The 56,066-nt window shown below is 60.1% G+C and carries 54 protein-coding genes (2 of these 54 cut by a window edge); 26 read left to right on the top strand and 28 right to left on the bottom strand.

Features of this window, described 5'->3' with window-relative positions:
- The 3 genes in view from AB4N53_RS09005 to AB4N53_RS08995 are tightly spaced (at most 54 nt apart) and all read right to left on the bottom strand, a layout consistent with a single transcriptional unit that may run on beyond the window.
- A protein-coding gene (locus AB4N53_RS09005; RefSeq protein ID WP_460119918.1) for a dihydrodipicolinate synthase family protein crosses the window boundary here: on the bottom strand, positions 1-435 show its 5' portion. It extends 513 nt beyond the left edge of the window; 435 of the gene's 948 nt are visible here — the first part of the coding sequence; the start codon lies at positions 433-435; its stop codon lies beyond the left edge, outside the window.
- 54 nt (positions 436-489) lie between these two features.
- Positions 490-1,416 (bottom strand): 4-hydroxyproline epimerase, encoded by a 927-nt coding sequence (locus AB4N53_RS09000; protein WP_460119916.1) that lies wholly within the window; start codon positions 1,414-1,416, stop codon positions 490-492.
- A gap of 22 nt (positions 1,417-1,438) precedes the next feature.
- Complete coding sequence (locus tag AB4N53_RS08995; RefSeq protein WP_460119914.1) at positions 1,439-3,064, bottom strand: APC family permease; 1,626 nt, start codon at positions 3,062-3,064, stop codon at positions 1,439-1,441.
- Positions 3,065-3,285: 221 nt separating this feature from the next.
- Between AB4N53_RS08995 and AB4N53_RS08990 the strand changes: the two genes are divergently transcribed.
- Positions 3,286-4,056 carry a PAS domain-containing protein gene (locus tag AB4N53_RS08990; RefSeq protein ID WP_460119912.1) on the top strand — a complete coding sequence of 257 codons (771 nt, stop codon included), beginning with the start codon at positions 3,286-3,288 and terminating at the stop codon, positions 4,054-4,056.
- Here AB4N53_RS08990 and AB4N53_RS08985 read toward each other — a convergent pair.
- Positions 4,053-4,649, bottom strand: coding sequence for a LysE family translocator (locus AB4N53_RS08985; RefSeq protein ID WP_460119910.1), 597 nt, complete (start codon positions 4,647-4,649; stop codon positions 4,053-4,055). The genes AB4N53_RS08990 and AB4N53_RS08985 overlap by 4 nt on opposite strands.
- Positions 4,650-4,703: 54 nt before the next feature.
- Positions 4,704-5,540 carry an AraC family transcriptional regulator gene (locus AB4N53_RS08980; protein ID WP_460119908.1) on the bottom strand — a complete coding sequence of 279 codons (837 nt, stop codon included), beginning with the start codon at positions 5,538-5,540 and terminating at the stop codon, positions 4,704-4,706.
- Positions 5,541-6,572: 1,032 nt separating this feature from the next.
- On the opposite strand from AB4N53_RS08980, the gene AB4N53_RS08975 reads away from it, so the two are divergent.
- Positions 6,573-6,869 carry a hypothetical protein gene (locus AB4N53_RS08975; protein WP_460119906.1) on the top strand — a complete coding sequence of 99 codons (297 nt, stop codon included), beginning with the start codon at positions 6,573-6,575 and terminating at the stop codon, positions 6,867-6,869.
- 79 nt (positions 6,870-6,948) lie between these two features.
- On the opposite strand, the gene AB4N53_RS08970 is transcribed toward AB4N53_RS08975, so the two are convergent.
- From AB4N53_RS08970 to AB4N53_RS08960, 3 genes are read right to left on the bottom strand one after another with little or no spacing between them, the layout of a single operon-like run.
- Positions 6,949-8,187 (bottom strand): nucleoside permease, encoded by a 1,239-nt coding sequence (locus AB4N53_RS08970; RefSeq protein WP_460119904.1) that lies wholly within the window; start codon positions 8,185-8,187, stop codon positions 6,949-6,951.
- A 42-nt stretch (positions 8,188-8,229) separates the two neighbouring features.
- Entirely contained in the window at positions 8,230-9,312 is a 1,083-nt protein-coding gene (locus AB4N53_RS08965) for a sugar phosphate isomerase/epimerase family protein (protein ID WP_460119902.1), read from the bottom strand.
- The gene (locus AB4N53_RS08960) at positions 9,302-10,465 is read right to left on the bottom strand and encodes a Gfo/Idh/MocA family protein (RefSeq protein ID WP_460119900.1); all 1,164 of its coding nucleotides are present in this window, start codon (positions 10,463-10,465) and stop codon (positions 9,302-9,304) included. The genes AB4N53_RS08965 and AB4N53_RS08960 overlap by 11 nt, the downstream gene beginning before the upstream one ends.
- Before the next feature lie 203 nt (positions 10,466-10,668).
- On the opposite strand from AB4N53_RS08960, the gene AB4N53_RS08955 reads away from it, so the two are divergent.
- Positions 10,669-11,682, top strand: a complete 1,014-nt coding sequence (locus AB4N53_RS08955) for a LacI family DNA-binding transcriptional regulator (protein WP_460119898.1) — start codon at positions 10,669-10,671, stop codon at positions 11,680-11,682.
- A gap of 5 nt (positions 11,683-11,687) precedes the next feature.
- On the opposite strand, the gene AB4N53_RS08950 is transcribed toward AB4N53_RS08955, so the two are convergent.
- Entirely contained in the window at positions 11,688-14,069 is a 2,382-nt protein-coding gene (locus AB4N53_RS08950; protein WP_460119896.1) for a DUF3772 domain-containing protein, read from the bottom strand.
- Positions 14,070-14,234: 165 nt separating this feature from the next.
- On the opposite strand from AB4N53_RS08950, the gene AB4N53_RS08945 reads away from it, so the two are divergent.
- From AB4N53_RS08945 to AB4N53_RS08925, 5 genes are all read left to right on the top strand, one after another.
- Positions 14,235-14,744: a CinA family protein gene (locus AB4N53_RS08945; RefSeq protein ID WP_460119894.1), complete on the top strand. Its 510-nt coding sequence runs from the start codon at positions 14,235-14,237 to the stop codon at positions 14,742-14,744.
- Positions 14,741-15,259, top strand: coding sequence for a hypothetical protein (locus AB4N53_RS08940; RefSeq protein ID WP_460119892.1), 519 nt, complete (start codon positions 14,741-14,743; stop codon positions 15,257-15,259). Before AB4N53_RS08945 ends, AB4N53_RS08940 begins: the two co-directional genes overlap by 4 nt.
- Positions 15,260-15,266: 7 nt before the next feature.
- Positions 15,267-15,722, top strand: coding sequence for a DUF421 domain-containing protein (locus tag AB4N53_RS08935; RefSeq protein WP_460119890.1), 456 nt, complete (start codon positions 15,267-15,269; stop codon positions 15,720-15,722).
- An 86-nt stretch (positions 15,723-15,808) separates the two neighbouring features.
- The gene (locus tag AB4N53_RS08930; RefSeq protein ID WP_460119888.1) at positions 15,809-16,036 is read left to right on the top strand and encodes a PLD nuclease N-terminal domain-containing protein; all 228 of its coding nucleotides are present in this window, start codon (positions 15,809-15,811) and stop codon (positions 16,034-16,036) included.
- 40 nt (positions 16,037-16,076) lie between these two features.
- Positions 16,077-16,214 (top strand): hypothetical protein, encoded by a 138-nt coding sequence (locus AB4N53_RS08925; RefSeq protein WP_165368439.1) that lies wholly within the window; start codon positions 16,077-16,079, stop codon positions 16,212-16,214.
- A gap of 147 nt (positions 16,215-16,361) precedes the next feature.
- Here the strand turns inward: AB4N53_RS08925 and AB4N53_RS08920 are convergent, their stop codons facing one another.
- Entirely contained in the window at positions 16,362-17,225 is an 864-nt protein-coding gene (locus AB4N53_RS08920) for an MBL fold metallo-hydrolase (RefSeq protein WP_460119885.1), read from the bottom strand.
- Between the two features lie 92 nt (positions 17,226-17,317).
- Here AB4N53_RS08920 and AB4N53_RS08915 point away from each other — a divergent pair, with 92 nt between their 5' ends.
- The 3 genes from AB4N53_RS08915 (at position 17,318) to AB4N53_RS08905 (ending at position 19,880) form a co-directional block, all read left to right on the top strand.
- Entirely contained in the window at positions 17,318-17,659 is a 342-nt protein-coding gene (locus AB4N53_RS08915) for an ArsR/SmtB family transcription factor (RefSeq protein WP_008086967.1), read from the top strand.
- A gap of 166 nt (positions 17,660-17,825) precedes the next feature.
- On the top strand, positions 17,826-19,070 hold the full coding sequence (locus tag AB4N53_RS08910) for an NAD(P)/FAD-dependent oxidoreductase (RefSeq protein WP_460119883.1): 1,245 nt from the start codon (positions 17,826-17,828) through the stop codon (positions 19,068-19,070).
- A 9-nt stretch (positions 19,071-19,079) separates the two neighbouring features.
- Entirely contained in the window at positions 19,080-19,880 is an 801-nt protein-coding gene (locus tag AB4N53_RS08905; RefSeq protein WP_460119881.1) for a sulfite exporter TauE/SafE family protein, read from the top strand.
- A 94-nt stretch (positions 19,881-19,974) separates the two neighbouring features.
- Here the strand turns inward: AB4N53_RS08905 and AB4N53_RS08900 are convergent, their stop codons facing one another.
- The 6 genes from AB4N53_RS08900 to AB4N53_RS08875 all read right to left on the bottom strand — a co-directional run bounded on the left by AB4N53_RS08900 (position 19,975) and on the right by AB4N53_RS08875 (position 26,361).
- Entirely contained in the window at positions 19,975-21,255 is a 1,281-nt protein-coding gene (locus AB4N53_RS08900) for a TRAP transporter large permease (RefSeq protein WP_016775191.1), read from the bottom strand.
- Positions 21,255-21,782 carry a TRAP transporter small permease gene (locus AB4N53_RS08895; RefSeq protein ID WP_460119879.1) on the bottom strand — a complete coding sequence of 176 codons (528 nt, stop codon included), beginning with the start codon at positions 21,780-21,782 and terminating at the stop codon, positions 21,255-21,257. Before AB4N53_RS08895 ends, AB4N53_RS08900 begins: the two co-directional genes overlap by 1 nt.
- Before the next feature lie 75 nt (positions 21,783-21,857).
- Positions 21,858-22,832, bottom strand: a complete 975-nt coding sequence (locus tag AB4N53_RS08890; protein WP_460119877.1) for a TRAP transporter substrate-binding protein — start codon at positions 22,830-22,832, stop codon at positions 21,858-21,860.
- A 60-nt stretch (positions 22,833-22,892) separates the two neighbouring features.
- Positions 22,893-23,786, bottom strand: a complete 894-nt coding sequence (locus tag AB4N53_RS08885) for an SMP-30/gluconolactonase/LRE family protein (protein ID WP_460119875.1) — start codon at positions 23,784-23,786, stop codon at positions 22,893-22,895.
- A gap of 44 nt (positions 23,787-23,830) precedes the next feature.
- Entirely contained in the window at positions 23,831-24,655 is an 825-nt protein-coding gene (locus AB4N53_RS08880) for an NAD-dependent epimerase/dehydratase family protein (RefSeq protein ID WP_460119873.1), read from the bottom strand.
- Positions 24,656-25,065: 410 nt separating this feature from the next.
- A complete protein-coding gene (locus tag AB4N53_RS08875; RefSeq protein ID WP_460119871.1) occupies positions 25,066-26,361 on the bottom strand; it encodes an OprD family porin in 1,296 nt (431 codons plus the stop codon).
- A gap of 308 nt (positions 26,362-26,669) precedes the next feature.
- On the opposite strand from AB4N53_RS08875, the gene AB4N53_RS08870 reads away from it, so the two are divergent.
- The 4 genes from AB4N53_RS08870 to AB4N53_RS08855 all read left to right on the top strand — a co-directional run bounded on the left by AB4N53_RS08870 (position 26,670) and on the right by AB4N53_RS08855 (position 31,534).
- Entirely contained in the window at positions 26,670-28,325 is a 1,656-nt protein-coding gene (locus AB4N53_RS08870) for an MFS transporter (protein WP_122603017.1), read from the top strand.
- A complete protein-coding gene (locus AB4N53_RS08865; RefSeq protein WP_460119869.1) occupies positions 28,322-29,464 on the top strand; it encodes an HlyD family secretion protein in 1,143 nt (380 codons plus the stop codon). The genes AB4N53_RS08870 and AB4N53_RS08865 overlap by 4 nt, the downstream gene beginning before the upstream one ends.
- Positions 29,465-29,639: 175 nt before the next feature.
- Positions 29,640-31,136, top strand: coding sequence for a helix-turn-helix transcriptional regulator (locus AB4N53_RS08860; protein ID WP_460119867.1), 1,497 nt, complete (start codon positions 29,640-29,642; stop codon positions 31,134-31,136).
- 140 nt (positions 31,137-31,276) lie between these two features.
- Positions 31,277-31,534: a DUF1652 domain-containing protein gene (locus AB4N53_RS08855; RefSeq protein WP_460119865.1), complete on the top strand. Its 258-nt coding sequence runs from the start codon at positions 31,277-31,279 to the stop codon at positions 31,532-31,534.
- Between the two features lie 1,025 nt (positions 31,535-32,559).
- Here the strand turns inward: AB4N53_RS08855 and AB4N53_RS08850 are convergent.
- The 4 genes from AB4N53_RS08850 to AB4N53_RS08835 form a co-directional block, all read right to left on the bottom strand.
- A complete protein-coding gene (locus AB4N53_RS08850; protein WP_024013283.1) occupies positions 32,560-33,327 on the bottom strand; it encodes an SDR family oxidoreductase in 768 nt (255 codons plus the stop codon).
- 37 nt (positions 33,328-33,364) lie between these two features.
- Positions 33,365-34,432, bottom strand: coding sequence for a phosphotransferase family protein (locus AB4N53_RS08845; RefSeq protein ID WP_460119862.1), 1,068 nt, complete (start codon positions 34,430-34,432; stop codon positions 33,365-33,367).
- A 163-nt stretch (positions 34,433-34,595) separates the two neighbouring features.
- Entirely contained in the window at positions 34,596-35,564 is a 969-nt protein-coding gene (locus AB4N53_RS08840; protein WP_460119860.1) for a 2-hydroxyacid dehydrogenase, read from the bottom strand.
- Positions 35,565-35,719: 155 nt separating this feature from the next.
- Positions 35,720-36,103 carry a tautomerase family protein gene (locus AB4N53_RS08835; protein WP_460119858.1) on the bottom strand — a complete coding sequence of 128 codons (384 nt, stop codon included), beginning with the start codon at positions 36,101-36,103 and terminating at the stop codon, positions 35,720-35,722.
- A gap of 248 nt (positions 36,104-36,351) precedes the next feature.
- On the opposite strand from AB4N53_RS08835, the gene AB4N53_RS08830 reads away from it, so the two are divergent.
- The 3 genes from AB4N53_RS08830 to AB4N53_RS08820 all read left to right on the top strand — a co-directional run bounded on the left by AB4N53_RS08830 (position 36,352) and on the right by AB4N53_RS08820 (position 38,301).
- Positions 36,352-36,546 carry an FtsB/FtsL family cell division protein gene (locus tag AB4N53_RS08830; RefSeq protein WP_460119856.1) on the top strand — a complete coding sequence of 65 codons (195 nt, stop codon included), beginning with the start codon at positions 36,352-36,354 and terminating at the stop codon, positions 36,544-36,546.
- A gap of 49 nt (positions 36,547-36,595) precedes the next feature.
- Complete coding sequence (locus tag AB4N53_RS08825; RefSeq protein ID WP_163032915.1) at positions 36,596-36,766, top strand: hypothetical protein; 171 nt, start codon at positions 36,596-36,598, stop codon at positions 36,764-36,766.
- 254 nt (positions 36,767-37,020) lie between these two features.
- Positions 37,021-38,301, top strand: coding sequence for an HAAAP family serine/threonine permease (locus AB4N53_RS08820; protein ID WP_460119854.1), 1,281 nt, complete (start codon positions 37,021-37,023; stop codon positions 38,299-38,301).
- 134 nt (positions 38,302-38,435) lie between these two features.
- Here the strand turns inward: AB4N53_RS08820 and acnB are convergent, their stop codons facing one another.
- Entirely contained in the window at positions 38,436-41,045 is a 2,610-nt protein-coding gene (gene acnB, locus AB4N53_RS08815) for a bifunctional aconitate hydratase 2/2-methylisocitrate dehydratase (RefSeq protein ID WP_039763151.1), read from the bottom strand.
- A gap of 467 nt (positions 41,046-41,512) precedes the next feature.
- On the opposite strand from acnB, the gene AB4N53_RS08810 reads away from it, so the two are divergent.
- On the top strand, positions 41,513-41,983 hold the full coding sequence (locus AB4N53_RS08810; protein WP_101155227.1) for a DUF1289 domain-containing protein: 471 nt from the start codon (positions 41,513-41,515) through the stop codon (positions 41,981-41,983).
- Between the two features lie 86 nt (positions 41,984-42,069).
- Here the strand turns inward: AB4N53_RS08810 and AB4N53_RS08805 are convergent, their stop codons facing one another.
- Positions 42,070-42,933 carry a universal stress protein gene (locus AB4N53_RS08805; RefSeq protein ID WP_460119852.1) on the bottom strand — a complete coding sequence of 288 codons (864 nt, stop codon included), beginning with the start codon at positions 42,931-42,933 and terminating at the stop codon, positions 42,070-42,072.
- Positions 42,934-43,093: 160 nt separating this feature from the next.
- On the opposite strand from AB4N53_RS08805, the gene AB4N53_RS08800 reads away from it, so the two are divergent.
- The 3 genes from AB4N53_RS08800 to AB4N53_RS08790 all read left to right on the top strand — a co-directional run bounded on the left by AB4N53_RS08800 (position 43,094) and on the right by AB4N53_RS08790 (position 45,879).
- Complete coding sequence (locus AB4N53_RS08800; RefSeq protein ID WP_041480839.1) at positions 43,094-43,702, top strand: MiaE family protein; 609 nt, start codon at positions 43,094-43,096, stop codon at positions 43,700-43,702.
- A 182-nt stretch (positions 43,703-43,884) separates the two neighbouring features.
- Positions 43,885-44,592 (top strand): response regulator, encoded by a 708-nt coding sequence (locus AB4N53_RS08795; protein WP_460119850.1) that lies wholly within the window; start codon positions 43,885-43,887, stop codon positions 44,590-44,592.
- Complete coding sequence (locus AB4N53_RS08790; RefSeq protein ID WP_460119848.1) at positions 44,593-45,879, top strand: ATP-binding protein; 1,287 nt, start codon at positions 44,593-44,595, stop codon at positions 45,877-45,879.
- A gap of 99 nt (positions 45,880-45,978) precedes the next feature.
- On the opposite strand, the gene AB4N53_RS08785 is transcribed toward AB4N53_RS08790, so the two are convergent.
- Positions 45,979-46,467, bottom strand: a complete 489-nt coding sequence (locus AB4N53_RS08785; protein ID WP_460119846.1) for a GFA family protein — start codon at positions 46,465-46,467, stop codon at positions 45,979-45,981.
- A gap of 139 nt (positions 46,468-46,606) precedes the next feature.
- Between AB4N53_RS08785 and glsB the strand changes: the two genes are divergently transcribed.
- Positions 46,607-47,515, top strand: coding sequence for a glutaminase B (gene glsB, locus AB4N53_RS08780; RefSeq protein WP_024013269.1), 909 nt, complete (start codon positions 46,607-46,609; stop codon positions 47,513-47,515).
- 182 nt (positions 47,516-47,697) lie between these two features.
- Positions 47,698-49,200 carry an aldehyde dehydrogenase family protein gene (locus AB4N53_RS08775; RefSeq protein WP_460119844.1) on the top strand — a complete coding sequence of 501 codons (1,503 nt, stop codon included), beginning with the start codon at positions 47,698-47,700 and terminating at the stop codon, positions 49,198-49,200.
- A 126-nt stretch (positions 49,201-49,326) separates the two neighbouring features.
- Here AB4N53_RS08775 and AB4N53_RS08770 read toward each other — a convergent pair whose 3' ends face one another.
- Together AB4N53_RS08770 and cynS are read right to left on the bottom strand one after the other, a co-directional pair.
- Positions 49,327-49,986: a carbonic anhydrase gene (locus tag AB4N53_RS08770; protein WP_460119842.1), complete on the bottom strand. Its 660-nt coding sequence runs from the start codon at positions 49,984-49,986 to the stop codon at positions 49,327-49,329.
- A 59-nt stretch (positions 49,987-50,045) separates the two neighbouring features.
- Positions 50,046-50,513 carry a cyanase gene (gene cynS / locus AB4N53_RS08765; RefSeq protein WP_041480833.1) on the bottom strand — a complete coding sequence of 156 codons (468 nt, stop codon included), beginning with the start codon at positions 50,511-50,513 and terminating at the stop codon, positions 50,046-50,048.
- A gap of 120 nt (positions 50,514-50,633) precedes the next feature.
- Between cynS and cynR the strand changes: the two genes are divergently transcribed.
- Complete coding sequence (gene cynR, locus AB4N53_RS08760) at positions 50,634-51,515, top strand: transcriptional regulator CynR (RefSeq protein WP_460119838.1); 882 nt, start codon at positions 50,634-50,636, stop codon at positions 51,513-51,515.
- An 87-nt stretch (positions 51,516-51,602) separates the two neighbouring features.
- Here cynR and AB4N53_RS08755 read toward each other — a convergent pair whose 3' ends face one another.
- Together AB4N53_RS08755 and AB4N53_RS08750 are read right to left on the bottom strand one after the other, a co-directional pair.
- Complete coding sequence (locus AB4N53_RS08755; protein ID WP_129999998.1) at positions 51,603-51,932, bottom strand: hypothetical protein; 330 nt, start codon at positions 51,930-51,932, stop codon at positions 51,603-51,605.
- 543 nt (positions 51,933-52,475) lie between these two features.
- A complete protein-coding gene (locus AB4N53_RS08750) occupies positions 52,476-54,419 on the bottom strand; it encodes a DNA topoisomerase III (RefSeq protein ID WP_460125397.1) in 1,944 nt (647 codons plus the stop codon).
- A 192-nt stretch (positions 54,420-54,611) separates the two neighbouring features.
- Between AB4N53_RS08750 and AB4N53_RS08745 the strand changes: the two genes are divergently transcribed.
- Positions 54,612-54,974, top strand: coding sequence for a DUF427 domain-containing protein (locus AB4N53_RS08745; protein ID WP_460119836.1), 363 nt, complete (start codon positions 54,612-54,614; stop codon positions 54,972-54,974).
- Between the two features lie 52 nt (positions 54,975-55,026).
- Here AB4N53_RS08745 and AB4N53_RS08740 read toward each other — a convergent pair whose 3' ends face one another.
- Positions 55,027-56,066: the 3' portion of an MFS transporter gene (locus AB4N53_RS08740; RefSeq protein WP_460119834.1), read on the bottom strand. The gene runs 583 nt beyond the window's last position; 1,040 of the gene's 1,623 nt are visible here — the last part of the coding sequence; its start codon lies beyond the right edge, outside the window; the stop codon is at positions 55,027-55,029.

The following is a 56,066-nucleotide window of genomic DNA, read 5'->3' as shown; positions in this document are numbered from 1 at the left end:
GGTGGCGAAGCCGTAGTAGGGGCTGTTGTAGATAACCGCCGGCAAATTCGGTGCGGCTTGCAGGATCGCGGCGAAGTGGGCCTTTTGCGCCGTCGCCGAAGCTCCACGTGAAAGCACGCGCGGGATGACCATCAAGCCTTGCGCGCCGACTTTCGCCGCATGCGCTGCGTGGGAGACCGCTTCACGGGTATTCACCGCGCCGGTGCCGACGATGGTCGGCACCCCGGCAGCGACCAGGCGCGCCACGCCTTCCTGACGCTCGGCTTCGGTGAGCAGCGGCCAGTCGCCCATTGAGCCGCAATAGACTACGGCGCTCATGCCGGCATCGATCAGCTCGCGACCCTTGGCCACCAGCGCATCGAAATCAGGTTTGCGCTGGGCGGTGCACGGGGTCATCAGGGCTGGCATGCAGCCGGTGAAGATGTTGTCGCTCATGGTTCAACTCCTTGGCATTTCGTTTGATTCGAGGTGAGAAATCGGCGTGGCGGCTCAGATGCCCCACGCGAACGGATCGGTTTCGTCGATCAGCAAGGTACTGTCGGCGGTCATGTAGGCGCGGCCGGTGATGAACGGGCGAATCCGCTCGCCTTGCCATTCGAAGCGGCCTTCGAACTGGCTGCCGGTGATGCTTGCCTGTATCCACGGCGCGCCCGCTTGCAGCTTGTCGTCGGCGGCCAGGCAGGCAAGTTTGGCGCTGGTGCCGGTGCCGCACGGTGAGCGGTCGTAGGCTTTGCCGGGGCACATGACGAAGTTGCGGCTGTCGGCCTGATCGTCATCGGCGAACAGTTCGATGTGGTCGATAGCGGCGCCGTCTTCGCCAGAGATGCCCTGATCTTCCAGCGCTTTGAGCATGGCCCAGGTGTACGCGGTCAGGTGCTCGACGTTGTCCATGGTCAGTGTCTGGCCATGCTCGGAGACGAGGTAAAACCAGTTGCCGCCGTAGGCGATATCGCCGACCACGCGGCCATAACCCGGCACCTCCACCGGCACCTGCTTGCGATAACGGTAGGCGGGCACGTTGCCCAGAGTGACCGAACCATCGTCGTGCAGCGTCGCGCTGACTTGCCCCACCGGTGTGTCGATCTTGTGCACGCCCGGCTGGATTCTCCCCAGATGCTGCAACGAGTTGATCAGGCCGATGGTGCCGTGGCCGCACATGCCCAGGTATCCGGCGTTGTTGAAGAAGATCACCCCGCAGGTGGCATCAGGCGATAGCGGCGGGCAATACAGCGCGCCGACCAGCACATCGTTACCGCGTGGCTCCAGCAGACAGGCGCGGCGCCACTGATCGTGCTGGCTGCGCAGGGCGTCGCGTTTCTCGACCATGCTGTTGCCGGACAGCTCGGGGAAGCCGCTCATCACCAGCCGTGTCGGCTCGCCGCCGGTGTGGGAATCAATGACGTGTACTCGTTTCATAAAGAGATCCCGTTGGATGATTTCAATAGGCGCCGGCAGGGCGGGCGGTGACGGTGGACGAGGGCGCAGGGCTGTCGCTTTCTTCGTCCTCGTCGTCCAGGCGCAGCAGATGGGCAGGCACGCCGGTCGCCGCGCCCCAGTAGTAAATGCCGGTGGCGCAAGCGGCGACGACGATGGTGTCGAACGGATGCGCGAGGATGCCCAGGCCACCGAAGGTGCCGAGTTTCGACAGCACGATGGTCACCGCGTAAAAGGCGATCAGCCACGCCGATGAACGCACCTGACGCGCCAGACTTAGGTGAGCGGTGGGCACAAAGCGGCCACAGAACAGGTAGATGACAAACATCAGGATCTGCAGGCCGAGCAGCCACGACACGGTGTTCCAGCCCGACCAGTAGACGATCAGCGCGGCGATGATGAACGACACCGGCCCAAGCAGGCCCATGCTCTTGACCCGGAACGGGCGCGGCATGTCCGGCGCATTGCGCCGCAGCGCCGCGACCGACACTGGCGCCACCGCATAGCTCAGCACCAGCGCGGCGGAGACCACGTTGATCAGCGCTTCCCACGATGGAAACGGCAAGGTCCAGAACACCGACAGGGCGAAGGTCAGCCACAGCGCCGGACGCGGGATGCCGGACTTTTCATCGATGTGGGTGAAAACCTTGAAGAAGGTGCCGGTCTGCGCCCAGCCGTAGATCACTCGCGGCGTAGCATTCATGTAGATGTTGCCGCAGCCGCTCGGCGAGATCACCGCATCGGCGACCACCAGATAGGCCAGCCAGCCGACACCGAGCGCCAGGGCGATGTCGCGATAAGGCAGGGCGAACTCCTTGCTGATGCCGGCCCAGCCGTTGGCGAGCATTTCCGTCGGGATGCTGCCGAGAAAGGCCATTTGCAGCAGCACGTAAATCAAGGTCGACAGCAGTACAGAGAGAATCAGCGCGATGGGAATGGTGCGCTGCGGATTTTTCACTTCGCTGGCCACGGAAATGATCGGCGTCAGGCCTAGATAGGCAAAGATGATCCCGCCAGCGGAGACCGCCATCTCCACGCCGGACAGTCCGAATGGAGCGAATCCCTGAACCTGGAAGTTCTCCGGTTTGAAGAAAGTAAACAGCACGCCGATCACCAGCAGCGGCACGATGAATTTGAACACGCTGACCAGATTGTTGGCCTTGGCGAAGGTCTTCACGCTGCGGTAGTTGAGCAGGAAAAACACGCAGAGCAGGCCGAACTGCACCAGCCAGCCGAGGATCGTCGGATCGCCGCTGCCAGACTTGGTGAGGCCGGGAAACCACGCCGCCGCGTATTGGCGCGAGGCGACCACTTCGATAGCCACCAGACTGGAAAACGCGATCAGCGTAATGAAACCCATCAGGTAGCCAAGCAGCGGCCCGTGGGAATAAACCGGGTAGCGCACCACGCCGCCAGCGCGGGGCAATGCCGCGCCCAGTTCGCAGTAGACGATGCCCAGCAGCAACACGGCGAAACCGCCCAGCAACCAGGAAAATATCCCCGCCGGCCCGGCAATCGCCGAGACATGGCTGGCGGCGAACAACCAGCCGGAACCGAAGATCGCGCCGAGTCCGATAAAGGTGAGGTCGATCAATGAAAGCTGTTTTTTGAACTTGCCTTGGCCTGACATGGCATCGCCTTCTTGTGAGTTATTGGATAGGCAGTTGTGTCACGTGGACGAGCAGACTTTGCACCGGTCGACGCCAGCGGCGATTGATGTTTTACGGCGGGATCAATGACGAATTCAGCACAATGGCGCCGGTGAATGCGCGGCCTCGACAGGGCCGCGACGTTGCTGCAATCTGCTCGCGAGTGGCATTTGTGGTGGTTCAGCTCGAGGGGAATTCTTTGATGCAGTCAGCGTTTTCGATCCTGTGCCAGGGTACTGACGGCCTGCGTCCGCATACTCTTGAAGAGATGGTCGTCGGTGCCGCGCAGCTGTTGCCGATACTCGATGTGATCCCCAATGCGGCGATCTTCATCAAGGATCTGCAAGCGCGCTATGTGCTTGCCAACCGCACGCTGGTGCAGCGTTGTGGCTTGAAGGACCTGCGCCCGTTGCTCGGCAAGACCAGTGCGCAGGTGTTCCCGGCGCAGTTGGGTCCGGGTTACACCGAGCAGGATCGCAAGGTGCTGGAGGAGGGTTTCGTGTTGGAGGATCAGCTCGAACTGCACCTGTATGGCAGTCGCGAACCGGGCTGGTGCCTGACCCACAAGAGGCCGATCTACAACCGTGACGGGACGATCATCGGCCTGGTGGGGATCTCGGTGGATCTGCAATCAGCCAGCGAGACGCACCCGGCGTTCGAGCGTTTGGCGGCGGTCGATGAATACATTCGCGGCAACTTCAATCGGCGGGTGACGCTGGGTGAACTGACGCGCATAGCCGGAATTTCCGTGGCGCAACTGGAGCGCTACTGCAAGCGGGTTTTTCACCTGACGCCACGGCAGATGATCCAGAAAGTCCGCCTGGAACACGCGCATCGACTGTTGCACAGCGACTTGCCGATCACTGAGGTTGCGCTGCGATGCGGCTACACCGATCACAGCGCTTTCACCCGTCAGTTCAAGGCCTCGACCGGGTTTACACCGCGCGAATATCGGCAAGCCACAGGGCATTAGACCAACACGGCCAGCCAGGCCGAGAGCAGCAGAAGAAGGGCCAGTGCCGCGTTCATTCGCTTGAACGCTTGTGGTGAGCTGAGCAGCCGCGCGCTGCCGACGCCGAGCACCGCCCAGAGCGTCATGCACGGCAGCGAGACCAGCAGAAATGCCAGCGACAACACCAGCAGGCGCAGCGTCTTGTCGCCGCCGCCGACGAATACACTGACCACCGCCACGGCCATCATCCACACCTTCGGGTTGACCAGTTGCAGCAGCGCCGCGCCGAATACGCTCAAGCCTTGTTCCTGCGCAGCATTTGGGTCCAGCGACGGCGGCGAACTACGAAAGATCTGCCACGCCAGCCAGCTCAACCAGAGCACACCGCCCCAAGCCATCGCTTGTTGCACGCGGGGAAAGCGCAGCAGGGTTTCACCAGCACCCAGCCCGACCACCAGCACAATCAGCGCTGCCGCCGCACAGGCACCAAAAATGATCGGCAACGTAGCGATCAGCCCGCGCCGCGAACTGTGGCTCAGCACCAGAATATTGGTCGGTCCCGGGGTAATCGAGGCAACGAAAGCGAACAGCAGAAAGGGCAGTAGAGAAGCCATGGTGCAGATTCCTGAAAGACGAAACAGGACACCATGATCGTCAGCGGGCGGGCCTCAGTCTGGAAGATTTGAGCAGCGTTTGCGGTAGTCCGCAGGGGTCAATTGATAGGCGCGGCGGAACCAGCGACCGAGATGACTTTGATCGGCAAAACCGAGCACGCTGGCGACCTGCGCTGGCGTCTCACCGCGCGCGAGCAATTGTCGCGCCTTGGCCAGGCGCAACTGGATCAGGTAAGCGTGCGGTGCCAGACCGAACGCCGCCTTGAACGCGCGGGTCAGGCGAAAGCGATCGACGCCGCACGCTTTGGCGAGGTCGTCCAGACCGATGTCTTCATAGCTGTGGGCATGCAGATAGTCCCGCGCAACCTGCGCAACCAGTGGCAGGCGCGGATCGAAGTCCTGACGCTTGCGCCAGTCGAGATGGCGGGTGAGAGACGCCAGCAGGCCATCCAGCGCAGTCTGCCGGACGATGCGCAGATCGCCGTCATGTAACGCGTGGAAGGCTTGCACGATCGCGGTCGACAGGCGCGGGTCGTGGCTCAGGGTGTCGGCAAAGCCTGGCTGGCTGTCGGCGGGCGCCTCTTCGAACAGCGCGTGCAGTTCGCGCTCCAGCCAGTGCGGATCGAGGTACAGCATCGAGTAGGTGAAGCCATCCTCGGTCGGCGCATGGCCATCGTGGATTTCACCCGGCTCGAGCAGAAACACATGCCCCGGGGTACTGCGATGACGCACGCGGCGGCAGTTGAATTGCTGGACGCCTTGCTCGGTAACGCCGACGAGAAAACTGTCATGCCAGTGCGGATCGTAGGCATGCCCACGGAAATGCGCACGAATCGACTCGATCCCGGTATCGACATCCTGGGAGAGAGAGATCCAGTTGCGTTTGTCCATGGGAGGATTCCATAGGGGGGTTGAGCAGGGGCGTTTCTAAAATACAGCGTGGGGGAGAAGAGTGTTTAGAAGATTTGTGCAGGTGCGCAGGGGGATCGAGTCAGGCAATGTGCCTTGGAGGGGAGGGGACCAGAAAGCGCAGACGAAAAAAAACCGCCTTCGCGGGGCGGTTTTTTAGTAGGCCTCGATTTGCGATCGAAGCCAGGTGCTTCACCAGCCACCCTAACCAGGATTGCCATGGTATGGAGTTATACCGTTCCTTGCAACGGTTGAACAGGCGTTCGAAACAAGTGCGTCTTCGGCCCTGCGAAGAATTTATATGTTTATGTTTGTTGAAATTTGTCTGGCAGAAATAACATTTAACAAAGGCGTGGCGGCGTTTGATGAATAACGGTGTGAGCGGCGCTTTTGTCCTGGAGTTTTCAGGTTAATATGCCCGCGCTCAACTGATAGAGCGGCGGAGAGGTTTGGCTGGGGGCGCAAAAGGTTTTACGCCCTTCGACGCGGATTCGCACCCGTGCCGGAATGATGTCTCGAAGGGATTTCAACCGGCCGCCTCACCAGCCACCCTAACCAGTCGGCTGAAGGCACGCGTGGTCCGGTAAGTTTGCTGGAGGTTTGGCCGCCAGCCCTGGAGGCCAAAACGTATGAAGCTTTTGCTGCGTACGCTGAGCCTTGTATGGAGATTGTTGAAAGCCTTGCGCTTTTACGAGTTCCTGCGAGATCACTTTGATGACTTGAAATAAGGTCGTCTAAGTGGGGAAAGACCCGTTTCGGTTTCGACTGATACGGGTCTTTTTTTGTGCGCAAAAAACTGTCAAAAACGAGATTGTCCGTTTTATGCTTTCGACTTTGTAGGGCGTTTCGCTTAATGACGTAAGCAACAGCATGAAGATCGATCCAATAGCGGCTCATGCTTGATCAGTCATTGATTGCGTCAATAACAACCATTAAGTCAATGAAATTCTCATATTCATAGCGCGGCGTAAGATCGGCTCCATACCCAACCACTGCAACCCGGAGCACATCCTCATGAAACGCCAGACTATCCTCGGTATCGCTTTCTCGGTTTTTGCACTGAATGCCTTCGCCGCCACCGAAACCGACCCGCTGTTCAGCGACGCGGTCGCCTCCACTCAAACGGACCGCTTGTTCAGCGATGCAGTAGCCGCTACCGAAACCGACCCGCTGTTCAGCGATGCAGTCGCTGCGACCGAAACTGATCCACTGTTCAGCGATGCAGTAGCCTCTGATGGTTCCGATCATCTGCAAGGCAATCGGGTCGCCGAAAGTGGCGCTGACCGCCTGCTCGAACGCCGCAACGCTTGAGCGCAACGATGAGCATCGATAACGAATGCCGCCTCAACCACAGGCGGCATTCGTTCTATTCATGCACTACTACTCTGCTCTAAACCGCACTCGGCAGCACTGCCTTGTCGCGATCGCGGCTCTTGAATGTCGCCCAGAAACACAGCAGCACCGCCACGGAAAAACCGGCTGGAAATAGCCAGATACTTCTCCAGTCATGGCCCGCACTCGAAGTGAAGTGGTCAGTAATCCGTCCCGCAATCCAGAAACCAATCAACATGCCCAACCCGTACGTAGCCAAGGTGATCAAACCTTGCGCCGAACTGCGGAAGCGTTCTGGTGCTTTGGCATCGGTGTAGATCTGCCCGGACACGAAGAAGAAGTCATAGCACACGCCGTGCAGGGCAATGCCGATCAGCAGCATGAATGCCTGATCGTCGTTATTGCCGAAGGCAAACAGCACGTAGCGCAACGCCCAGGCAGCCATGCCGACCAGCAGGGCGATCTTGATGCCGAAGCGATGGATGAACAACGGCAGCAGCAACATGAACAGCACTTCCGACACCTGACCGATGGCCATTTTCGCCGTCGGATTGGTCACGCCGATTTCCGCCAGAAACGGATTGGCATTCTGGTAATAGAACGCCAGCGGAATGCAGATCAGGACCGAGGCGAGGAAGAACACCAGATAGCTGCGATCCTTGAGCAAACCCAAGGCATCGACGCCTAGCATCTGCTTGAGGCTTGATGAGCCTGCTGCGCTTTTCAGCGGTGCAGTGTTCGGCAGACTGAAGCTGTAAAGCCCCAACAGCAGCGACGCGACGGCGGACATCAGGAACGTATTGCGCAAGCCCCCGGCCGCGATGCTTTGCTGCGAGTCCCAGGCGAACACGAAGCTGATCACTACCCCTGCAACAATCCAGCCCACCGTGCCCCACACGCGAATGCGCGAAAACTCCAGCGCCGGATCTTTGATCTGGCGGAACGCCACGGCGTTGACCAGTGCCAGCGTCGGCATGTAGACCATCATGTAGGCGAGTACATAGGGATAAAACGCGCTGAAGTCTGCCGCGCGATAGAGCTGATAGAGCAGCACCGCGCCAAGCAGATGCAGCACCGCCAGAATGCGTTCGGCATTGAAGAACCGGTCGGCAATCAAGCCAATGACAAACGGCGCCAGAATCGCGCCCCAGGATTGCGTGGCGAAGGCCATGCCGACTTGGCCGCCGCTGGCAGCGAGCGTGGTTGCCAGAAAAGTGCCGAGGGTGACGAACCAGCCGCCCCAGATAAAGAACTGCAAAAACATCATCACGCTGAGTCGCGCATTCATTACGTTCATTTCAGATCACCGTATTGTTGTTATGTCGGTAACGCGGATGAATCAGTCGTCAGTCAGGCCGAGCAAGCGCCGGTTCGAAACCGCGTCAGCGCTGACCCCGGCGAAATCGTCGAAGGCCTTGGCGGTCTTGCGGATCATGTGCCGCTCGATAAACGCCGCGCCTTCGGCCGCACCCTGTGCGGAGTCTTTCAGGCAGCATTCCCATTCCAGTACCGCCCAGCCGTTGAAGTCGTATTGGCACAATTTGCTGAAGATCGATTTGAAATCGATCTGGCCGTCGCCCAGCGAGCGAAAGCGTCCGGGACGCTCGACCCAGCCCTGATACCCGCCGTAGACGCCGGAGCGCGCATCGGGGCGGAACTCGGCATCCTTGACGTGAAACATGCGGATGCGTTGGTGGTAACGGTCGATGAAGCCGAGGTAGTCCATTTGCTGCAGCAGCAGATGGCTTGGGTCGTACAGAATCGCGGCGCGCGGGTGATAATTCACCGCCTCGAGAAACTGTTCGAACGACGCGCCGTCATGCAGGTCTTCGCCGGGATGGATTTCGTAGCACAGATCTACGCCAGCCTCCTCGAAGCAGTCGAGAATCGGCAGCCAGCGCTTGCCCAGTTCGGCGAAACCTTGCTCGACCAAACCGGCCGGACGCTGCGGCCACGGATAGACGTAAGGCCAGAGGAGGGCGCCGGAGAAGGTTGCGTGGGCGGTGAGTCCCAGGCGCTGGCTGGCGCGGGCAGCCAGTTTCAACTGCTCGATGGCCCACTCGGTGCGCTCGCGGGGTTTGCCGCGCAGTGCAGGCGGCGCGAAGTCGTCGAACAGACTGTCGAACGCCGGATGCACAGCGACCAATTGCCCTTGCAGGTGCGTCGACAGCTCACTGATCACCACACCGGCGCGGGCGCAGACGGCGATGAGTTCGTCGCAGTAATCCTGACTTTCAGCAGCGCGCTGCAAATCGATGAACCGTGTGCCGAGGGTCGGTACCTGGATGGCTTTGTAGCCTTGCGAGGCCGCCCATTCGGCGATGTTGGCGAGGGAGTCGAAAGGCGCTTCGTCGGCGATGAACTGAGCGAGGAAGATGCCGGGGCCCTTCATACCTGTAGCGGTTTGCTGATCATTCATCATGGTTGGCGGCTCCTGTCAGTTGGCCGGAGATCTCGCTCCACTTTTCATTGCCAAGGTGGTTGGCGATGGCGGTTTCAATGAAGGCCATGCCGCGCAGCCCGGTCTCGATGCCCGGGACGCCCGGTGCCTGATGGCCTTCCACGCCATCCGCAATCGCCTGGGCGAGATCGCCGTACAGGTTGGCCATGGCTTCCAGGTAACCCTCGGGATGTCCGGCGGGCAGGCGCATGCGCTGACTGGCAGCGGCGCACAACCATGGCTGACCGACGCCCGAGCGCAGAACGCGCATCGGCTCGTTCAACGGTCGATGAATCAGGCTGGCCGGCTCTTCCTGACGCCACTCCAGCCCACCCTTGTCCCCGTAGACGCGGATCTTCAGCGGGTTTTCCTCACCGGCGCAGACCTGGCTGGCAAGCAATACACCACTGGCGCCGTCGCGCATTTTGAACAGCATCGCCACATCGTCATCCAGTTGCCGACCCTCGACATGCGAGCCGAGCATCGCGCTGATGAACTGAATCGACTGACCGGCGACAAACTCCGCCAGGGAAAACGCATGGGTGCCGATATCGCCGATGCAGCCGCCGATCCCTGACTGCGCCGGGTCGTCTCGCCAGCCGGCCTGCTTGTTGCCTTGCCCGGCGACATCGCTGCTGAGCCAGCCTTGCGGGTATTCGACGAGGACTTTGCGCACGCGCCCGAGCACGCCGCTGGCGACCATTTCGCGGGCCTGCCAGACCATCGCGTAGCCGAGGTAGGTGTGCGCCAGAGCGTAAATGCGCTGGCTGTTGATGACCACCGAGTGCAGCGCCTGCACCTCGGCGAGGTTCAGCGCCGCGGGTTTCTCGCTGAACACGTGAAAACCGGCGCTCAATGCCTCGCGGGCAATCGGTGCGTGCAGATGATTGGGGGTGACGATGACCAGCAGTTGCATGCGCTGCTCGGCGGGCAGGGCGGTCTCGCGGGCGAGCAGGGCTTGCCAATCGTCGTAACAACGCTCGGCGGCCACACCCAGCGTGGCAGCGGTGCGCTGATTATTCTCCGGGTCGCGGCTGAACGCACCGCAGACCAGTTCGAAGCGTCCGTCGAGGCCGGCGGCTTGCCGGTGGGCGCGGGCAATGAATGAACCTTCACCGCCTCCAACAAAACCCATTCTTATTTTTACGGCAGCGTACATGGCAGTCGTCTCGGTAGCTGGATGCAATGTTGATGAGTGATGTAACCGGTTACATCGTCGGCGAAATCTAGGCGTGAAATACTCCGGTGTCAAATGCCAGCGGATGATCGACAGCGTTTCGATCGCTCGTCGCCTGCGGTAAGCTCCGCGCCTGATCGACATGAAACAACGAGGTGGTTTTGTCCAATATTCGCGAAGTGGCTCGGCTGGCAGGTGTTTCCGTGGCGACGGTTTCGAGGACTTTGAAATCACCCGAGCGCGTCCTCGCACCCACTCGTGAGCGCGTCATGGCTGCGGTGGAACAGGCGGGCTATCGGCCTAACCTGATGGCCGTGCAATTCCGTTCACGGCGCACCGGCAATCTGGTGATTCTGGTGCCGACCATCGCCAACACCTTTTTTGCCCGGGTCATCAGCGGCGCGCAGCAAGCGGCGCAGGCAGCCGGCTATCGCTTGCTGCTCTGCGACACCCAGGGCCGGGAAGAACTGGAGCGGCAATTCGCCGAGCTCGTGTACGCCTATCAGGCCGACGGGGTGATCCAGTTGCGCGCCTACGATCCGTTCGAAAACGCTCCGGCCGACGCCGATGTGCCGCCGATCGTTAACGCCTGCGAAGTGATCAAGGCCGGGCGTTATCCAACCATCAGCCTCGACAACGTGGCCGCCGCCCAAGCCATGACCGAACACCTGATCGCCTTGGGACACCGACGCATCGGCCTGATCAAGGGCTCGAAAAACAGTCCGCTGACCCGCGATCGATTGGCAGGCTACGAAGCGGCATTGCGCGAGGCCCAGATCGCCTATGACGAGGCACTGATTTGCCATGGCAACTTCACCCTTGAAGCCGGCTTCGTGGGAGCGCAAAGGATGCTGGCAATGGTCAACAGACCCACCGCGCTGTTCTGTGAAAACGATGAAATGGCCATCGGCGCGCTCAAGCGCATCCGGCAGGCGGGGCTGCGTGTGCCCGAGGATATTTCACTGGTGGGTTTCGACGATATTCCCATGGCCGCGTACTGCGATCCGCCGCTGACCACCATCTCGCAACCTGCCGAGGCCTTCGGGACCAAAGCGGTCGAAATGTTGATTGCCCTGATCGAGAAACAGCCTTTGCCAGAGAGGCACGTCATACTGCCGTTCGAGCTGACGCCACGCAGCAGCACGGCCAGCATCGACAACTCGGGCAAGCGCTAACCGGATCACGCCGCTGGCGGCTTCGCCAGCGCAATCTCCGCCGCGCCCAAACGCTTCAGCACCTCAAACAACAAATCACTTTTGGTCAGTCCGACAATCCTCGGGCTGCCCACATAACCGGTGACCGTGAGGGTTATGCCGTCCGGCGACAATTTGCTGAAACGCACGAAGGGCGCCGGTTTATCGAGGATGGTTTCATTCTCGTGGAAGGCATCGAGCAGCAGTTGTTTGACCTCCTCAGGATCAATATCCAACGGAAACACCAACTCCAGCGACGCCACGCCCTGTGCGCTGCCGCCGAGGGTAACGTTGCGCAGGTTCTGCGAGATCAGCTGCGAGTTGGGCACGATCACGATCGAGCGGTCGCTGAGCTGGATTTCCGTAGCACGCACATTGATCCGGCGGATATCGCCCTCGACGCCGCTGATGCTGATCAGGTCGCCGACTTTGACCGGGCGCTCGGTGAGCAGGATCAGGCCGGAGACGAAGTTCTTGACGATCTCCTGCAAGCCAAAGCCGATGCCCACCGACAGCGCACTGACGATCCACGCCAGATTCGTCCACTGCACGCCCAGCGACGATAGCGTCAACAGAATCACAAAGGCGTAGCCGATATTGGAAAACAGCGTGCTCAGTGATGCGCACATGCCCGGGTCCATGTCGGTCTTGGGCAGGAACTCGTTGTCGAGCCAGCGGCTCAATGCGCGGATCAGCCAGATCCCGATCAGCAACGCCAGCAGTGCGTTGAGCAGATGTGCCGGGACGATATTCAGCTTGCGCAAGCCGGCGCCGCCGAGGATCGACATGATGTTGGTGACCAGTTGGCCGAGCGTGGTGCCGATGCCGCCGACAAACAACGAAATCAACGCCATCAGCATCAGGCCGGCGCGGCTGACGCCGGACAACAGGATCGACGTCTGCTCAAGGCGCCGATCGCTGACGCCGAGCAATTGCTTGAGCGCCTGGCCGCTCGCGTGTTTCGGCGAAAACAGGTGCTCACAGGCGTCCTTGACCAGCTGAATCAGCAAGTAGAAGCCCGACAGCACGACATAGCCCCACACCAGTTCATAACTGATGAACCGCGCCAGCGAGACATAGCCCGCCAGCAGGGCAATGGCCGTCACCAACATCGAGAGACTGGCGACGCTGTAGATCAGCCCGGCGAACACGCTGTTGGTCGCCGAGGGGTCATTGGCCGCGACCAGCGCCTTGCGCACTTTGCCGACGCGCAACAGCATCGTGCCGATGATCGCCAGTACCACCATCGAAATCACACCGCGCCCGGCCATAACGATATCGCTGCTCATGCCCGTGGCATTGGCGACCTGCACCAGCGTCACCAACACCAGCAACGTGCAGGCAAGAATCCGCGGATAAGGTTTGAGCGCCATCGCCACCGGATCGGCAATCGCCGGCAGGCGCCACGATGGATGCTCGGTCGACAGCAATGCACGGCTGAGCCCGGTGATCAGTACGCAGGCGTACACGACTTTTTCGAATTCTTCGGAAAACGTCTCCAGCACCGGCGGCAGGGCGTCGTGGCGGGTACAGGCGTAGAACAGCAGTTTCAGGGCGATGGCAGTGGTTATGAACGTCGCGATGGCTGAAGCGAAGGCCAAGGCACTGCGGCGCAGTCGGCCCTCCGCCACGCGGTGAATGCAGAACCAGGTCAGCCCGCGCTCAGCCAGACGGCGGCCGAAGGTCCAGACCAGCAGCGCCAACAGCACCAGCACGCAAGTGTAAAAACGCTCGCCCGGCGCCCAGACCGTGGCCCAGACGTCAGCCACCTGCGCCACGAACAGTCGCAGTCGCTGGCGGTCGTCCTCGCTTGGATCGACCAGCGGTGCCCAGAAATGCGGAGTCAAAACGCTGCGGGTGCTCAGGGTCAGTTCGCTTTCCAGCAGCGTGCGGCGGATGCTGGCAATCTGCGTGATCAGATCGGCGGCGTTCTGCTTCAGTGCGGCGAGGCTTTTCAGCGTGCCGTCGACCTTGCTTTTCTGCTCCGCCAGCGCGGCCCGCTGCGCGACGATATCGGCTTGCTCGGCGGCCACCTCGGCGTCGGGCGCCGTGCCGAGCACGCCCAATTGCACCGCCAGTTGCGCCTGTTGCGGCAACAGCGCAGCCGACAATCGATCGACATCGAGAATGAATGCCTGCACCCGGTCCTGCGGGCCTTCGAGCTGGTTGTAATTGTTCGCCGCCGAAATCTGCTGCTTGAGCCCGTCGAGGCGTTGTTGCAAGGCTTGCAGATCGCTTTGCGAAATCACCGGCAGCGGCGCTGCGCTTGAGTTCGCCGGCGTCGGAAGGTCGGCCGCCCACAGCGCCGCGCTGCCCGGTATCAGCAGCAGGAACAGGACGAAAAACAACGACTTGAATGAACAGCGCATGGGGGCGGCAGGCTCGAGTGGATCACACAGTCTATGAGGGTAGGTGATCGTGCCGAATGGGGCGGAAAACTTTCTCGGCAAGAGGCGCTTACACGCTCATCCAATCCAGCGGAATGATCAGCGTAGCGAGCGGTCAACCGGCAATAACAGCTTCGAGAGCGTGCCATGTCCATCGCCAAGGAAACGATTGAATACCTGCGCCAACATTCGCTGATCATCACCACCGCCGAATCCTGCACGGCCGGGGAAATCGTCGTGTTGCTGTCGGCAGTCCCCGGTAGCGGCGAGTTGATCGAATGCGGCTATGTGGTCTACTCGCCGCAGGCCAAGCAGCGCTTGCTCCACGTCAGCCCGGCGACCATGGACACCTTCAACCTGACCAGCGTCGAGGTCGCCAGTGAAATGGCCATCGGTGCGTTGCGCGACAGCACGGCCAACGTCGCCGTCGCCACCACCGGCATTCTCGGACCCGACGATATGGACGGCATCAAGGCCGGTACGGTGTGTTTCGCCTGGGCGTTCCAGTTCGATGACAAACATTTTCTGTTCAGCACCCAGCAATGGTTTGCCGGATCGCGCAGTGAAGTGCAGACCCTCGCTTCTGAATTCGCCCTGCAGCAGTTGCCGGACTATCACCGTCGCGCCTTGCGCGGCGAAGGAGGGTGGCGCCGATGAAGCCTGACCCCGACCATCCCGATCTGCAAAGCCGACAGTTCCCGGTGCAGGAGGACATGGCCTATCAGTTGAAGGTCTGGCGCTTCGAGCACATCGGTTGGTATCTGCTCGTCGTGTGCATGCTGCTGGGTCTGTTGGGGCTGTTTTCCCGTGGCGTGCTCAGTGCCCAGGATGCGCGCAGCGACGATGGCAAAGTCCAGGTCGAATACGAGATGTTCCACCGCAACGGCTCGACCAACCCGCTGAAACTCAGCGTGCATTCGACCCCTGAAGCCACCGTCGAACTCGACATCGGTGGCGAGATGCTTGACGGCTTCAGCATCGAAACCATGCAACCGGCGCCGGTGCGTATGCGCAGCTCAGCGCAGGGTATGCGCTTGTGGTTGCAGGCGGATGCCCAGGGTCAGGCAACGCTTTATCTGACGTTGCGCGGCGACGGACTGGGCCTGTTTCGCAGTCATATCCGCGCTCCGGGTTCGAGCGAAGTCAAGCTCACTCAATTCATTTATCCATAGGTGACCCATGGACTCGGTCTTGCGCGCGCTCGTGATGTATCTGGCACTGATGGTGCTGTTCAAAATTGCCGGCCGCCGTTCGCTGGCCGAGCTGACCACGTTCGATTTCGTGCTGCTGATGATCATCGGCGAAGCCACACAGCAGGCGTTGCTGGGCGACGATTTCTCCTTGACCAATGCGTTTCTGGTGATCATCACCCTGATCGCCATCGACGTTGGATTTTCCTTGCTCAAGCAGCGTTCCAGCTGGGTCTCGCGATTGATCGATGGCGAGCCGACGATCATCGTCGAGAACGGCAAACTGCTGCATCGACGTCTGCGGCATGCGCGGCTGGTTGAAGCGGATGTCATGGAGGCGGCGCGCTCCAGCCAAGGCATTGAAACCCTCGAGCAGATCAAATTCGCGATCATCGAGCGCAACGGCAAGATCTCCGTGATCCGCCAGGATCCGGAAGGTGGCTGAGTCCCTGGCGCCACGCGCGTGCATTTTTTTTGAACGCTGAAAACACCTCGCAGCCCAATGCTTACCAGTCATTGGAGGATCGCGAAATGAACGAGGCAACGAGTTATTTTTCCATCGCCGTGGCGGTGATCATTCTGCTGGTCGACCTGTGGGCGATTGTCAGCGTGTTTCGCAGCAACAAGAGTGTTGGCGTCAAAGCCGCCTGGGCGATCGGTCTGATCGTGTTCCCGGTGCTCGGCCTGATCGTGTGGGGCATCGCCGGCCCGCGCGGGATCAAGGAAGGGCCTTCGTCGCCTGAGCACAGCAAGGGCTGAGAATCTGATGCAATTTGACCACTGCTTAAAGGAGATCGTCATGAAAAAAATCTGTGTATGTCTTGGCTTCTGCTCAATGTTTCTGTTGCACGGCTGTTTCGATTCCAACAAAGCAACCAGCCAGGACGAAGACAAGAGCAAGGCATCGGTGCAAATGCAGCAGAAGAAGGCGGATTAACCCGGATAACGTTCGCAGGGTTATTGGCGCACGGCGCAGCTTTTCTCCGAACAGACCCGCTTCCACTTTTTATTGCGCAACGCAGATCCTGTGGAAGCGAGCCTGCTCTCAGGCTTTCGATAGTGAATGGCCACCGTGAATTTCCTGTCAGAGTTTGTTGAGCGGGATTTTCAGGTAAACCACGCCGTTGTCTTCCGCTGCCGGCAGGTTTCCCGCCCGCACATTCACTTGTATGGCCGGCAACAACAACGTCGGCATGCCCAGCCCGGCATCACGCTGAGTGCGCATTTCGACGAATGCCGCTTCATCGATTCCGTCGTGCACATGAATATTGCTTTGGCGCTGTTCGCCAACCGTGGTCTGGCACTGCGAGGCGCGGCCCTCGGGCGGGTAATCGTGGCAGACGTAGAGCTTCACGCTGGCCGGAAAAGCCAACAGCTTCTGGATCGAGTTGAATAATTGCTGCGCATTGCCGCCGGGGAAATCGCAGCGCGCGGTGCCGACATCGGGCATGAACAGCGTGTCGCCGACGAGGATCTGCTCACCGTCGATCAGGTACGCCATGTCCGCTGGCGTATGCCCGGGAACGTGCAGCGCGGTGGCCTTGAGATTGCCGATCATGAACGACTCGTTGGGCGCAAACAGGTGATCGAACTGCGAGCCATCGACGCGAAACTCCGGCTCAAGGTTGAACAGCGCCTTGAACACGTTCTGCACTTTACTGATCGATTCGCCTATGGCGATCTTGCCGCCCAATTCACGACGCAGGTACGGCGCGGCGGACAGGTGATCGGCGTGGGCATGGGTTTCCAGCAACCATTGCACTTGCAACTGCTGCGCACGTACGAAAGCGATGATCTTGTCCGCCTGCGCCGTGCCGGTGCGTCCGGCGGCACCATCGTAATCGAGCACCGGGTCGACGATCGCGCACTGGCCGCCGTCGGCTTCATAGACCACATAGCTGTAGGTCGAGGAGGCGGGGTCGAGGAACGCTTCAATCAGGGCGGGCATGGCGAAAACCTGTGCTGGGGAATTTCGGGTTGCAACACTTTATGTAAAAACATAATGTTCGCAGCTTAAGTGACCTTCAAGGCCTCGTGCAAATGCAATCCAGTCTGACCGAATGTGAAGTCGCCCAACTGCGCGCCTCGGCGTCCAAAGCCTGCGCGCTGCTCAAGGCTCTGGCCAATGAGGACCGCCTGTTGATTCTCTGCCAACTGACCCAAGGCGAACGCAACGTCGGCGAGCTGGAAACCATGACCGGCGTACGCCAGCCGACGCTGTCCCAGCAACTCGGCATCCTGCGTGACGAAGGGCTGGTCGCGACCCGTCGCGAAGGCAAATACATTTTCTACGGCCTGGCCAGCCACGAAGTGATCCAGGTGATGAAGACCCTCTCGGGGCTTTATTGCGGAGCGGTGCTCAAGAGCTGGGAACAGCCATAAATGCCAGCCTTCACACCTGCCAATTGTGGGAGCGGGCTTGCTCGCGAAAGCGCCGTGTCAGTCGAACATTCTTTGTCTGACACGGCGCTTTCGCGAGCAAGCCCGCTCCCACATTTTTTATGGGTGTGAAGACTGAAATCCTTGCGTGCAGCAAAAGGAACAAGCAATGAACGATCAACACTGGGGCCCATCCATCAGTGCGGACATCGTGGTCATCGGCGGCGGCACGGCCGGCATCGGTTTTGTCGCCAGCCTGCTCAAGCGTGAGCCGCACCTCCAAGTCACCGTGATCGAACCGAGTTCACAGCACTATTACCAACCGGCGTGGACGCTGGTTGGCGGTGGCGCGTTTGACGTGAAAGACACGGTCAGGCCGATGAGCAAAGTCATGCCGCGTCAGGCTACGTGGATTCAGGCCAGCGTCAGCGCCATCGATCCGGATCACCACCAACTCACCCTCGACGACCAGCGCACCGTCAGCTATCGGAACCTGATCGTCTGCCCCGGCCTGCGCCTGGCCTGGGAGAAAATCGAAGGCTTGCAGGAAAGCCTCGGCCAGCACGGCGTCACTTCAAACTACAGCTATCAACATGCGCAGTACACCTGGGATCAAGTGCAGAAACTGCGCGGTGGCCGGGCGCTGTTCACCCAGCCGGCAATGCCGATCAAATGCGCCGGCGCGCCGCAAAAAGCCCTGTACCTGTCCTGCGACCATTGGCGCAGATCCGGGGCGCTGCGCAACATCAGCGTTGAATTCAATCTGGCCGGCGCCGCGCTGTTTGGCGTGCCGACCTTCGTGCCACCGTTGATGAAATACATCGAACTGTACGACGCGCAACTGGCGTTCAACTCGAATCTGGTCAAGGTCGACGGCCCGGCGCAAACCGCGTGGTTTGAAGTCAAGGACGCCGACGGCAACGTCAGCCACGTAGCGAAATCCTTTGATCTGCTGCACGTCGTGCCGCCACAAGTCGCGCCGGATTTCATCGCACAGAGTGCGCTGGCCGATGCCGGCGGTTGGTGTGAGGTCGATCCGCAGAGCCTGCAGCATCCGCGTTATCCCGAGGTGTTCGCACTGGGCGATGTCTGCGGTACCAGCAACGCGAAAACGGCGGCGGCGGTGCGCAAGCAGGTTGTCGTCGTTGCGCAGAACCTGCTGGCCGCGCGCAAACAACAGCCGCTGCCGCTCAAGTACGACGGCTACGGCTCGTGCCCGCTGACGGTGGAGAAGGGCAAGGTGATCCTCGCCGAGTTCGGCTATGGCGGCAAACTGCTGCCGACCTTTCCGCTCGACCCGACCGTGCCCCGGCGTTCGGCATGGTGGCTGAAAGCGACGCTGCTGCCGTGGTTCTACTGGAACGGCATGCTCAAGGGCCGCGAGTGGCTGACGCGCCTGTCCAAGGTTGATTGAGAAAACCCTATGTTGCTGGCAAGTCTGTTTGGCGTGGTAATGGGGCTGGTGCTCGGCCTGACCGGCGCGGGCGGTGGGATTCTCGCGGTGCCGGCGCTGGTGCTCGGGCTCGGCTGGACAATGACGCAAGCGGCGCCTGTGGCCTTGTTCGCCGTCGGTAGTGCAGCGGCGGTAGGGGCCATTGATGGTTTGCGCCACGGCTTGGTCCGTTACCGCGCGGCGCTGTTGATTGCGGCACTGGGCGCGGTGTTTTCGCCGCTGGGGATCTACTTCGCGCATCAGTTGCCGGAGAAGATTCTGATGATCCTGTTCAGTCTGCTGATGGTGATGGTTGCCTGGCGAATGTTCAGAAAAGACCGTCAGCAAGCGGGGCCGAGCGATCACGGCCACGCCAGTTGGGGCCAGAAGAACTGCATGCTCAACGAGCAGACCGGGCGCTTCGACTGGACGGCCAAATGCACCGCCACCCTGGCTGCACTGGGAGCGGTTACTGGCGTGGTGTCGGGTTTGCTTGGCGTCGGCGGCGGCTTTCTGATCGTGCCGGCGTTCAAGCAACTGACCGATGTGCAGATGCGCGGCATCGTCGCCACGTCGTTGATGGTGATCAGTCTGATTTCAGCGATCGGGGTGATCGGCGCGTTTCACGCAGGCGTGCGCATCGACCGCCAGGGCGCGGCGTTCATTGTCGCCAGCATCGTTGGCATGATCATCGGTCGCAGGCTGTGCGCGCAGGTGCCGGCGCGGGCGTTGCAGGTTGGATTTGCCAGTGTCTGTCTGGTGGTGGCGGGGTACATGTTGTTGCGGGCATGAAGACCAAAAGATCGCAGCCTCGTTGCACTCGACAGCCCCTACAAGAGATTGCGGTCCTGTAGGAGCTGTCGAAGGCTGCGATCTTTTCAGACGGTTACAACACCAGGTGCGGCAGCCACAGCGAAATCGCCGGCACGTAGGTGACGAGCAGCAGCACCAGGAACAGCACACCGTAGAACGGCAGCAGCGCTTTCACGGTGCTTTCGATACTGACCTTGCCCACCGCCGAACCGACGAAGAGCACCGCGCCCACCGGGGGTGTTATCAGTCCGATCCCCAGGTTGACCAGCATGATCATGCCGAACTGCACCGGGTCGACACCGATGCCCATGATCACTGGCATCAGGATCGGCGTCAGAATCAGGATCAGCGGCGCCATGTCCATCACCGTGCCGAGCAACAGCAGCATGACGTTGATGCACATCAGGATCACGTAGCGGTTGTCCGACAGGGTCAGGAACAGCGTGGTGATCTTCGCCGGGATCTGCATCAGCGTCATGATGTAGCCGAAGCTGGCGGCAAAACCGATCAGGATCATCACGATCGAAATTGTCCGCACGGTGCGATGCATCAGTTTTGGCAACTCACTCCACTTGTAGTCGCGGTAGATGAACATGGTCACGAAGAATGACCACAGCACCGCGATGGCCGCCGATTCAGTGGCGGTGAAAATACCCGACAGGATGCCGCCGAGGATGATCACCATCGCCATCATGCCCCAGAGGGCTTCGCCGACGATTTTCAGCGCCTGGCGCATCGGGATCACTTCGCCCTTGGGGTAGTTGCGCTTTTTCGCGAAGATCAGGCACAGCACCATCAGGCAGGCGCTCATCAGCAGGCCAGGGACGATGCCGGCCATGAACAGCGAGGCGATCGAAACGGTACCGCCTGCAGCCAGCGAGTAGAGCACCGAGTTATGGCTTGGCGGCGTCAGCAGGGCTTGCACCGAACCGCTGACGGTCACGGCGGTGGAGAAGTCCCGTGGATAGCCCTTGCGTTCCATTTCCGGGATCAGCACCGAGCCTACCGACGCGGTGTCGGCTACCGAAGAGCCGGAGATCGCGCCGAAGAAGGTCGAGGCAACGATGTTGACCAGTGACAGACCACCGCGCACGAAACCCACCAGCACCCCGGCACACGCCACCAAACGCCGGGACATGCCGCCCTCGGCCATGATCGCACCGGCCAGGACGAAGAACGGGATGGCCAGCAGCGAGAATTTGTTCACCCCCGAGGCGACTTGGATCATCACCGCCTGGAAGGGAATGTCGATCCACCAAGCGCCGATCAGCGCAGCGGCGCCCAGCGCGTAGGCGACCGGCATGCCGATCAGGATCAATACGATAAAACTGCCCAGCAGGATCAGAGCGTCCATTAAACGGCACCTTCACTTTCTTCAACCAGGTCGAACTGCACGACCCGACGTTTGCTCTGGTCACCGAGCAAGAGTTTTTCCACGACAAAAATCAGCGTCAGCAAGCCGCCCACGGGGATCGGCAGATAGGTCACGCCAACCCGCAGATCGGGCAGGGCGGCCATGAACTGATTCCAGGTGGACATGCACAGCTTCGCGCCCCAGATAGTCATGAAGATGCAGATGGCCGCCATCAGCAGTTGCGAAAAAATCGCTGCTGCGGATTTCAGCTGCGCTGGCATGCGGTCGGTGAGCATGGCCACGGCCATGTGCGCACCGGCGCGGTAACTGGCGGCGGCGCCGATGAAGGTGAAGACCATCATCAGCAGGATCGCCGTTGGCTCAGGCCAGCTCGAACCGGTGCCGAGCACGTAGCGGGCGAACACGCCCCAGGGAATCATCAGGGAAATCGCCAGGACGGAAAGGCCGGCGACCCAGATGCACGTCATGTAGATCTTGTCGTTGATACGCAGCAGCAGATTCTTCATCGGGTTCCACCGTAACCGGGCGCGCCTGAACCGCTGGCGCGCCGGGCCTTTTTCATGAGTACGGAGCGGGAGGCGTTACTGAACGGCTTCGATCTTTTTGATCAGATCTGCGTACTTCGCACCGTACTTTTCCCGTACCGGAGCGGTGGCGTCGTAGAAAGGTTTCTTGTCGACTTCGATGAACTCGACGCCGGCGGCCTTGAGTTTTTCTTCACTGGCAGCGGACTTCTTGTCCCACAGTACGCGCTCTTCAGCCTGGGCAGCCTTGGCCGCCGTTTTGACCATCTTCTGTTGATCCGGAGTGAGTTTTTCCCAGGTGATTTTCGACATCACGATCGGCTCTGGCAGGATCAGGTGGCCGGTCAGGCTGTAGAACTTGGCGTTCTGGAAGTGGTTGTGTTCGAGCAGGGTCGGCGGGTTGTTTTCCGCACCGTCGATCACGCCGGTCTGCAAGGCGCTGAAGATTTCGCCCGTGTCCATCGCGATACCGTTACCGCCCATGGCGTTCATCATGTCGATGAACATCGGGTTGCCCTGTACGCGGATTTTCATGCCCTTGAGGTCTTCGAGCTTGCGCACCGGTTTCTTGGTGTAGATATTGCGCGTGCCGCCGTCCATCCACGCCAGGGCCACCAGGCCGAATTCGGAGTTGGTGATCTTGTCGAGGATCTCGTCGCCCACCGGGCCATCGATGACGTTACGCATATGTTGCTGGTCGCGGAAAATGAACGGCATGTTGAACACGTTCACATCCGGCACCACGGGGCCGACGATGCCCAGGCTGACGCGCGACAACTGCACCGCGCCGACCTGCATCTGCTCGATGACTTCCTTTTCGGAACCCAGCACACCGCCGGGGAAGTATTGGAAGGTCAGTTCGCCGTTGGTTTCCTTGGTCAGGGTATCGCCCATGGATTTTTCAGCCACGACGGTTGGGTAACCGGCGGGGTGAATGTCAGCGAATTTGAGTTTCATGTCTGCCTGAGCAGCACCAGCGAAGGTGAACATCAGCGGGAGTGCAGCGGCGAGCAAGGTGCGTTTGAAGTTCATGGGGGTGGGTCTCCAGTCTTGTTATTTTTGTGTTCAAGGCGCAGCGGTGCAGCAGAGGGTCTAAAGCAAATCGGTGAATTGCGGTTCGGCGAGGCCTTTGACGCCGGGTTTCAGGGCGAACACGCCGCCGGCCAGGGATTGCGGGTCGTGGTCATCGCCGGGGCGAATCGAAGCGACAAACAACGTGTCCAGATTGCTGCCGCCGAAGGCACACATGGTCGGTTTTTTCACCGGCACCTGCAGCGAGAAATCGAGGCGGCCATCCGGGGTAAAACGGTGAATCAGGCCGGCGTCGTTGGCGCATATCCAGTAGCAGCCTTCGGCATCCACCGCGGCACCGTCAGGGCGGCCGGGGAAGTGGTTCATGTCGACGAAAATTCGGCGATTCGATGGCGTGCCGGTTTCGGTGTCGTAGTCGAAAGCCCAGATCAGCTGCACATTGGGGTGCGAATCCGACAGATACATGGTTTTGCCGTCAGGGCTGAAACCGAGGCCGTTGGGCACGATGAAGCCATCCAGCTGTGCTTCGATCACGCCTGTCTGCCCGGCGCCGTAGCGATAGAGTCGGCCTTCAGGCGCGTTCAGGCCCATGTTCAGCACCATGCTGCCGGCCCAGAAACGCCCTTGGCGATCGCAGCGACCGTCGTTGAGACGCATATCGGGGCGGCTGTGCTCGACGGTGGCGAGCAATTCGCTGTCGAGGCTGCCGTCGCTGTGCGGGTGCAGGCGAAAGAAACCGCTTTCCATGCCGGCGACCCAGCCGCCACTGCGGTGGCGGGTGATGCAGGCGAGCATTTGCGGGGCTTTCCACGAGGCAACATGGCCAGTGTCGGCGCTCCAGCGTTGCAGGCCGCCGTTGGGAATATCGACCCAGTACAGCGCGTTTTCCTGCGGCACCCAGACCGGGCTTTCACCGACCGCGTTGCGGGCGTCGACGATCAATTCGGCTTGCATACTCATTCCCATGGTTTTTATTGGAGGGGGATCAAGTCGAGCGATCAATCGCCAAACGGGCCTGCTGCGACGAAAGCGCCGCCCTGATAGATTCGCGCCGGATCGTCGTCGGCTGGCATCGGTTGCGCTTCGACCTTGTCGCGGAAGATTTCCGAGGTGTCCTTGGCTTCGAAACCGAGGTGGCTGGCGTAGCGGTTGTCCCACCAGACGTCTTTGTTGGCGGACATGCCGTAGACGACCGTGTGGCCGACATTCGGCGTGTACAGCGAGCGTTCGAGCAGTTGCGTGAGATCGTCGAAGCTCAGCCAGGTGTGCATCATCCGGCGGTTCTGCGGTTCGGGGAACGAGGAGCCGATGCGGATGCTGACGGTTTCGATGCCATAGCGATCGAAGTAGAAACTGGCCATGTCTTCGCCGTAGGACTTGGAGAGACCGTAGTAGCCGTCAGGACGGCGCGGGGAGGTGGCGTCGAGTTTTTCGTCCTGCTTGTAGAAGCCGATCACGTGGTTGGAGCTGGCGAAAATCACTCGCTTCACACCGTGCTTGCGTGCTGCTTCGTAAATGTGGAACACGCCGCTGATGTTGGCGCCGAGGATTTCTTCGAACGGACGCTCAACCGAAACGCCGCCGAAATGCAGGATCGCGTCGACGCCTTCGACCAGTTGATGCACGGCTTGCTTGTCGGCGAGGTCGCAGAGCACGACTTCTTCGTGTTCATCGACCGCCGGGGCGAGGGCAGCGATGTCGGACAGCCGCAGCACATTGGCGTAAGGGCGCAGGCGTTCGCGCAGGACTTTGCCCAAGCCTCCGGCGGCACCGGTCAGCAGCAGGCGGTTGAATGGAGCGCGTGGGGTAGAAGTAGACGTCATGGCAATCCCTGAACACATTGTTATTAGGTTTGTTGTAGGTTGTCGTATGACTGCGCTGAAGTATCGGTAGGGTTTCCGGATCTTGTCAACGCGACTTTTGGTGTAGATGACGGAAGGGGCGATTCAATTTCCCAACACTCGATACTTGGCTTGCACTGCAGTCCCCTGTGGGAGCGAGCCTGCTCGCGAAGGCGGTGTGTCAGAGTTCATTACTGCCGAATCTGCCGCCGCCATCGCTGGCAAGCCAGCTCTCACAATAATTCGAGTCGGCTCCAATCCTTCTGTTCGCCACAAGACCTTGTGGGAGCTGGCTTGCCAGCGATGAGGCCCGCTCGGGCAATAAAAATCGCTACCGCTTGCCTCAAGCTTTCGCGAGCAGGCTCGTTCCCACAGGGTGAAGCCGCCAACCGTTACAACAACGAAATCGGATAGCTGATAAAGATCCGGTTCTCGTCGAATTCGTTGGTGCTGAAGTCCCGGCGAATGGTCGCGTTGCGCCATTTCACGTTGAGGTTCTTCAGCGGGCCGCTCTGCACGGTGTAGGCCAACTCCGACTCGCGGCCCCATTCCTTGCCGTCATTGGTGCTAGCGGTGTGCACGTTATCGCCGCTGATGTAACGGTTCATCAGGGTCAGGCCAGGCACGCCGAGGGCAACGAAGTTGTAGTCATGGCGCACCTGCCAGGAGCGCTCTTTGGCGTTGTCATAACTGGCGTTGTAACTGTCGTTGGCCAGGGTGCCGCCGCTGGTGCCGTTGACGCGCATCCAGGCGTCGTCGCCAGTAAGTTTCTGCAGGCCGACGTAGAAGGTGTTGCCGCCATATTTGGCCGAGAGCAGGGCGAACGCGGTCTTGTTGTCGAGGTCGCCGGCCTGGGCGCTGCCGTCTTCCTTGCCGGTGAAGAAACCGAGGTTGGCGCCCAGCGTCCAGTCGCCCATCGGCTGACTGTGGCTGAGGTTGAAATACTGCTGCTGATAGATGTCGGTGAGCTCGGCGTACCACACGCCGACCATGGTGCGTTTTTCGTTGAAGCTGTATTCGCCGCCGCCGAAGTTGAAGCGATCGGAGGTGAATGCACCACGGCCGTTCATCGACATGTCTTCCATGCTCGCGTCGTTGCGCGGGCTGTTGCCACGGAACTGGCCGCCGTAGACGGTCAGGCCGTTGATTTCGGTGGACGTGATCTGCCCGCCGCGAAAGGTCTGCGGCAGTGAGCGGCCGTCGTCGGAGCGCAGGATCGGCAATACCGGCATCCATTCGCCGACTTTCAGTTCGGTCTTCGAAACTTTGGCTTTCAGTGCGACGCCGAGGCGGCCGAAGTTATCGGCGGGGCGGCCGTCATCGTGGATCGGCAACAACTGCGTGCCGCCAGTGCCTTTGCCGCCATCGAGCTTCTGCGAGTACATGCCAAGGATGTCGAGGCCGAAACCGACGGTACCCTGGGTGAAGCCGGATTTGGCATCGAGGATGAAGTTCTGCGTCCACTCTTCAGCCTTGCCCTGCGGGTTGGCCGGGTTGACGAAATTGCGGTTGAAGTAGGCGTTGCGCAGGTTCAGCGTGGCTTTGCTATCGTCGAGGAAGCCTTCGGCATCGGCGCTCATCGGCAACGCCAGGGCGAGGCCGCTGCAGCCGATCAGGCTCAGGGTCGAACGTGGTTTGAAATGGGCAAAACGTGAAAGGCTGACGGAATTGCGGGCGAGTGGGCTCACTGTGACGCTCCCTGAATCGTTTGTTGTTTTTATTATTTGTCATACGTCGTCGTACAACATCGATGCGGATATTTCCCAGATTTTCAGGGATTGTCAACTGGAAGTTATACGATGACCTTCCATGCGGCGCAGAACCTATGTCGGAGCGAGCCTGCTCGCGAATGCGGACTTTCATTCAATGAAGGTGTCGACTGACAAGCGCTTTCGCGAGCAGGCTCGCTCCCACAGGGTTTCAGGGTGTCTGCCGAGTCGTGTATTGCCCGTCAAATTGCGGCAAACTTCCCTCACCCCCAGCACCAGGCCGATCCATGGATAAATACGCCCCGCGCAACTGGCAACCCCACGAAAAGCCCAGCCTGCCCGGTTCCCCGTCGACACCGCTACACTCCACGCCCAAGCGCCTGGCATACGCGGCGGTCGGTGTGTTGGTGGCGGTGACCGGTGGGCTGGGGAATTCGTTGGTGGTTGCCAACCTGCCTTATCTGCAAGGCTCGCTCGGCGCGACCACGGCGGAGATGGCCTGGCTGCCGGCGGCGTATGTGATGACCAACGTGTCGATGAACCTGCTGCTGGTGAAGTTTCGCCAGCAGTTCGGCTTGCGCGCCTTCACCGAGGTGTTTCTGGTGCTGTATGCGCTGGTGACCTTCGGCCATTTGTTCGTCAACGATCTCAACTCGGCAGTGGCGGTGCGGGCTGCCCACGGCATGGTCGGTGCAGCGCTGAGCTCGCTGGGTCTGTATTACATGGTCCAGGCGTTCCCGGCGAAGTGGCGGCTCAAAGCGTTGGTGCTCGGCCTCGGCACGTCGCAATTGGCGTTACCACTGGCGCGGCTGTTTTCCGAAGACCTGTTGCAGATCGCCGAATGGCGCGGTCTGTACCTGTTCGAATTGGGCATGGCCCTGCTGTCACTCGGCTGTGTCTTGCTACTGAAGTTGCCGCCCGGTGACCGCTTCAAGACCTTTGAAAAACTCGACTTCCTGACCTTCGCCATCCTCGCCACCGGTGTGGCGTTGTTGTGCGCGGTACTTTCGCTGGGACGGATCGACTGGTGGCTGGAGGCGGACTGGATCGGCGTGGCTCTCGCATGCTCGATCGCGCTGATCATCATGGGCCTGGCCATCGAGCACAACCGCAGCAACCCGATGCTGATGACCCGCTGGCTTGGCAGCGGAACGATGATCCGCCTGGCGCTGGCGGTAACCCTGATTCGCATGGTCACTTCGGAGCAATCCACCGGCGCGGTCGGGTTCATGCAGAACCTCAACATGGGCTATGAGCAACTGCACAGTCTGTACGTGGTGATGCTGATCGGCAGCATCGCCGGTCTTGCCACCAGCGCGCTGACCATCGACCCCAAACACTTGCTGATGCCGTTGATCATTTCCTTGGCACTGATGGCGACGGGCTCAGTGATGGACAGTTTCTCCAACAACCTGACCCGTCCCGCCAACATGTACTTCAGCCAGTTCCTGCTGGCGTTCGGCAGTACGTTTTTTCTCGGCCCGACCATGGTCTTCGGCACGCGCAACGTGCTGACCAATCCGCGCAACCTGGTGAGTTTTTCCGTGCTGTTCGGGATCTGCAACAACCTCGGCGGACTGCTCGGCGCGGCGTTGCTCGGCACTTTTCAGATCGTGCGGGAGAAGTACCATTCCAGCCACATCGTCGATCACCTGGTGATGTCCGACCCGTTGGTGGCCGCGCGGGTGCAGAGCGGCGGCTCGGCCTTCGGCGGTTTGCTCGCCGACCCGAGCCTGCGCAATCTGGCCGGCATTCGCAGCCTCGCCAATGCGGCGACACGCGAAGCGAACGTGCTCGCCTATAACGATGTCTTCATGCTGATCGCGGTCATTGCCGTACTGACCATGATCTGGCTTTCGATTCGCGCGTTGTGGCTGATGAGCACCACCAAAGCCATTGAGCCGACACCTTCCGTACCCCCCAGCGGTGCCACTTCTTCATGACCGAACCGACCACCACAACCACCAACGCCATCGCCGCCACACCTGAAGGGGAGGCACCGCCGTCGTCACCCAACACCGCGCCGCGTTCGCTGCGGGTGCGGATCATTTCTTCGCTGGGCTTTGCCGCAATCGCCATCGTCGGCGTACTGATCGTGCTGTATGCGTGGCAATTGCCGCCGTTCAGCAGTGCGGTCGAAACCACCGAAAACGCCTTGATTCGCGGGCAGGTGACGATCATCGGTCCGCAGCTCAGCGGCTATGTGTTCGAGGTGCCGGTGCAGGACTTCCAATACGTCAAGGCCGGGGATCTGCTGGTGCGCCTGGACGACCGCATTTATCAGCAACGCCTCGACCAGTCGCTGGCGCAACTGGCGGTACAGAAAGCCGGGTTGGCCAACGTCGTGCAGCAGCGCAACAGCGCCGAAGCGACGATCAAATTGCGTCAGGCAGTGCTCGCCGACAGCCAGGCGCAGTTGCGCAAGAGCGAGGCCGATCTGCGCCGCAATCAGGAACTGGTGCGCGACGGCTCGGTGTCCAGGCGCGAGTTCGACGTGACCCTTGCCGCCAACGCGCAGAGCACGGCTTCTGTGGCGCAGGCCAAGGCCAATCTGGAAATCGCCCGCCAGGATCTGCAAACGGTGATCGTCAATCGCGGCTCTCTGGAAGCAGCCGTGGCCAGTGCCGAAGCAGCCGTGCAACTGGCGCGGATCGATCTGTCGAACACCCGAATTGTCGCACCGCGTGATGGCCAGCTTGGACAGATCGGCGTGCGCCTGGGCGCCTACGTCAACTCCGGCGCGCAGTTGATGGCATTGGTCCCGGACCAGAAGTGGGTGATCGCCAACATGAAGGAAACCCAGATGGCCAATGTGCGTGTCGGACAACCGGTGCGCTTCACCGTCGACGCTTTGAACCACCGCAGATTCACCGGGCACGTGCAACATATTTCCCCGGGCACCGGTTCGGAATTTGCTTTGCTGCAGGCCGATAACGCCACTGGCAACTTCGTCAAGATTGCTCAGCGGGTGCCGGTGCGAATCACGATTGATCCGGATCAGCAGGAAGAAGAACGGCTCAGGCCGGGGATGTCGGTAGTTGTCAGTATTGATACGGCAGCGGGTGATACTCAGCATCACTGATTAACCGCGACGCCTGCGCGCGAAAGCCGTGTATCAGTGACAAATACGCCAGCCGACCCACCGTTTTCGCGAGCAGGCCCGCTCCTGCAAGGGGCAGGGGTTTTCAGGGTGTCGCACGATCCTGAGCCGCTGCGGTCGTACTTTTCACCTAGCCGCATCACAGTGTGGAGATCCAATGAGCCAGGAAGTCCTGACTACCGAAACCAACCGTCGCCAGTTGCAGCAGATCATCGCCGGGCTGTCGGACGGGGTGATTCTGCTGGAGCTCGACAAAAGCATCCTCTGGGCCAACGAAGCGGCGCTGACCATGCATGGCGTCAGCACCATCGGTGATCTGGGCACCAACGCCGACGAGTACGCCAAGCGCTTCACGCTGCGCTATCGCAATAATCATGTCTTGCCACCCGAGAACTACCCGATCAGCCGGGTGGCGCGTTGTGAGGCGTTCAATGACGTGCTGATCGAAGTCTCGTCCGTTAACGACCCCGACCATATCTGGGTGCACAGTGTACGCAGCATGGTGCTGACTGATCGTGTGGGACAGCCCGAGTCGCTGGTACTGATCATGAGTGACGTCACCGACTGGGCCAACGCCGAGCAGCGCTTCGAAAAAACCTTCAATGCCAATCCCGCGCCGGCCGTGATCTGCCGTCTCAGCGATTTGCGCTACATCAAGGTCAATCCGGGTTTTCTGGAAATGACCGGCTACACCCGCGATCAGGTGATCGGTACTTCGGCCTATGAAATCGATATTTTCGAACAGGCCGATCAGCGCGATCTGGCCGTTCAGCGCTTGCGCGATGTCGTGACCATCCCGCAGATGCAGGCGGAACTGCGCCTTCCGGACGGGGGCAGCAAACAGGTCATCGTTGCCGGGCAGCCGCTGTTGCTCAATGACGAGAATTGCATGCTGTTTTCCTTCGTCGACATGGAACCTCGGCGCCGGGTCGAAGTTGCCTTGCGTCAGAGCGAAGAGCGTTTCGCCAAGGCGTTTCGTCTGACACCGGTACCGATTCTGATCTGCACCGCCGACAAGCAGGAGGTCATCGACGTCAATCAGGCATTTCTCGATACCCTGGCCTATGACAGCGATGACGTGCTCGGCAAGACCGTGACGCAGCTGAGCTTCATCCACGATGACGGCGCGCGCACGCGGCTGTTGTCGGCGCTGGCGAAGAACGGTCGGGTGGATCGCGTCGACGTGCCGGTGCGCAAGAAAGATGAGGAGTTGCTGGAGTGTGCGGTTTCCGCTGACACCGTAAATATTCACGATGTTTCCTGTTATCTGCTGGTGCTGATGGACATGACCGAGCGCAAGCGCACTGAGCTTGAGCTGGTGGCAGCGATTGAAGAGGTGATGAAGGATGCTTCGTGGTTCAGCCGGACGTTGATCGAGAAGCTGGCCAACGTGAAGAAAATCAACTCGCCGCAGCTGCCCAGCGCTTCGTTCACTGATCTGACGGCGCGTGAGCGCGATGTGTTGGGGTTGATCTGCGAAGGTCTGGCGGACAAAGAGATCGCCGCGCGGTTGAAACTGGCGCCCAATACCGTGCGCAATCATGTTGCCACTGTGTACTCGAAAATTGATGTGCATAGCCGCAGCGAGGCGATTGTCTGGGCTCGGGAGCGGGGTTTGTTTTCGGGGGAGTGGGGCACCAAGGGCCAGCGCTGAGGGGTGCAAATGCACTAGTTCCAAGGGTGCAAATTCATGTATTGGCCAGGACGTCCTGTTCTTAGGCTGGTGGGGTGCGGTGTGGGCTGTTTCGGGCCCGCGATCGTGCCCCTTTTGAAACAGCCATAGGAACAACGTCAATGATGAATCTTGCGCAGTTGCGCGCTCGGCTCGAGCACAGTTTTGCGCCGCTGGCTTGTGAGTGTTCGGTGGATGGTGATCATTCGCTGACGGTCAAGTTGTATCACCGGGATTCCGGGCAGGTTGATCTGGTGATCAGCGGTCTGGATCTGGCTTCGCTGCGTACGCCCGGGGCGGTTGAGGCGTTGGTGGATGAGTTGCGGTATGAGCTTGGGAGCAATTCCTTGCGTTCTTCGCGGGATCCGGATTTGGCTTAAGCGCGCTTTGGATCTTGGCGGCCTTTTGGGCCGGCCATGCTCTGGGGGGGTGGGGTGAATATCCGTTACTGCGGGTGTTGCGGCTGGCGGTTTCGCCCTTACGGCGAGTCCCTTTTGGCAAACGCCGGAATGCCGGCCCAGCCCAAAGGAACCAAAAGGTCTTCGCCCTGACGTTCGGCCCGCTCGCTGAGGCTCGGGGTCCCTTCGCTGCGGGATCGATCCTGGCGCAGCGGCTACGGTTTGCTTCGCTGCACCTCCTTGCGCTGTGTACGACTGCGTCGGACGGTCGCTGCGCTCCCACGCCCGGATCAATCCCTCCACTCAGCCTGCCGACGGGCTCTGAGATCAAGATCAAAAGCGGTACTCGAGCTAACGCTCATCGTGTGTAGGAGCTGCCGAAGGCTGCGATCTTTTGATTTTGCTTTTGATTTTCTGTGGGAGCGAGCCTGCTCGCGATGAGGCCCTCGCCGACAACGATGATCTCAATCCAGCCCTCTGCCGGACAATCCCCGCAAAACCGACAGCCAATCCCAGCCAATCTCCCCAATCCACTGGCGCTAACAAGGCGCTCAGCTATAAAGAATGAGTGGTCAGGTCTTCCGCGGCCGGTTGGGTTGCGGGAGTTTGTCTCTCTTTACCGCGGGTCGTCCTATGAATAATCCTGGGAAACGCGTATTGCCGTTGGCTTTTCTTGCTGTGCTGTTGGCCGGTTGTGCCAGTCCTCCACCGCCTGCGCCTGTCGCGCCGCCGCCACCGCCGGAACGTCGGTGTGAGGTGCTGGAGAATACTGAGGTTGCCGGGGATATGTATGTCGATGGGCAAGTAACGCGCCACATCACCACTACCCGTTGCATCACCCAATAAGATTCGCGATTCCTCGATTGCACGAGGCCTGGAATCCTGCAGTGACCCTGTGGGAGCGAGCCTGCTCGCGAATGCGTGGTATCAGTCAAAACATAGCTGACTGACACAACGTTTTCGCGAGCAGGCTCGCTCCCACACGGGTTAGCAATTTGCCGTGGAAATCAGGACAGGAACCCGCCATCCACATTTAGCGCCACGCCGGTGGTGTAGCTCGACGCATCGCTGGCCAGATACAACACCGCGCCGGCCATTTCGCTTGGGTCGGCTACGCGTTTGAGCGGGATCTGCGTCAGTGCCTGTTTCAAAATCGCATCGTTCTTGACCAGGGCCGAGGCGAATTTGGTGTCGGTCAGGCCGGGAAGCAGGGCGTTGCACCGGATGCCGAATTGCGCGCATTCCTTGGCGAAGACTTTGGTCATGTTGATGACCGCCGCTTTGGTCACCGAGTAAATGCCCTGGAAAATCCCCGGCGAGATGCCGTTGATCGAGGCGACGTTGATAATGCTGCCGCCACCGTTTTCGCGCATCAGCTTGCCGGCTTCGACCGACATGAAGAAATAGCCGCGAATGTTCACGTCGACAGTTTTCTGGAACGCACCCAGATCGGTGTCGAGCACGTTGCAGAACTGCGGGTTGGTTGCGGCGTTGTTGACCAGGATGTCGAGGCGGCCGAACTGTTCCTTGATCCCGGCGAAGACCTGGCTGATCTGCTCCATCTCACCGATGTGGCAGGCCACGGCTGTTGCCTTGCCGCCGGCGGCGGTGATGGCGTCAGCAACGTGCTGGCAGCCTTCGAGCTTGCGGCTCGAAACAATCACATGGGCGCCTTGCTGGGCCAGCAGTTTGGCGATGGCTTCACCGATGCCACGGCTGGCGCCGGAGACGAAAGCGATTTTGCCGTCGAGGTCGAACAACTGAGTCTTGGACATGGGTTTCCCTTGTTGAAAGTCTTGTTATCGGCCCGGATCAGAGGCTGGATTTCTGAATGACCTGCAGGCTCATCTGCTCCAGCAGTTTGTTCATGTGAATGAACTGCGCGAAGCGTTTGTCCTGCGTCTGGCCATGGTAGAAGCGGTAGTAGATCTGCTGCACGATGCCGGCCAGGCGGAACAGGCCGTAGGTGTAGTAGAAGTCGAAATTGTCGATGCGGATACCTGAGCGCTCGGCGTAGTAGTCGACGAACTCGCGGCGCGTCAGCATGCCCGGCGCGTGGCTTGGCTGGCGGCGCATCAGTTGCACCGGTGCCGGGTCGCCGGCTTCGATCCAGTAGGCGAGGGTGTTGCCCAGGTCCATCAGCGGGTCGCCGAGGGTGGTCAGTTCCCAGTCGAGCACGCCGATGATCTGCATCGGATTGGCCGGGTCGAGGATGACATTGTCGAAACGGTAGTCGTTGTGGACGATGCTCGACGTCGGGTGGTCGGCCGGCATCTTGTCGTGGAGCCAGGCTTTGACTGCTTCCCAATGCGGCGCGTCCGGGGTCAGGGCTTTTTCGTAACGCTCGCTCCAGCCCTTGATCTGCCGCGCGACGTAGCCTTCAGGCTTGCCCAGGTCGCCGAGGCCGCAGGCGTTGTAATCGACCCGATGCAGCTCGACGAACCGGTCGATGAAGCTTTTGCACAGCGCTTCGGTTTTCGCCGAATCGAGGCCCAGTTCCGGCGGCAGCTCAGCGCGCAGGATGATGCCCTTGACCCGTTCCATCACGTAGAACTCGGCACCGATGACGGCTTCGTCGGTGCAATGCACGTAGGCCTTTGGGCAATACGGAAAGCCGTCGCGCAATTGGTTGAGAATGCGAAATTCACGCCCCATGTCGTGGGCGGATTTGGCCTTGTGGCCGAACGGCGGGCGACGCAGAACAAATTCCTGTTCCGGGTATTCCAGCAGGTAGGTCAGATTCGACGCACCGCCAGGAAACTGGCTGATCTGCGGAGTGCCGGTCAGGCCGGGAATGTGCGCCTTGAGGTACGGATCGATCAGGCTGGCATCGAGTTCTTCGCCCGCGCGGATCCGGGTGGACTGGTCAGTAAGCGCCATGCTTATCCCTTCTGCTTATTTTGGAGGCCAGACATCATTGGCTAATCTAATGGCGCGCTCGAATGCTCACAAGCGCGGCTCGGTCTTATAGGTTAGCGTGTTGCTGGATGATCAACTTTGAGAATGGGGCGAGGAGCGCCGTAGACCTGGGTTGCTATGCGCATTAATGCACGCGCTGATTACTCAGTTTCGGCGGCAGGGCGACGGGAGTGAGCACCGGTTGTCCGGAGAAAAATGCCATCAGATTCTTGCCCACCAACTCAACGGTGCCTTGTGTGGCTTCCGGGGATAGCCCGGCGACGTGTGGAGTCAGTACGACGTTGCTGAGGCTTTTCAGGGCGTCGGGTACTTCCGGTTCGTGATCGAACACATCCAGAGCGGCACCGGCGATGCGCCGCTGTTCCAGAGCGGTGATCAGGTCCGCCGTAGCGATCACGCTGGCCCGAGCGATATTGACGATGAATCCATTGGGTCCCAGCGCATCGAGCACTGCTCGTGTCACCAGGTGCTGCGTTGTAATGCCACCGGGCGTGGCGACCACAAGAAAATCCGAGGCTCGAGCCAGATCGGTCGGTGTCGAGCAGAACGCATAGGAAACGTCGCTGCGCACCTGGCGGTTGTGGTAGCTGATCTCCATGTCGAAACCCAGTTCGGCGCGTTTGGCGACGGCCATGCCCACCGCGCCCAGCCCGAGGATGCCCAGACGCTTGCCGGCCAGCGACGGCCGCATGATTTTCGGCCATTCACCGCGGCGCACTGCTGCATCGCAGCGCGGAATATCGCGGACCAAGGCCAGCAGCAGCGCCATCGCATGATCGGCCACCGACGAAGCGTTGACCCCGGCACCATTGGTGACGGTGATCCCTCTGTCGCTGGCCGCTTGCAGGTCGACCTGTTCATAACCGGCGCCGATCACCGTGATGATTTTCAGAGCGGGGAGGGCGCTGATCTCTTGCGCAGTCAGGCCCAGTGGGCCGCGAGTGAGCACGGCATCGATACGACTGCCATGAGTGGCGATGGCTTGCGCGCGTTCGGCTGGCGTTGGTGCAAGGATCAGGTGGAATCCCTGATGTTCAAGAATCGGCAGATAGTCATTGATCGTTTCAACCAGTACCAGAACGGTTGCGGGCATTGCGCGGCTCCTGTGATTGGCGGCGGGTGGGTCGCGAAAGTCGACTCAGAGTGCTGAATCCGCAGCGGCTTGGCAATCGTTGCATTCGCGCAGTGGTGCTTTGATTCTGGACGGGTTCGTGGAACAAGCAAGCACGCAGGCACGGGCGCTGCCAATCAGCTGACGTATTGCGCAACGCCGTTGCCGAACGACCAGTTCTCTTTCTTCACCTCCAGCAGATTGATGAACACATCCTCCAGGCGAATACCCAGTTGCGCATGCAGGCTCTCAGCGATGGTTTTGTACAGTAATTGTTTCTTTTCCACGCTGCGGCCTTCGCTAATGGTGATCTGGATGAACACCACGCCGTCGCTGCGCTCGATGCCGAGGTATTGCGGGTCGTACACGAAATGCTGGCCGTCGTGCTCGTTGAGAATCTGGAAGTTGTCGTGCTCGGGCACATCGATACAACTGCGCAGGGCGGCGTAGATCTGTTCGCCGATGCGCTTGGCGAAAGTGGGGTCGGGGTTTTGTTGGATGTCGATGCGGACCAGTGGCATGGGAGGCTCCTTGGGTTATGGCTTCTCACACGCTAGATCAAGGGCAGGGTTCTGGCAGGTAATTGGTCTGGAATATCGCAAATTCCGTGTATGAGGCGGCTTACGTGACTCGCGGATTTTGCCTACGGGAATGGCAGATGCATCTGCTGGTCAGCGTGAATGGAACAGTTTGATGATAAGAGCATGACGATAGCCGTCGATGTGCATGCAAATGCTGACACCGATCCGCCAGCAGCCAAGGAGGGCAAATGTTCCATAACGATCGCGAAAATCTGGAGCTCGACAGGCTGGAAAACGAATCAAGGAAACTCGTGGCTGAATGGAAAAAGCTTCAGCCTGAAGAGAAAAAGTTATCAAGGGAGACGAAGCTCTATCCAATTGCAGTGTTTGGTGAAGTCTTGACTGCAATCACCGCAGTGGCAGGGTTTTTCTTCAAGTTGTGAGTCTTCATGCTTCACAACCGTCAGGCGCATTATTCAAAGGTTAATCAGTATGAGCACATATGACCGTAAGGCACGACTGGAGCAAATTGAGCGAGAGTTCGCAGAATATGACGAAGCGGTGCGCAATAGAGACAAGCGCGAAAATGGCAAGCTCTGGTTGCTTTTCGGCTTCGGGCTGTACTGCGTTTTATTGGGTTTCATGCTCGGCATATCGCTCTAGGCGCATTCGATGACGCATGGGTGGGTGCAAAACGTATCCGTTTGCGGCATCTGACGTATCCATAAACGACCTTGTTTTTTCCATAAACGACCATCCTTGGATCTGCTCCGCACAACCATTCCTCAGCTAAGTCTTTGCTTGCGTTGATTTATCACGGAGAATCGCGCCCCTGTTTCGGCCGGAGCATGTCTGTCGGTTTTTTCCGACGCGTCCTGACCGAGTGGCAAGTGACCGGAAAGCGGAGATCCGACCGGATGAATGATCAGGCCAATAGCCTCGAAAAGCGCTTCGACGGAGCAGCACCCGCTGAACTTTCGAGCTGGAATCGCCAGGACACCACCTGGATGCTGGGACTGTTTGGGACGGCCATTGGCGCCGGCACCCTGTTTTTGCCGATCAACGCAGGGCTGGGTGGCTTCTGGCCGCTGGTGATCCTTGCGCTGCTGGCGTTCCCGATGACGTTTTACGCACACCGTGGTCTGACCCGTTTTGTGCTGTCCGGTCGCGAAGGCGCCGATATCACCGAAGTGGTCGAACAGCATTTCGGTATCAAGGCCGGCGCCCTGATCACGTTGTTGTACTTCTTCGCCATCTTCCCGATCCTGTTGATCTACAGCGTCGGCCTGACCAACACGGTCGCCAGTTTCCTCGAACATCAACTGCACATCACACCGCCGCCGCGCGCGCTGCTGTCGTTCGTGCTGATTCTCGGGCTGCTGGCCGTGGTGCGGTGCGGCGAGCAAGCAATCGTAAAGGCCATGAGCCTGATGGTCTATCCGTTCATCGTCGCGCTGCTGTTCCTCGCCGTATACCTGATTCCGCACTGGAACGGCGGCATCCTCGCCACTGCCTCGCAAGTGCCGGCGCCGTCCGCGCTCCTGCACACGCTGTGGCTGGCGATTCCGGTGATGGTGTTCTCGTTCAACCATTCGCCGATCATCTCGGCATTTGCGGTTGATCAGAAGCGCCGCTACGGCGTGCATGCCGAAGAGCGCAGTTCGCAGATCCTCTCCCGCGCCCACGCACTGATGGTGCTGATGGTGCTGTTCTTCGTATTCAGCTGCGTACTGACCCTGTCGCCGGAGCAATTGGCGGAGGCCAAAGACCAGAACCTGTCGATCCTGTCGTACCTGGCCAACCACTTCAGCAACCCGACCATCGCCTTCGCGGCGCCGTTGATTGCCTTTGTGGCGATCTCCAAGTCGTTCCTCGGCCATTACATTGGTGCCAGCGAAGGTCTCAAGGGGTTGATCGTCAAGAGCGGCAAACGCCCCGGCGCCAAGGCGCTGGATCGCATTGTGGCGGCGTTGATGCTGGTGATCTGCTGGATTGTCGCGACGCTGAACCCGAGCATCCTCGGCATGATCGAGACCATCGGTGGTCCGGTGATTGCGGCGATTCTGTTTCTGATGCCGATGTATGCCATCCGCAAGGTTCCAGCGATGGCGCGCTATCGCGGTCAGGCGTCGAACGTATTTGTTACGGCGGTCGGGCTGGTGGCGATTTCGGCGTTGGTTTACAAACTGTCTGTCTGACCGATCTGTGCGATTGCGAGCCTGCCATCGCGAGCAGGCTCGCTCCCACTAGGTTTTGCGTGATGCATGCCCGGCAGGCATAAAAAAACGCCGCTCATCTCACGATGGGCGGCGTTTTTTATTGCCTTGCAGCGTTAGGCTTGAACGACCGGGATCTTGGCGTTCGCAGCAGCTTCACGGAACTCGGCGATCTGGTCGAAGGACAGGTAGCGGTAGACATCGGCCGCCATGCTGTCGATCTTGCCAGCGTATTCCATGTACTCCTCGACGGTCGGCAGGCGACCCAGGATCGAAGCCACGGACGCCAGCTCGGCCGAGGCCAGGTAGACGTTCGCGCCGTCGCCCAGACGGTTCGGGAAGTTACGGGTCGAAGTCGACACCACGGTGCTGTTCGGCTCAACGCGTGCCTGGTTACCCATGCACAGCGAGCAGCCTGGCATTTCCATGCGTGCGCCGGCCTTGCCGTAGATGCCGTAGTAGCCTTCTTCGGTCAGTTGGTGAGCGTCCATCTTGGTCGGCGGCGACAGCCACAGACGGGTTGGCAGCTGACCCTTGACCTGATCCAGCAGTTTACCGGCAGCGCGGAAGTGACCGATGTTGGTCATGCACGAACCGATGAACACTTCGTCGATCTTCTCGCCAGCAACGCTGGACAGCAGACGGGCGTCGTCCGGATCGTTCGGCGCGCAGAGCACAGGCTCGTTGATCTCGGCCAGATCGATTTCGATGACTTCGGCGTATTCGGCGTCGGCATCGGCTTCCATCAGCTCAGGATTGGCGATCCAGGCTTCCATCGCTTGAGCGCGGCGTTCCAGAGTGCGGGCATCGCCGTAGCCTTCGCCGATCATCCAACGCAGCAGGGTGATGTTGGACTGCAGGTACTCGGTGATCGACTCTTTCGACAGCTTGATGGTGCAACCGGCAGCCGAACGTTCGGCCGAGGCGTCGGACAGTTCGAACGCCTGCTCCAGGGTCAGACCTTCCAGGCCTTCGATTTCCAGGATGCGGCCGGAGAAGGCGTTTTTCTTGCCTTTCTTCTCGACGGTCAGCAGACCGTTCTGGATAGCGAAGTACGGAATGGCATGAACCAGGTCACGCAGGGTGATGCCAGGTTTCATCTTGCCTTTGAAGCGCACCAGGATCGATTCCGGCATGTCCAGCGGCATTACACCAGTGGCAGCGGCGAACGCGACCAGACCGGAACCGGCCGGGAACGAGATGCCCATCGGGAAACGGGTGTGCGAGTCACCACCGGTACCGACGGTGTCCGGCAGCAGCATGCGGTTCAGCCACGAGTGGATGATGCCGTCACCCGGACGCAGGGAAACGCCGCCGCGGGTCATGATGAAGTCAGGCAGGGTGTGGTGAGTGGTCACGTCGATCGGCTTTGGATAAGCCGCGGTGTGGCAGAACGACTGCATCACCAGATCAGCGGAGAAGCCCAGGCACGCCAGGTCTTTCAGTTCGTCACGGGTCATCGGCCCCGTGGTGTCCTGAGAACCCACGGTGGTCATCTTCGGTTCGCAGTAGGTGCCAGGACGTACGCCCTGGCCTTCTGCCAGACCGCAGGCCTTGCCGACCATTTTCTGCGCCAGGGTGAAGCCCTTGGTGCTTTCAGCCGGAGCTTCCGGCTTCTTGAACAGGTCGAACGGCGGCAGACCCAATTCGGCGCGAGCCTTCTCGGTCAGGCCACGGCCAATGATCAGCGGGATACGACCGCCGGCACGGACTTCGTCCAGCAGCACCGGGGTTTTCATTTCGAAAGTGGTGATGACTTCGTCGGTACCGTGCTTGCAGACTTTGCCAGCGTGCGGGTACAGGTCGATAACGTCGCCCATGTTCATGTTCGACACGTCGAACTCGATCGGCAGGGCGCCGGCATCTTCCATGGTGTTGTAGAAGATCGGAGCGATCTTGCTGCCGAAGCAGAAACCGCCGGCGCGCTTGTTCGGCACGTACGGGATGTCGTCGCCGAAGAACCACAGCACCGAGTTGGTGGCCGATTTGCGCGACGAACCGGTACCGACCACGTCACCGACGTAGGCGATCGGGAAACCCTGGCCGCGCATTTCTTCGATCTGCTTCATCGGGCCGGTCTTGCCTTGCTCGTCCGGAACAATACCGTCACGGGCCATTTTCAGCATGGCCAGGGCGTGCAGCGGGATATCAGGACGCGACCAGGCGTCTGGCGCAGGGGAGAGGTCGTCGGTGTTGGTTTCGCCGGTCACTTTGAAAACGCGCAGGCTGATCTTGTCGGCCAGCACCGGACGCTTCTTGAACCACTCGCCGTCAGCCCAGGATTGAAGCACGGCTTTGGCGTGAACGTTGCCGTTCTTGGCTTTTTCCGCGACGTCGTGGAAGGCGTCGAACATCAGCAGGGTGTGCTTGAGTTCTTCGGCGGCGACTGGCGCCAGCTCGGCGTCGTCCAGCAGTTCAACGAGGGTGACGATGTTGTAGCCGCCCTGCATGGTGCCGAGCAGTTCTACAGCGCGTTTCTTGTCCAGCAGAGGGGAGGTGGCTTCGCCCTTGGCCAGGGCAGACAGGAAACCGGCCTTGACGTAGGCGGCTTCGTCCACTCCAGGTGGAACGCGATTGGTGATCAGGTCAACGAGGAAAGCTTCTTCGCCAGCCGGAGGGTTCTTCAGCAGCTCGATCAGGCCTGCTGTTTGTTCGGCGTTAAGCGGCTGGGGAACGATACCCAGGGCTGCACGCTCTTCGATATGTTTGCGGTAGGCTTCAAGCACAGTTATTACCCTCATCAGTGGTCCCAAATGGGTGTCCGGGACGCTCATCCCGAAATTGCCGTACTCATGCGCCTCACGACGTTGTGGGTCGTTCGGCCAGAATTACCGGCAATTCCTTACAGAAGCTGCTTTCAAAGTTTTACGCCTGCAGAACGGGGAGCTGATGAGGGTTGGCGTTGGGCTTTTCCCCGCTGGAAAAACCCTTCGCCAACACCGCTCTGAAGGAACGACTGTGCTCGTGACGCTTTGAAAACAGCTTCTAACGGACATTGGCGCCTTAAAAGGCTGGCTGATTCTACGGCAAAAAAAATTTAAAGGTAAGTCGCGCTCTATTGGACTTTCGTGGCAATCAACATGGCCGGAGCAAACCTGCGACGCTGGCGAGACCTTGCTGTTTGAGGGGTGATCAATGCCTGACAAAGGGCTAACATGCCGGCCTGTTCCGCGTTTCAGTGTTCTGCCCATTTATGCCCAATCAGACCATCAAGACCCCCTGCGTCGGCCTCTGCTCCACCGTTTACGGTGACCTGGTGTGCCGTGGCTGCAAGCGTTTCCACCACGAAGTGATCCATTGGAATGGGTACAACGAGGAGGAAAAGCGTGCGGTGTGGCTGCGTCTGGAGCAATTGCTGTCACAAGTGATGGCGAGCAAGGTCGAGATCTTCGATCCGGCGCGCCTGCGCGAGCAGCTCGAGCAGCGCAAGATCCGCTTCGTACCGCATCAGTCGGAATATTGCTGGGCCTATCAGCTGATCGCCCGGGGGGCGCGGGTGATCGTTAATCTCGAGGCGTACGGGATGGTGTTGCTGCCAGAGTTCCGCGACTGGAACCTGCCGGAACTGCGTGATGCCATTGATCGGGAATTCTTCCTGCTGTCGGAAGCGCATTATCAGCGCTACATCGCCCCGGGCTTTCTGAAAGACGCCTTCGGCGCCTGAACAGCAAAAGATCGCAGCCTTCGGCAGCTTCTACATGGGAATGCGTTCTACCTGTAGGAGCTGCCGAAGGCTGCGATCTTTTGCTCTTAATGTTTCACGGTCAGTTCCACCAGATGATCCTCAACCTCCTGCGGCTTGAGCACCAGCACATCGCTTTCCAGCGTATCCAGCACCGCTTCAGCGGTATTGCCGATCAACGCGCCTGACAAGCCACTGCGCGCCACTGTACCAATCACCGTCACGGCTGCCTGCAGCTTGTGCGCCATGAATGGAATCAGCACATCCGCCGGTCCCTCCTCGACGTGCAGGTGCTCGTCATCGACATCGAACTCAGCCTGAAACGCCCGGCACTGCTCGCGGTATCTGGCTTCTATGGTCGACTTGAGCTGAAACGTCGGGTCTGCCGCCGAGAGCATCGGCGACGGATGCGCGGTGATCACGTGCAGATGCGCCTTGGCCAGACTGGCGATGTCATAGCCGTGATCGATGATGGTGCTGTGCAAATGCCGGTGCTCACCGTCGGCATTGCCGACATCGACCGCAGCAAGAATCACTTTGTCCTTCCATGAGCCGGCGGTTTTCACCAGCAACACCGGAGTAGGGCAGTGACGCAGCAACTTCCAGTCCGCCGGAGTCAGCAAAGCCTTTTTCAGTGAACTGTCGGGGAAGTGCTGCTTGATCACCAGGCCGCAACCTTCGGCCTGCTGCACATCGATGATGGTTTCGTGCAGGCTCTCGTTCCACGCCTGTTCGGTGGTCACGCTGTAGCCTTCGGCGAGCAATGCAGCCTTGAGCACGCTGAGCAGGCCGGCGTGGTCATGCTTTTTGTCGCACACCAATAGGTGCAGATGAGCCTGGGTGACACCGGCGATCAGCTTGGCGCGTTTGAGCGCCAGGCTTTCCGCATGTTCAGGTTCGATGACCACCAGAATGCTGCGAATGGCTTGCATGAGCGGAGTCTCCAGCAAAGAAAAGGCACGGCGTTGCACAACTATAGTTGCTACCCGAACGTCTGCGACTTGATGCATATCAACAGCCGCTGCTGGTGGTCTGCGGGCAGGCCGGTATAATCGGCGCCCTTCGCTCGAACACCTTTTTACCGTGAGCCCCATGATCCTTCCCGAAATCCACGAATTCCTTGGCTGCCGCACCCCCGACGCTTGGGTCCAGGCGGCACTGGCCGATCAGGAAACCCTGCTGATCGACCACAAAAACTGCGAGTTCAAGGCCGCCAGTACCGCGCTGAGCCTGATTGCCAAGTACCACGCCCACGTCGACCTGATCAACATGATGTCGCGCCTGGCCCGGGAAGAACTGGTGCATCACGAGCAGGTCATGCGCATCATGAAACGGCGCAAGATCGAGCTGCGTCAGCTGCACGCCGGCCGCTACGCCTCGGGCCTGCGCAAAGTGGTGCGCAGTCACGAACCGGTGAAACTGGTGGATACGCTGGTGGTTGGTGCCTTCATCGAAGCGCGCAGCTGTGAACGCTTCGAAGCACTGGTGCCGCATCTGGACGAAGAACTGGGCAAGTTCTATTTCGGTTTGCTCAAAAGCGAGGCGCGGCATTTTCAGGGCTATCTGAAACTGGCCTATCAGTATGGTGATGCCAAGGATGTCGCGCAGGTGATCGAGCGCGTCCGTGCGGCCGAGCAGGAACTGATCGAATCGCCGGACGAGGAATTCCGCTTCCACAGCGGTGTTCCGGTCGCCGCGTGATCGGGTTGGAGCTGCCGCAATCCAATCGGACATCATTGTCGGATTGTAAAAAAATCTTAAAAGTATGAAACATCACCGAAAACCGGCCCGCGTGGCCGGTTTTTGCTGTCTGGCGTCAGCGCCTGATCAATGATTGCCCGCATAATATCGGCCCTTTCACATTTGGCTTGGCAACGGTCATTATGGATAACCTGGGTTTCGGCAAGGTGCTGCTGGTCGAAGACGATGAGCGTCTCGCCGCGTTGATCGCGCACTTTCTTGAACAACACGGCTACGAGGTACGCACGGTGCATCGGGGGGATCTGGCCGTGGCTGCGTTTCTCGAATTCAAGCCGAAAATGGTCGTGCTCGATCTGATGTTGCCGGGGCAGAGCGGGTTGCAGGTCTGCCGGGAAATCCGCAGCGTCTCGGACACGCCGATCGTGATCCTCACCGCCAAGGAAGACGACCTCGATCACATCCTCGGCTTGGAGTCCGGCGCTGACGACTACGTAATCAAACCGATCAAGCCGCCGGTACTGCTCGCGCGGCTGCGCGCGTTGCAACGGCGGCAGACGCCGGACACCAGCGTCGTCAGTTTCCTTGAGTTCGGGCAATTGAGCATCGACCGCAGTTGCCGTGAAGTGCGCTTGGCCGGTGAGCTGATCGAGCTGACCACCATGGAGTTCGAGTTGCTCTGGTTGCTCGCCAGCGCAGCGGGCAAGATTCTTTCCCGCGATGACATTCTCAATCGCATGCGCGGCATCGCTTTCGACGGCCTCAACCGCAGCGTCGACGTCTACATCAGCAAATTGCGCAACAAACTCAAGGACAATCCGCGCGAGCCGGTGTGCATCAAGACCGTATGGGGCAAGGGCTATCTGTTCAATCCGTTCGCGTGGGAGTTGTAGATGCTGCGTTTGTTTCTCGGGCTGTTTCTGGTGATGACGGTGGGTCTGGTGCTGGCCTTGCAGACCGTCGAACACACGTTCAACGCGTTGCTCGACAGCCAGATGCGCGATTACAACCGTGAAGCCGTGCGCGGTCAGGCTTGGTCGCTGGTCGATCATCTGCAAGGCCGTCAGGGTGCCGAGCGTGAGCAGAAACTCGATTCGTTGCGCGCCCATTACGGTTTGTCGCTGAGTCTGGTCGAGGCCGATCAACTGGCCCTGACGCCGCAGGAAAAAGCTGAACTGGCGCACAACCTGTTGGTGATCCGCGACGACTACACGCAGTTCATCAGCAACATCGACGGCGGCTCGCAGTTGCTCAGCATCAAGCTCCCGCCCGAGCCGAGTCTGATGCCGTTCTACATCACTGCGGCGTACATGATGTTGGCGGTGTTGATCGGCATCGTTCTGTTTTTCTGGGTGCGTCCACACTGGCGCGATCTGGAAAAGCTGCGCCTGGCGGCCGAGCGTTTCGGCGATAATGATCTGTCGGTGCGCATCCAGTTGTCGCGGCGCTCGAACATCCGCGATCTGGCCGAGCACTTCAATCTGATGGCGGCGCGCATCGAGGGCTTGATCGCCAACCAGCGCGAACTGACCAACGCGGTGTCCCACGAATTGCGCACACCGATCGCGCGGCTGTCGTTCGAACTCGATCAGCTCAAGCAGCAGCCCGACGCGAGCCAGAATCGAGAGCTGATCGCGGACATGTACGCCGACCTCGGCGAACTCGAGGAAATGGTTTCCGAGCTGCTGACCTACGCCAGCCTCGAGCACGGTGCGATGGTCATCAAAAGGGAGACTATTCAGGCGGTCGACTGGCTCGATAGCGTCGTCGGTAGCGTGGCGCTGGAAGCTGAAGCGGCTGGGGTACAGTTAGCGATTGCAGGTTGCCAGGTTGACACTGTCAGTATCGAACCGCGTTTCATGGCGCGCGCGGTGATCAACCTGCTGCGCAATGCCATCCGCTATGCCGAGCAGCGTGTTGAGGTATCTCTGCTGCGCAATGGCGATGACTATGAAGTGCGGGTCAGCGATGACGGGCCGGGCGTGCCGCTGGATGGCCGGGAAAGAATCTTCGAACCGTTTTCACGACTGGACGCCAGCCGGGATCGTCGCACCGGGGGTTTCGGCCTGGGCCTGGCGCTGGTGAGGCGGGTGTCGCAGTCCCATGGCGGGCAGGTTCAGGTCGGCGATTCGGTGTGGGGTGGGGCGCTGTTCAGGATGACCTGGGCGCATCTGGATTGAATGATATTGCCTGACCCGGTCCCTTCGCGAGCAGGCTCGCTCCCACAGGGGATCGCATTCCAAATGTGGGAGCGAGCCTGCTCGCGAAGGGCGCGGTTTTCAGCGGGTCACACCGAGTCGCTCATGCCACTGGGCAATCGATTCCTCCGGGTACTCATCAAACTGCTGATCTTTGGCCTTGGCCTCGACTTCAACCCACGGCGCTTTTGACCCGAGCATCAGGTGCGTGTGTTCCGGCGGCACCGGCAGCGGCGTATCGATCGCCGAGGCGAATGGATGAATCAGTTCTGGCCACTCCGGGCTGAACAGCCAGAGGCCGCTGCCGCATAGCGCACAGAAGTGGCGTTCGGCGCCGCTGCGATGGGCGCGCTTATCGCCGTCGGCTTTCATTTTCGCGTGATAGACGCTGATGTTTTTGCGCCCGCGAACCTTGAGCGTGGTCGCGTCGCCGCCAAGGTTGATCGCATAACCGCCGCCGCCCTGGGTCTTGCGGCAGATCGAGCAATAGCAGCGTTGATAGGGATAAGGATGGGCGCTGTCGAGGCTGAACATGACTGCGCCGCAATGGCAGGAGCCTTCGAGGTGCATGGTGCTCTCCTGTGTCTGAATGATCCGGTTCAGCCTAGAACATTTTGCGTGGCGCTTGTCGGTGTGATGCGACCGGCGGGCGCAGCGTCTAGCCCCAGTGTCCCCGCGATCCCATGGGGCGAGACTTTCGGAACCCGGCATGCAAGCGTTGTTGAACGAGATCCTTGACGCGGTCCGGCCCCTGATCGGGCAGGGCAAGGTCGCTGACTATATTCCCGCCCTCGGCACGGTGCCGGCCAACCAGTTGGGCATCGCCGTGTACAGTAACGACGGCGAAATGTATTGCGCCGGCGACGCTGAAACGCCGTTCTCGGTGCAGAGTATTTCCAAGGTGTTCAGCCTGGTGCAGGCCATCGATCATTCCGGCGAAGCAATCTGGGAACGGCTTGGCCATGAGCCGTCCGGCCAGCCGTTCAATTCGCTGGTGCAACTGGAATTCGAGCGCGGCCGCCCGCGTAACCCGTTCATCAACGCCGGGGCGCTGGTGATCTGCGACATCAACCAGTCACGCTTCGCGGCGCCGACACTGTCGATGCGTGATTTTGTCCGGCGTCTGTCCGGCAACCCGCAGATCATGATCGACGGCAAGGTCGCCGACTCCGAATACCAGCACCGCGCGCGCAATGCCGCGATGGCCTATCTGATGCAGTCGTTCGGCAACTTTCACAACGATGTCGAAGCAGTATTGCGCAGCTATTTCAGCCACTGCGCGCTGCGCATGAACTGCATCGATCTGGCCCGGGCGTTCTGCTTTCTGGCCAATGACGGGTTCTGCAAGCACAGCGGCGAGCAGATCCTGACGCGCCGCCAGACCCAGCAAGTCAACTCGATCATGGCCACCAGCGGTCTGTATGACGAGGCGGGCAACTTCGCTTATCGCGTCGGGCTGCCGGGCAAGAGCGGGGTTGGCGGCGGCATCGTTGCGGTGGTGCCGGGGCAGTTCAGCGTGTGCGTGTGGTCGCCGGAGTTGAATGCGGCCGGCAACTCGCTGGCGGGGATGGCGGCACTGGAGTTGCTGAGTTCGCGTATTGGCTGGTCCGTCTTCTGAAGACACACCACGATTTTCAGTGTGGGAGCGAGCCTGCTCGCGAAGAGGTCGGCACATTCAGCATCGATGTCGTCTGATCGGACGCTTTCGCGAGCAGGCTCGCTCCCACAGGGTGCAGTGTTGCTTTGCAGGATCGTGTTCTATACATTTTCCGGCCGCCCTCTGCATGGTGAATCCGCTTCATGTCTCTTGCGCTCGAACGTCTAGTCGCTGGCACGCCGATCCCTTTCGCTGGTAACCGCGTCACCGTGGTCAGCCCCGAACTGGCCGCGCGGTTTCAGCCCGGTGACCATTTGCTGGTCGAGCAGGTCAGTGGCGAGTTGTTGCTGATCCCCGTCGCCGATCAGCAGGCCGCCTCGGTGGCAATCGAGCGTGCGGCTGGGGCATTCACAACGTTGTCGGCGGTGTCCGATGAAGCCATCAGCCAGTTTTTCGATCTGTTCGCTCAGCGCCTGGAAAACCCTGAATGCTGGGCGCAGATCGAAGCCGCCAACCGCGCCGACATCGAACGGGCCAAGGCTCGCGGTCGCTCGACCACACGTCTGCTCGCCGATGAACGCATGCGCCGCGACATGATCGCCGGGCTGCGCGCGTGGCGTGATGCGCCACCGACGCGTGGCAAAGTGATCAGCAGTGTCGAGCACGACGGCTGGAAGGTCGAGCAAGTGGTTTCGCCGCTGGGCATCGTCGCGTTTGTCTTCGAAGGCCGGCCCAACGTATTTGCCGACGCCGCCGGGGTGTTGCGCACCGGTAATACGGCTGTGCTGCGCATCGGCAGCGATGCGTTGGGCACTGCGCAAGCCATCGTCACTCACGCGCTGAATCCAGCACTGGCCGAAGCCGGCTTGCCGGTGGGCGCGGTGTCGTTGGTCGAAAGCGTCAATCATGCCGCCGGTTGGGCGATGTTCGCCGATCGACGTCTGTCGCTGGCGGTAGCGCGCGGCTCGGGCCGTGCGGTCAGTCAGTTGGGCAGCATCGCCCAGCAGGCCGGCACCGCCGTCAGCCTGCACGGCACCGGCGGCGCGTGGCTGATCGCCGAGCGTGATGCCGACGCCACTCGCTTCGCGGCGGTGGTGCGCAACTCGCTTGACCGCAAGGTCTGCAACACCCTGAACGTCTGCCTGATTCAGCGCGAACGCGCCGATGAGCTGGTGCCGCTATTCCTCGATGCCTTGAAAGACGCCGGTACTGCGCGCGGCCAAGGCTGCAAATTGCACATCGTCGCGGGCAGCGAAAGTTGCCTGCCAAGCGAATGGCAGAACGCAACGGTCGAGGTTTATCGCGCCGAGGGTTACCGGACCGAAGCGCTGGCCGAATCCTTGCCCGAGTCGGACCTGGGCCGCGAGTGGGAATGGGAAGAAACCCCGGAAGTCAGCCTGATGATCGTCGACGATCTGGATCAGGCGATTGCGCTGTTCAACCGTTACAGCCCGCAATTCACGGTGTCGTTGATCAGCGAGGCTGCGGCGGTTCAGGAACGCTTCTACAACGCGGTGAATGCGCCGTTCGTGGGCAACGGCATCACCCGTTGGGTCGATGGCCAGTACGCGTTGAACAAGCCTGAGCTGGGCCTTTCGAACTGGGAGAGCGGGCGCCTGTTCGCGCGCAGTGCGATTCTTTCCGGTGACGGTGTGTTTACCGTGCGCAGCAGGATGACCCAGGTTGATCTCACGGTAAAACGCTAACGTGAAATGCGGACCGCACCGTGTAGGAGCTGCCGAAGGCTGCGATCTTTGGTCTTGATTTACATCCCAGGATCAAAGGCTCGTCCGAACGCGGCCCGAGCCTTCGGCAGCTCCTACAGGGGCGAGTCAGGCGGCGTGGTAGATTTGCGCGCTGATCGCGCATGTCTCAGGTTGCTCGGCCAGCGGCACAAAGGTGCGACGATCGGCAGAGAGCGCGTCGATCGAACCGGTCTCGATGTCGTATACCCAGCCATGCAGATTCAGCCGCCCTTGCTCCTGGGCCAGGCGCACACTCGGGTGGGTCTGAATATTCGCCAGTTGCGCGATCACGTTCTCGCGCACCATTGAACTCAATTTCGCCGCGTCGCTGCCATGCACGCGGGCTTCGTTCATCACCTTCGCCGATTCGGCATGCTGCAACCAGCCGCTGACGGCGGGCAGGTGATCCATGCATTTGCACTGGGCAATCGCGGTCATTGCGCCGCAATCGGAATGGCCGCAAATCACGATGTCGGTCACTCCCAACACCGCCACCGCATACTCCACCGTCGCCGAGACGCCGCCCGGATGAGGGCTGTAGGAAGGCACGATATTGCCGGCGTTACGGATCACGAACAGTTCGCCGGGCTCTTGCTGGGTCAGCAGCTCAGGTACCACACGGCTGTCGGAACAGGTGATGAACAGCGTGCCGGGTTGCTGAGTGGTGGCCAGATGTTTGAACAGTTCGCTGCGTTGCGGGAAGGCTTCGTTCTGGAATTTCAGGAAGCCGTCGATCAGGGCTTTCATGGGCGTGTTCTCTTTGGCGGGGATCGGATGGCCCGCACGCAAGGTGCGGGCCGGGCGTGTCAGAACGGGCGCAGCGGCAGGAATTTGCCGTCGAGGGTGACCACGGCGCGGGAGCCACCTTCCGGGTCTTCGACTTTTTTGATGTCCAGTTTGAAGTTGATCGCGCTGATGATGCCGTCACCGAATTGCTCGTGAACCAGCGCCTTGAGCGTGGTGCCGTAGATCTGGATCATCTCGTAAAAACGGTAGATGGTCGGATCGGTCGGCACGCCGCTGAGGCTGCCGCGCAAAGGAATGATCTGCAGAGCGGCGACGTCATCGGCACTCAGATCAAGCTTGTCGCCGACCACTTGGGCCGCGTTTTCCGGCAGCGGATGCTGGCCGAGCAGGGCGGCGGTGACATAAGCCAGGCTGAGGCCGGTACCGTCGGCGAGATCCTGCCACGACAGATCTTTTTTCGCCTTGGCGTCGAGAACGCGGGTGGTCAGGGCCAGGCTGTTGTCGTTGTAGGCGTGGGACTGTTGCATGGTGTCACTCCTTTCAGGGGTTGGCTTGCGGTGTGGGAGTTATCTTGCGCCGGCCAATCCATAGCGTCCAAGTCCGATATACAATGCTGCGCATAAGTCTTGCCTATAGATGGTGTTCTCATGCTGCTGCGACATTTGCGTTATTTGCTCGCCGTTGCCGATCATGGTGGCTTCACCCGGGCCGCTGAAGCGCTGCATGTTTCGCAGCCGACGCTGTCGCAGCAGATACGGCAATTGGAAGAAACCCTCGGCGTCAGCCTGTTCGATCGCACCTCGCGCACGGTGAAACCGACCGATGCCGGCACGGCTTACATCGAATGCGCGCGGCGCGTGCTGGTGGAGCTGGAGGCGGGGCAGCGCGCGTTGCACGACGTCAAGGATTTGTCCCAAGGCACGCTGCGCCTGGCGATGACGCCTACGTTCATGGCGTATCTGGTCGGGCCGCTGGTGCGTGATTACAGGGCGCGGTTTCCCGGAATTCATCTGGAAATATTCGAGCTGTCGATGGACGATATCGAGGCCGGCCTCGCCGATGACTCGCTGGATGTCGCGATCGCATTTACACCGGTGCGCAATGCCGAGATTGAATGTCTACCGGCATTTACCGAAACGCTGGGGATCGTGGTCGGGCTTGGGCATCCGCTGTATGACAGCCGTTCGGTGTTGATGCCGACGCAAGTTGCTTCACTGGATTTCGCCCTGCTGGCGCCGGGCTTCATCACGCGGTTATCGGTGGATGAGTATTTCCGTCAGCAAGGGATTACGCCGCAGGTGCGGATTGAGGTGAATTCGGTGAGTACGTTGCTGGAAGTGGTGCGGCATGCGCCGCTGGCGACTATGTTGCCCGAGGCGATTGCCAGCGAAAACCGGGCATTGCGCCGGTTGCATGTCCAAGGGGAAGCGCCGCAGCGGGGGGCGGCGTTGTTGCGGCGCAGGAATAATTATCACAGTGCGGCAGCGTTAGTGTTTGTTGATCTTGTTCTGGAAACGCATAGGGCATGAACAACACCACAAAGTTGCAGGGTGAGTTCTGGATGTAAAAAGGGCCTGCTTCTAATCGAAGCAGGCCCTTTTTTGCTGAAGCGTTATTCAATACAACCGATCAATCACCCGAACTTCATTCTGGTTTTGCAACGAATCCCACGCCTGCTTCAGCGTCTGCAGCACACTGCCAATGAAGTCCTTGTCGGCCGCAGCCTTCTTGCCGACATAACCGTGGCCGCGGCGGTACATCTTCAGGCGGGCCAGCAGGTTCTGGTGGTTGCGGTCGAATTCTTCTTCGCCAGCGTGGGGCGACAGGCAGTCAATGTGCACCTGGCCCGACTTGCTGATCCAGAGAATATGGCTGTCGTGGCTGTCTTTCTGTGCCGCGAACATACGCGCCAGTTCTTCGATGGTGGGTTGATTGTTCAGATTCATTGTTATGCCCCTTGACCAGTCTGGTGATCTTTCAAAGTTGATTCGCTAATACAGGTAGCCCATCGGTTAGTTGATCCCTGGCACCGAAACCAGGACGTCAGCGCTCGCCCGTATGAAGTACGGGGTCATGCATCTGTTGCATGTAGTCGTGTTGAATAACTGCTACGCAATAGCGTCACAACGAGGAGAAGCAGCGAAAACCGGGAGGCTCCTTGACGACATATCCAATGTCGGCCACAAGCGTCTTGAGAATTTTCGCCAGCGCTTCTCGTCCTTGTACTGGACGTTCAGGCCAGGTCAGCTTCTTCAATCTGCCTTGTGGGCAGCGTGTATCCGGAAAAAACAACTCGGCGGTCAGACGAGTTTGCTCAAGCGTGTTACCAGTGCTCCCGATCGGGGAACGTCTTCATCATGCAAAAGCAAAACGATGCCGTCAACGGTTTTGTAGTGATTATTTTCAAGCACTACATATTGTCGGACAAAGCTGTTTTGGAATGAGAAAAGATTCGTTTCAGCAACCTGGAATAGGGAAACGCAAAGGATTCAGCGGGTCGCCGGCCGCGCCGTGCGTTTGCGCGCAGCGGCGGTTTTGCTGGCCGTCGACTTGCGCTTTTTCTTCCACGGCGCTGCGGCTTTGCCGGCGGGAGGCGGGCCGCTGATGGTCAGGCTGAGGGCTGAGCAGCGCGTGACCTGCTTGCTCATCCATGCGGCCTGTTTGGTAACGAATTCTTCCAGACTCATCTCACCGCTTTGCACCATGTCCAGCGCCTGTTCCCAGATCGCCGTGGTGCCGGGATCGGCGATTGCGCGCGGCACCGCATCGATCAGGCTGAACGCCGCAGGTGTCGCCGCCAGTGCCTTGCCGTTCTTGACCAGATAACCGCGATCAAGCAAACCCTGAATGATCGACGCGCGGGTAGCTTCGGTGCCGATGCCGGTGGTGTGTTTGAGTTTCTGTTTGAGCAGCGGATCCTCGACCAGTTTGGCGACGTTCTTCATCGCCTTGATCAGATCGCCCTCGGTGTAGGGTTTGGGCGGTTGCGTCCATAGGTCTTTGAGGTTCACCTTCGCCACAGCGCATTCGATGCCCTGGCTCAGAGTCGGCAAGGTTTGCGGTGCCGGTGCTTCGCGGCCTTTCGCCGGGGCCAATGCCTCGGGTAGCGCGCGTTTCCAGCCCGGTTCGATGATTTGCTTGCCCACCGCGCGCAATGCCTGCCCGTTGCAGTCGAAGTCGGCCTGGGTGCGATCGTATTCGTGATTGGGCAGGAACTGCGCCAGATACCGCGCGCGAATCAGCGTGTACACCGCACGATGCTTGCCGGTCAGGCGTTCGAGGTTTTTCGCCGCGATGGTGGGGATGATGCCGTGGTGAGCGCTGACCTTGGCGTCATTCCAGGCCCTTGAGCGCCGCTGCGGTTCGAGAAAACCCTGCAACGCTTCAAGGCTCGGATCGGCCTGGCGCAACGCTGTGAGGATCGACGGCGCCTCACCGTGTTGACTCAACGGCAGAAAGCCGCAATCACTGCGCGGATAGGTGATGACTTTGTAGGTTTCGTAAAGGGCCTGGGCGATATCGAGGGTTTCCTGCGCGCCGAGGCCGAGCTTCTTCGAGCAGACTTCCTGCAAGGTGCCGAGATCGAAGGGCAGGGGCGCCACTTCACGCATGCGCTCGGTTTTCAGCTTGATCACCCGTGCGCTGTCCGCACTGCTGATCGCCGCCGCTGCTTGTTGCGCCAACGCCTGATTCAGGCAGCGATCCTGATCATCGCAAACGTCTGATGGTGCGCGCCATTGCGCGGTAAACGCCGTGCCGTTGTGCAGTAGATCCACATCGATTGCCCAGAACGGCACCGGGACGAAGTCGGCGATGCTGCGATCGCGGTCGACCACCAATCGCAGGGTCGGCGTTTGTACTCGTCCTACCGGCAACACGCCCTGATAACCCGACTGCCGGCCCAGCAAGGTGAACAGTCGGCTCATGTTCATGCCGATCAGCCAGTCCGCCCGCGAACGGCCCAATGCCGAGTGATACAGGCTGAACGTTTCGGCTCCCGGCTTCAGCGCAGCCAGGGCCTTGCGAATCGACGCCTCGTCCAGCGCCGACAGCCACAAGCGGCGGATCGGCCCGCGATAGCGGCAGTGCTCGACCAGTTCCCGGGCGATCATCTCGCCCTCACGGTCGGCGTCGGTGGCGATGATCAGTTCGCTGGCCTCGCCCAGCAGACGCTTCACCGCTTTGTACTGGCTGGCGGTGCGCGGCTTGACGGTCATTTTCCATTTGTCCGGAATGATCGGCAGATCGGCCAGCACCCAGCGCTTGTAGCGCGCGTCGTAGGCGTCCGGCGGCGCGGTTTCGAGCAAGTGGCCGATGCACCAGGTCACTGTGACATCCGTCCCCAGCCAGCAGCCGTCGCCGCGACGCCTGGCGCCAAGCACAGCGGCAATATCTTTGGCCTGAGAGGGTTTTTCACAGAGGTACAGCCGCATAGCTTCCATCGCTGGTTTGTTTGTGAGGACGGCACAGGATGGCGGGAGTTGGCGGCGGGAGCAACTTTTATCTGTATGGATATACAGATAAAACCGTTGCAGGAGGTGTTGCCGTTCGGCCGTAATCCCGACCGGATCAGAAACCATCAGCTATACCTGAACCGGTCTCTTCGCCGTCTTCAGGAGAACCCCATGAAAAGCCCCGGCCCCGTGATCAGCGTTGAACAACTCAGCGGCTGCCTGCTGGTGAAATTCCACGGCATCCAGGTCGCCGCGTCTTCCCACGCGCTGATCCTCAATGAGGCCAACTACCCGCCGGTCTACTACATCCCCCGCGAAGACATCGACGAGAAATATTTTGCCCGCACCGACCACACCAGCTATTGCCCTTACAAGGGCGACGCCAACTATTTCAGCCTGCAAGTGCCCGGACATGAGGGGGCCAATGCGGTGTGGACGTACGAGAACCCCAAGGTCTCCGTCGCACCGATCCGCGACTACGTGGCGTTTTATCCGGACCAGGTGAAATTCGAAGTGATCAAAGCGGACGCCTGAGGCAAAAAATGGCGAGAGAATCGCTTCCCTCGCCATTGTGTCAGCGGGTTTTTCAGTTCGTGTCGAGATCGATATTCTTCGTCTCACGCAGACAGATCATCCCCACCACCAGGCTCACCCCGGTGATCAGCACCGGATACCACAGCCCGTAGAAAATATCCCCGGTGTACACCACCAGCGCAAACGACACGGTGGGCAGGAAGCCGCCAAACCAGCCGTTGCCGATGTGATAGGGCAGCGACATCGAGGTGTAGCGGATGCGCGTCGGGAACAGTTCGACCATCAGCGCCGCCAGCGGGCCGTAGCACATGGCGGAAATGATGATCAGCGCGACGATCAGGGCGACGATCATCGGTTTGTTGATCTGCTGCATATCGGCTTGTTGCGGGTAGCCGGCGAGGGTAATCGCGCCGCGCAGTGCTGCCTCGTCGAAACCATCGAGTTTTACGTCGCCGACACTCACTTGCACGGTGCTGCCCGCAGGCGCTGCGACACTCGAGTAAGGCAGGCCTTGCTTGACCAGGAAGGTCTTGACCTTGTCGCACGGGCTGTCGAATTTGGCCTTGCCCACCGGATCGAACTGGAAGGTGCAAGTGGCCGGATCGGCGAGCACGGTGATCGGTGCCTGGCGGCTGGCCAGATCAATCGCCGGGTTGGCGTAGTGGGCCAGGGATTTGAAGATTGGAAAATACAGCGCCGTCGCCAGCAGCAGGCCGAGCATCAGCACCGGTTTGCGCCCGACCTTGTCCGACAGCCAGCCGAAAAAGATGAAAAATGGCGCACCGATCACCACGCTGACAATCAACAGACTGTTGGCCACCGCCGGGTCCATTTTCAGGAACTGGGTGAGGAAGAACAGCACGTAGAACTGCGCGGCGTAGAAGGTCACCGCTTGCCCGGCGTTGATGCTGAACAGGGCGATCAGCACGACTTTGAGGTTTTCCCATTTACCGAAGGATTCGCGGATCGGCGCCTTCGAGGTTTTACCTTCTTCCTTCATTTTCAGATAGGCCGGCGACTCGTGCAGGCTCAGGCGAATCCATGTGGAAATGCCCAGCAGCACGATCGACAGCAGGAACGGAATGCGCCAGC

The sequence above is a fragment of the Pseudomonas sp. H3_E04 genome (genome assembly GCF_054668915.1).
Note: the sequence above shows the minus strand (reverse complement) of the source record. Positions and strands in the feature narration are given on the sequence as shown.

Bases quoted from the DNA above. Each gene is read 5' to 3' on its own strand.
- AB4N53_RS09000 (WP_460119916.1), bottom strand. From the start codon at position 1,416: ATGAAACGAGTACACGTCATTGATTCCCACACCGGCGGCGAGCCGACA.
- AB4N53_RS08995 (WP_460119914.1), bottom strand. From the start codon at position 3,064: ATGTCAGGCCAAGGCAAGTTCAAAAAACAGCTTTCATTGATCGACCTC.
- AB4N53_RS08990 (WP_460119912.1), top strand. From the start codon at position 3,286: ATGCAGTCAGCGTTTTCGATCCTGTGCCAGGGTACTGACGGCCTGCGT.
- AB4N53_RS08985 (WP_460119910.1), bottom strand. From the start codon at position 4,649: ATGGCTTCTCTACTGCCCTTTCTGCTGTTCGCTTTCGTTGCCTCGATT.
- AB4N53_RS08980 (WP_460119908.1), bottom strand. From the start codon at position 5,540: ATGGACAAACGCAACTGGATCTCTCTCTCCCAGGATGTCGATACCGGG.
- AB4N53_RS08975 (WP_460119906.1), top strand. From the start codon at position 6,573: ATGAAACGCCAGACTATCCTCGGTATCGCTTTCTCGGTTTTTGCACTG.
- AB4N53_RS08970 (WP_460119904.1), bottom strand. From the start codon at position 8,187: ATGAACGTAATGAATGCGCGACTCAGCGTGATGATGTTTTTGCAGTTC.
- AB4N53_RS08965 (WP_460119902.1), bottom strand. From the start codon at position 9,312: ATGATGAATGATCAGCAAACCGCTACAGGTATGAAGGGCCCCGGCATC.
- AB4N53_RS08960 (WP_460119900.1), bottom strand. From the start codon at position 10,465: ATGGGTTTTGTTGGAGGCGGTGAAGGTTCATTCATTGCCCGCGCCCAC.
- AB4N53_RS08950 (WP_460119896.1), bottom strand. From the start codon at position 14,069: ATGCGCTGTTCATTCAAGTCGTTGTTTTTCGTCCTGTTCCTGCTGCTG.
- AB4N53_RS08945 (WP_460119894.1), top strand. From the start codon at position 14,235: ATGTCCATCGCCAAGGAAACGATTGAATACCTGCGCCAACATTCGCTG.
- AB4N53_RS08940 (WP_460119892.1), top strand. From the start codon at position 14,741: ATGAAGCCTGACCCCGACCATCCCGATCTGCAAAGCCGACAGTTCCCG.
- AB4N53_RS08935 (WP_460119890.1), top strand. From the start codon at position 15,267: ATGGACTCGGTCTTGCGCGCGCTCGTGATGTATCTGGCACTGATGGTG.
- AB4N53_RS08930 (WP_460119888.1), top strand. From the start codon at position 15,809: ATGAACGAGGCAACGAGTTATTTTTCCATCGCCGTGGCGGTGATCATT.
- AB4N53_RS08925 (WP_165368439.1), top strand. From the start codon at position 16,077: ATGAAAAAAATCTGTGTATGTCTTGGCTTCTGCTCAATGTTTCTGTTG.
- AB4N53_RS08920 (WP_460119885.1), bottom strand. From the start codon at position 17,225: ATGCCCGCCCTGATTGAAGCGTTCCTCGACCCCGCCTCCTCGACCTAC.
- AB4N53_RS08915 (WP_008086967.1), top strand. From the start codon at position 17,318: ATGCAATCCAGTCTGACCGAATGTGAAGTCGCCCAACTGCGCGCCTCG.
- AB4N53_RS08910 (WP_460119883.1), top strand. From the start codon at position 17,826: ATGAACGATCAACACTGGGGCCCATCCATCAGTGCGGACATCGTGGTC.
- AB4N53_RS08905 (WP_460119881.1), top strand. From the start codon at position 19,080: ATGTTGCTGGCAAGTCTGTTTGGCGTGGTAATGGGGCTGGTGCTCGGC.
- AB4N53_RS08900 (WP_016775191.1), bottom strand. From the start codon at position 21,255: ATGGACGCTCTGATCCTGCTGGGCAGTTTTATCGTATTGATCCTGATC.
- AB4N53_RS08895 (WP_460119879.1), bottom strand. From the start codon at position 21,782: ATGAAGAATCTGCTGCTGCGTATCAACGACAAGATCTACATGACGTGC.
- AB4N53_RS08890 (WP_460119877.1), bottom strand. From the start codon at position 22,832: ATGAACTTCAAACGCACCTTGCTCGCCGCTGCACTCCCGCTGATGTTC.
- AB4N53_RS08885 (WP_460119875.1), bottom strand. From the start codon at position 23,786: ATGCAAGCCGAATTGATCGTCGACGCCCGCAACGCGGTCGGTGAAAGC.
- AB4N53_RS08880 (WP_460119873.1), bottom strand. From the start codon at position 24,655: ATGACGTCTACTTCTACCCCACGCGCTCCATTCAACCGCCTGCTGCTG.
- AB4N53_RS08870 (WP_122603017.1), top strand. From the start codon at position 26,670: ATGGATAAATACGCCCCGCGCAACTGGCAACCCCACGAAAAGCCCAGC.
- AB4N53_RS08865 (WP_460119869.1), top strand. From the start codon at position 28,322: ATGACCGAACCGACCACCACAACCACCAACGCCATCGCCGCCACACCT.
- AB4N53_RS08860 (WP_460119867.1), top strand. From the start codon at position 29,640: ATGAGCCAGGAAGTCCTGACTACCGAAACCAACCGTCGCCAGTTGCAG.
- AB4N53_RS08855 (WP_460119865.1), top strand. From the start codon at position 31,277: ATGATGAATCTTGCGCAGTTGCGCGCTCGGCTCGAGCACAGTTTTGCG.
- AB4N53_RS08850 (WP_024013283.1), bottom strand. From the start codon at position 33,327: ATGTCCAAGACTCAGTTGTTCGACCTCGACGGCAAAATCGCTTTCGTC.
- AB4N53_RS08845 (WP_460119862.1), bottom strand. From the start codon at position 34,432: ATGGCGCTTACTGACCAGTCCACCCGGATCCGCGCGGGCGAAGAACTC.
- AB4N53_RS08840 (WP_460119860.1), bottom strand. From the start codon at position 35,564: ATGCCCGCAACCGTTCTGGTACTGGTTGAAACGATCAATGACTATCTG.
- AB4N53_RS08835 (WP_460119858.1), bottom strand. From the start codon at position 36,103: ATGCCACTGGTCCGCATCGACATCCAACAAAACCCCGACCCCACTTTC.
- AB4N53_RS08830 (WP_460119856.1), top strand. From the start codon at position 36,352: ATGTTCCATAACGATCGCGAAAATCTGGAGCTCGACAGGCTGGAAAAC.
- AB4N53_RS08825 (WP_163032915.1), top strand. From the start codon at position 36,596: ATGAGCACATATGACCGTAAGGCACGACTGGAGCAAATTGAGCGAGAG.
- AB4N53_RS08820 (WP_460119854.1), top strand. From the start codon at position 37,021: ATGAATGATCAGGCCAATAGCCTCGAAAAGCGCTTCGACGGAGCAGCA.
- AB4N53_RS08810 (WP_101155227.1), top strand. From the start codon at position 41,513: ATGCCCAATCAGACCATCAAGACCCCCTGCGTCGGCCTCTGCTCCACC.
- AB4N53_RS08805 (WP_460119852.1), bottom strand. From the start codon at position 42,933: ATGCAAGCCATTCGCAGCATTCTGGTGGTCATCGAACCTGAACATGCG.
- AB4N53_RS08800 (WP_041480839.1), top strand. From the start codon at position 43,094: ATGATCCTTCCCGAAATCCACGAATTCCTTGGCTGCCGCACCCCCGAC.
- AB4N53_RS08795 (WP_460119850.1), top strand. From the start codon at position 43,885: ATGGATAACCTGGGTTTCGGCAAGGTGCTGCTGGTCGAAGACGATGAG.
- AB4N53_RS08790 (WP_460119848.1), top strand. From the start codon at position 44,593: ATGCTGCGTTTGTTTCTCGGGCTGTTTCTGGTGATGACGGTGGGTCTG.
- AB4N53_RS08785 (WP_460119846.1), bottom strand. From the start codon at position 46,467: ATGCACCTCGAAGGCTCCTGCCATTGCGGCGCAGTCATGTTCAGCCTC.
- glsB (WP_024013269.1), top strand. From the start codon at position 46,607: ATGCAAGCGTTGTTGAACGAGATCCTTGACGCGGTCCGGCCCCTGATC.
- AB4N53_RS08775 (WP_460119844.1), top strand. From the start codon at position 47,698: ATGTCTCTTGCGCTCGAACGTCTAGTCGCTGGCACGCCGATCCCTTTC.
- AB4N53_RS08770 (WP_460119842.1), bottom strand. From the start codon at position 49,986: ATGAAAGCCCTGATCGACGGCTTCCTGAAATTCCAGAACGAAGCCTTC.
- cynS (WP_041480833.1), bottom strand. From the start codon at position 50,513: ATGCAACAGTCCCACGCCTACAACGACAACAGCCTGGCCCTGACCACC.
- cynR (WP_460119838.1), top strand. From the start codon at position 50,634: ATGCTGCTGCGACATTTGCGTTATTTGCTCGCCGTTGCCGATCATGGT.
- AB4N53_RS08755 (WP_129999998.1), bottom strand. From the start codon at position 51,932: ATGAATCTGAACAATCAACCCACCATCGAAGAACTGGCGCGTATGTTC.
- AB4N53_RS08750 (WP_460125397.1), bottom strand. From the start codon at position 54,419: ATGCGGCTGTACCTCTGTGAAAAACCCTCTCAGGCCAAAGATATTGCC.
- AB4N53_RS08745 (WP_460119836.1), top strand. From the start codon at position 54,612: ATGAAAAGCCCCGGCCCCGTGATCAGCGTTGAACAACTCAGCGGCTGC.